Genomic DNA, 45,506 nt, shown 5'->3' on the forward strand with positions numbered 1-45,506 from the left:
CATCATCCCAGCACCACGAACCACGAACCACGAACCACGAACCACGAACCACGAACCACGAACCACGAACCACGAACCCATCTCACTCCTCATCACCCTCATCCGAAACCGGCGCCACACTTCGCGCCCGCACGCGCCGTCGAATCTCCGAATCCAGGATGAGACGTCCACGCAGCTTCCCCTTCATTCGCTTCACGTAGCGCGGCGCCTCGGTCATATGAATCACCATCAACTCCCGCACCTTTTCCACATCACGCTCACGCGCTGCCTTCGTAATCGCTTTGTGAATCTTGACGTTGGCCTGACCGAACCGCTCATGCTCAGCTTGCGGCGTATCGTTACGAAACTCGATGAGTTGCCGGATCATTTCATTGATCAACTCACAACTAAAACGCAGGAACGGATTCGGATTCGCCGCCGCGAGGATGTCGTGAAAATTCACGTCTTCCTGACGTTGCCGCACGATGTCCTGCCCGCCATGTGGCGAAGCCGGTCGATCGCAGCATGCAATGCTCGCGTCGAGCGCCTCGAAGTCCTGCTCCGTCAGATGCGGCACGGCCCCTGCCGCGAGTTCGGGCTCCAGCAGTTTGCGCACGGTGTAGATGTCATCGATCGATACATCCTTGAAGAACAGATAGTTCTGCAGAAGTTGCAACGTGCGATCGAGCGGCACCTCCACTACCATGCCGCCACCGCTCGGGCCGGTGGTCACTTTGATAAGACCTTGCACCTCGAGCGATTTCAACGCCTCGCGGATCGTGCTTTTACTCACCGAAAAGAGCTGCTGCAACTCCACCTCGCGCGGCAGGCGGTCGCCTGGCTTCAGGTCTTTCTCGGTGATGAGCCGCTTGATTTCCTCCGCGACCAGATCGCCGCGTTTTTGCTGCTTGATCTCAATCGCGGCGCCAGCCTTGGCGCGGTCCATGGCCATATTCGATGCTCCCAGTTTGTCCTGCACGACCTTCGATCGATTCGCCGGCGTCGTCGCAGCCCTGAAGGCCGTCTCGATGCCGCCAGGAATTTTGCCTTATTGACACCCGAATTTATTGTACCTACGATCAAGTCCAACCTATTTATCATGATAAATAGAACAAAGCCGATGTGGTGGAAAACTTCACGGCGGCCAGCAAGCTCAAGCAGTCGTTCGCGCAATGCATGCAGTTTCGTAGTCGGTCAGTGCGTGTCTCTTTCCTAAGGAGCGTCATTTTGAATCGCCGAAATATGTTGAAGCTGGCCGCGTTGTCGGCCGTTCCAGGGACGTTGGGCTCGCTGGTCGCGCGAAGCGCGTTCGCGCAGGCTGGCACCTTGCAGTTCGCCTGTCCGGTGCCGATGTCGGGTCCATTCGCGGCGAACGGCAAATACGCTGACCTCGGCATGAAGCTCGCCATCGAGCAGTACGGCAAGGTGCTGGGCCAACCGCTCGCATATACGGTGCTCGATACGGAAGGCAAGCCCGCAACCGCTGTGCGCCGTGTGCAGGAAATCGCGCAGCAGAAGAATGCGCGCTTCTTTGCCGGCGGTATTCTGTCCTCCGAAGCATTGGCAATGGGCAAGGAAGTCCAGAAAGCAGGCGGCGTTTTCATCACCACGGCAGGCGCGGACGAAATCACCGGCAAGGACTGCAACGACGCCACGTTCCGCTGGTCGGTGCCGACCTACGGCGCGATCGAGCAGACGGTGCGCCCGCTGATCCAGATGATGCCCAAGGCAAAACGCTGGTACACCATTACGCCGCAATACGTGTTCGGCGACGGCTTGCTCTCGGCCGCCAAGGCGATCTTCAAAGAGAAGGGCATTGAACACGTGGGCAACAGCTACCACTCGCTCAATGAGAAGGAGTTCAGCGGCTATTTGACGAACGCAGTCGCAGCAAAGCCTGACGTGCTGCTGATTCTGAATTTTGGCTCACAGTCGTCCGATACGTTGCGCCAGGCCGTGAGCTTCGGCATGAAGAACAATTGCACGATTTTGATGGCCTGGGCGTCAGGACTCGAGCAATTCGAATCGCTCGGCGCAGACTTGTGTGAAGGTGTCTATTTCGGCGCACAGTATTGGCACGACATCGATTCGCCGCTCAACCGCGATCTCGTCAAACGTTCGAACGCCGCATTCAAGGCGAACCCCAACTACAGCCTGGCAGGCTCGTATATTTGCACAAAGATCCTGCTCGACGGTATCGTGAAAGCAGGCAACGTCGATCCGAAAAAAGTGGTCGCCGCACTTGAAGGCATGAAATACGATGGTTTGACCGGCCCGGAGGAAGTCCGAAAAGGCGACCATCAGGTGCTGAAGAACTATTATCTGTTGAAGGGCAAGGCGAAGAACAAGATGAAAAACGCCGACGACTACGCGGATATCGTGAACTCAGGCCAATCGTTCCTGCCGCTCGACAAGACCGGCTGCAAGATGGCCTGACGCATCCGTGCCGCACGCGAGCGCGGCGCGGCGCGCATATCGCAACACCGCATCGCGATTCCCCTTCGCACCACCCTTTAGACGGACGCCATGAACGTTTATCTCCTGCAGATCGTCAACGGTATCGGAGTGGGGATGCTGTACTTCCTGCTTGCGGTCGGTTTGTCGATCGTGTTCGGCCTGCTGCGCTTCGTGAATTTCGCGCACGGCGCGTTCTATCTGCTCGGCGCGTACTTCTGCTATCAGGCGATGCAGTGGTCGATGAACTTCTGGACCGCGCTCGTGGTCGTGCCGATCGTCGTGGGCGCGCTCGCGTGGGTCGTCGAGAAACTGATTCTGCGGCACGTCTATGCGCAGCAGCATGAGTTTCATATTCTCGTGACCGTGGGTCTCGCGCTCGTCGTGCAGGAATGCGCGATCCTGATCTGGGGACCGCTCGGCGATAACGTAGCGGTGCCCGACGTGCTGAACGGCGTGGTGATCTGGGGCAGCTTCGTGTATCCGAAGTACCGTCTCTTCGTGATCGGCTTCACGGCGGTATTGGCCGCGCTTTTGTGGTGGGTGCTGGAAGGCACGCGACTCGGCAGCGCGGTGCGCGCGGGAAGCGAATCGACTGAGATGGTCTCGCTGCTCGGCATCAACGTGCTGCGCGTTTTCAGCCTCGTGTTCGCGCTCGGCGCTGCAACGGCCGCGTTGGCGGGCGTGCTCGCCGCGCCGATTCGCGGCGTCGATCCGTTCATGGGTATTGAAGCGCTCAGCGTCGCGTTTGTGGTGGTGGTGGTTGGCGGCATGGGTAATTTTCTTGGCGCGCTTGTCGGCGGATTGCTGGTGGGAATCGTGCAAAGCGTGATGAGTACCTTGTGGCCGGAAGGCGCGCGATTGATGATCTATGTGGCGATGGCCGCCGTTCTGTTGCTGCGACCGAACGGTTTGCTCGGGAGGGCGGCATGATCGATACCTCGAAACCTATCGTGCAGAGCGCTTCTTCCACAAAGATTCGTCCAAGCCTGAAGCATTCGTTGCATCGCTATCGCTTCCTGTTGCTCGCGTTGCTGGTCGTATGCGTGTTGCCGTTGACGTTACGTTCCGGATCGCTGGCCACTGAAGTGCTGGTGTTCGCACTCGCCGCACTCGGCTGCAACCTGCTGCTCGGCCACACAGGCTTGCTGTCGTTCGGGCAAGGCATTTTCTTCGGACTCGGGAGCTATTGCGCGGGACTGGTCCTCACCAAAACGGGGTTGCAGGTCCCCGTGGCCTTGCTTGCGTCGGCAGTGATCGGCGCGGCGGCCGCAGCACTGGTCGGTTGGTTTTCGATTCGCCAGCGCGGTACGTACTTCGTCATGCTAACGCTCGCATTCGGACAACTGTTCTACTTCCTCGCCTACACCACGCCCGATCTGACCGGCGGCGACAACGGCTTGCTCGATATTCCGCGCCCGGCGCTGGGACTGTTCGGCAAAACGATCGTGCCGTTGACTTCACCGTGGCAGTACTACGGTTTCGTCGCCGTGTTGTTCCTCCTGGTATTCTGGCTGTTGATGCGCGTATCGCACTCGGTATTCGGCCGTACGTTGCTCGCGATTCGCGACAACGAAGCGCGCGCCGCTGCGGTCGGCTACGACGTCAAACGCTTCAAGCTGATGGCGTTCGTGATCTCCGGCGCGGTCACGGGTCTGGCGGGCGCGCTGCACGCGCTGATGACCGGCATCGCGCCGCTCTCCAACATCGACTATCACACGAGCGAGATGATCCTCGTGATGACGGTGATTGGCGGCACAGGCAATCTGTTCGCCTCCGTACTGGGCGCGGCATTCTACGTGCTATTCGCCGACTGGCTTTCCACTTTGTGGCCGCGCTGGCTCTTGCTGCTCGGCATCGTGCTGATCGCCGTCAGCCTGTTCATGCAGCGCGGCCTGTGGGGATTGGGCGAACGCATCTGGCAATCGCTACGCCGCAAATCATCCGCCGACGCAGACAACAACGCCGACAAGGAGCCCGTATGAGCGAAGCCATTCTGCGAGCGAGCGGCGTTGTGAAGCGCTATGGCAAATTCACGGCGCTCTCCGACGTCACGTTGAACATTATGCCGCGCACGGTGCATTCCGTGATCGGGCCGAACGGCGCCGGCAAAACCACGCTCTTTCACGTGTTGACCGGCACGCTGCCGATCACGGAAGGCAAGATCGTTTTCGACGGCCACGACGTCACGCACGAGCCGGACCATAAACGCGTACGGCGCGGCGTCGCGCGTTCGTTTCAGGTGACGAGCCTGTTCGCCAATCTGAGCGTGCGGGAAAATCTGCGGCTCGCCGCGCAAGGTGTCGACGCAGTGCGCGCGTTGAATGCGTGGACGCCGCCGCACGGTGCGCTCACGCATGCGGACATCGTCGACAGTGTGCTTGAACGGCTCGCGTTGCAGCGGTTCAGCGAGCTATCGGCAGGCGCGCTTTCGCACGGTCAGCAGCGACGGCTTGAAGTCGGCATGGCGCTCGCCGCGCGTCCCAAGGCGATCTTTCTCGACGAGCCGACCTCGGGCATGGGTATCGACGACCTCGACGACATGAAGCAGCTGATTCGTGGTCTGCGCGACGATTACACGGTCGTGCTGATCGAACACAACATGGGCATCGTGATGGACATTTCCGACACGATCACCGTCATGCAGCAAGGGCGCGTGCTGGTGGAAGGGCGCCCCGACGACATTCGCGGCGACGAGCGCGTGCGCAGCGCTTATCTCGGCAACATGATCACCGGAGGCCGCGCATGATTCTCGACGTGCAGCAGATTCACGGCTTCTACGGCAAGAGCCACATCCTGCAAGGCGTGTCCCTGCAGATCAACGATGGTGAAACGGCCACGCTGCTGGGTCGCAACGGCGCAGGCAAATCGACCACGCTGAAAGCGATTGCCGGCGTCGTCACGCCTCAGCGCGGCACGGTCGCGTTCAGCGGCGCAAAAATCAGCGGCATGCCGCCGCACAAGATCGCGTCGCGGGGCGTCTGTTTCGTGCCCGAGCATCGCGGCATCTTTCGTCTGCTTACCGTCGAAGAAAACTTGCGGCTCGGTGCGCGCAAAGATTCGCCGTGGCAACTCGACGACATCTACCGCATTTTTCCGCGCTTAAAAGAACGGCGTACAAATGGTGGCGCGCAGCTCTCCGGTGGCGAACAGCAGATGCTTGCAATCGGCCGCGCGCTGATGAATCACCCGCGTTTGCTGATGCTCGACGAACCCGTCGAAGGCCTCGCGCCGGTGATCGTCGAAGAAATCGTCGCGCAACTCAAGCTGATCCGCGAGGCGGGCGTGGCGATTCTACTCGTCGAGCAGAACCTCGAAGTCTGCACGCAACTCGCGGATCGCCATTACATCATCGAACAAGGCGTGATCGTTTATTCGGGCGACAACGCGTCGTTTGTCGCGGACGACTCGATCAAGGACCGTTATCTCGGCGTCGGCGTGGTCTGACGCGCACTCAGTCTTCAATACGAGGAAGCATCGATGCAAGTTCATGAATCAACAACCGTCGCGACGTTCGCCGATTTGCGAGTCGACGGCGCGCGGCTCTGGGACAGTCTCATGCAACTCGCGCGGATCGGCGCCACCGAGAAAGGTGGTGTGTGCCGGCTCGCACTCACGGAGTTGGATCGTCAGGCGCGCGACCTCTTTATCGCGTGGGCGAAGGAGATCGGCTGCAGCGTGCGGATCGACGCAATCGGCAATATCTTCGCGCGCCGCGCGGGTTTGCGTGACGATTTACCGCCAGTGATGACCGGCAGCCACATCGACACTCAGCCTACCGGCGGCAAGTTCGACGGCAATTACGGCGTGCTCGCGGGACTCGAAGTGCTGCGCACGCTAACCGACGCAAACGTGCAGACGCTCGCGCCGCTGGAAGTCGCGGTGTGGACCAATGAAGAGGGCTCGCGTTTCGTGCCGGTGATGATGGGTTCCGGCGTGTTCGCCGGCGCATTCACCCTGGAGCATGCGCTCGAACAACATGATCGTGAAGGCATCACGGTACGCGACGCGCTGTCTCAGATCGGATATGCAGGCGAGAACGAAAAGCCGCACGCCGTGGGTGCCTATTTCGAAGCGCATATCGAACAAGGCCCCGTGCTGGAAGCACACGACAAAACAATCGGCGTGGTGCAAGGCGCGCTCGGCCAACGTTGGTACGACGTGACGGTGCACGGCATGGAAGCGCACGCCGGCCCGACGCCGATGGAACTGCGCCGCGACGCGCTGCTCGTCGCGGCTGATCTGATTCATGCCGTCAACCGCATTGCGCTGGATCACGCGCCTCACGGTCGCGGTACGGTCGGCTGGCTCGACGTGCATCCAAACTCACGCAACGTGATTCCAGGCCGCGTGACGCTCACCGTCGATCTGCGCGCCGCCGACGATGCCACGCTCACGGCAATGGATAGCGCGTTGCGCGCCGCATGCTCGCTAGCGGGCGAGAAAACCGGCATCAAGGTGGACGTCGAACAGGTAGTGTATTTCCCGCCGCAACCGTTCGCCGCGGAACTGGTCGGCGCCGTGAAGCAGGGCGCGGACACGCTCGGTTTTTCGTCGATGGACGTGATCAGCGGCGCCGGCCACGACGCCGTCTATCTCGCGAGAGTCGCGCCCGCAGCGATGATCTTCGTGCCGTGCAAAGACGGCATCAGCCACAACGAAATCGAAGACGCACGCGCGGATCATCTCGAAGCCGGTTGCAACGTGCTGTTGCAGGCCATGCTAAACGCCGCGCAGAAAGCGGGGAGCGCAGACGCATGAAGATCCTCATCGCGCGGATGAATCACGAGACCAACACGTTTTCGCCGGTGGCCACACCGTTGGCGGCGTTCGGCCGTAACGGTCCGACCTATGGCGAAGACGCGTTCAACGATAACAAAGGCATGCAGACGGCGATGGCCGCGTTCATCGACGCCGCCGAGCGGGAGCATGCCGACATCGTGACGCCCGTGTCGGCGTCGGCGAATCCGAGCGGGCCGGTCGAGGTCGCCGCTTACGATGCGATCTGCGAGGCGATCGTGTCGGCCGCCGCAGGTTGTGACGCCGTCATGCTCGATCTGCACGGCGCGATGGTCGCCGAGAATTCGAACGATGGCGAAGGTGACTTGCTCGAACGCGTGCGCGCGTCGCTGCCGGATGCGCCGATCGCCGTCGCACTCGATCTGCACGGCAACGTCACGCAGAAGATGATCGACAACGCCGACGTGATCGTCAGCTTCAAGACCTATCCGCACGTCGATATGTACGAGACCGGCGCGCACGCGGCGCGTCTGATGTTCGACCTGGTCCACGGCAAGGCGAAGCCCGTGATCGCATGGCGCCAGCCGCCGCTGCTCACGCATACGCTGCGCAGCGCGACTGCCGAAGGCGCGATGAAGCGCGCCGTGGACGCCGCGCGCGCGGCCGAGGCCGACGGCATGCTCGCGGTGTCGGTGCTGTCGGGCTTCTCGCTCGCTGATATCGAGGCGCCGTGCATCAGCGTCGTAGTAGTGGGCAATGGCGAACGAACTGAGGCCGAAGCGGTAGCAGAACGCATCGCGCGGCAGATCTGGAACGAGCGCGAAGATTTCGTGTATCGCAGCGCGCCGCTCGCTGAATCCGTCGCACAAGCCGCCGCGCTCGCGGTGGACGCCGACAAGCCCGTGCTGCTGCTCGATCACGGCGACAACTGCATGTCGGGCGGCACATGCGACACGATGGATCTGCTCGAAGAGGCCTTGAAGCAGAAGCTCGATGGCATCGTGAGCGGGCCGTTGTGCGATCCGCAGGCGGTCGCGGCGTTGATGTCGGCCGGCGTCGGCAGCACGGTGACGGTGACCATCGGCAACAAGGTCGCGAGCGATGCGCTCAAGCCGCGTCCGCCGCTTGCCGTGACCGGCGTGGTGCGCGCGCTGACCGACGGCGAGTACGTGATCAGCGGCCCGACGTACACCGGGCAGCGTGCTTTCATGGGACGCGCCGCAGTCCTCGATACAGGCACCGTCAAGCTCGTGATGACCGAACGCACGCACGAACCGTGGGACCTGGGCGTGTTCGAGAGCGTCGGTATCGATCCGCGTCGCGCGCGTTTTCTGTTGCTCAAATCGCGCATGTATTGCCGGCCGGTGTTCGTGCCGATCGCCGCGGCGCTGGTGGAATGCGATAGCCGCGGCGTGACAAGTTCGGACTATGGTCTGTTCGCTTTCAAGCACGTGAAGCGGCCGGTTTTTCCGCTGGATAGTCAGACCGAGTGGGCATCCGCGAATTGAATCGATGGAAGTGCGGTCAGGGGCTTGTGCAGAGCGCACGGGTTCTCTATAATTCGCGCCTCTAAAGGCTCGTAGCTCAGTTGGTTAGAGCACCACCTTGACATGGTGGGGGTCGTTGGTTCGAATCCAATCGAGCCTACCAACGCATCCATGACGTAGACGAAAGCGGCTTCGCTTTCGTCTACTGTCAGGTTCTCGCGTCACCTCGGCGCACAGTCTGTTGTGCCGCTGTCCTGTCAGTTCCTCCTCTCCGTATTGCCTTCAACTCGACACAGCGTGACTCATTCGCCGTGAATGCTTTCGTGCGTCTAACGCTGCCGTGTCGCGTCGTCTTTCGCCAATGCGCGGTACAGTTGAGCCTTCCGGTTTCGCCACTGAATAAACTGCCGTTAGCGCGCGCCGAAAGCGCGGGCAGCTTAAGAGGAAGCTGACGCAATGAAGAAGCTCATCAACGAGGTCTCCGCGGTCGTTCCGGACATGCTTGACGGACTCGCGGCGCTCAACCCCAATCTCTCCCTGTTGCAAGGCAGCACGATCGTCGTGCGCGCGGATGCCGAGGCCGCCGCGGCGCGCGGCGAAGTCGCGCTGATCTCGGGCGGCGGCTCGGGCCACGAGCCCGCGCACGGCGGTTATGTGGGCTCCGGCATGCTGAGCGCGGCGGTCGCGGGTGAAGTCTTCACGTCGCCGTCCACCGACGCTGTACTTGACGCGATCCGCGCGGTGACCGGCAAGGCCGGCGCCTTGCTGATCGTGAAGAACTACACGGGCGACCGCTTCAACTTCGGCCTCGCGGCAGAGATCGCGCGTGCCGAAGGCATCCCCACGGAAATGGTGATCGTCGCCGACGACGTCGCGCTGACGGCAAGCGGTGACCATGCGGGCCGTCGCGGGCTCGCGGGGACCGTGCTGGTTCACAAGATTGCGGGCGCGGCTGCCGCGGCGGGGCGCCCGTTGGCGGAAGTCACGCGGATCGCGCGCGACGTGGCGGCTTCGCTCGGCACGATGGGCGTTGCGCTCACCGCGTGCACGGTGCCGGCTGCGGGCAAGCCGGGCTTCGAACTGGCGGACGGCGAGATCGAATGGGGTCTCGGCATTCACGGCGAACCGGGCGTGGAGCGCGGTGCGATGGAGCCCGCCGGCGCGATCGTCGACAAGCTGCTGGCGAAGATCGTCGGCGATCTGTCATTGCAGTCCGGTGAGCGGGTGGCGTTGCTGGTGAACAATTTAGGCGGCACGCCGTCGAGTGAATTGAGCATCGTGGCCGGTTCCGCGCTGCGTTATCTGGCGGGCCGCGGCATCAAGGTGGAACGTGCGTGGGCCGGCACGTTCCTGAGCGCGCTGGAAATGGCCGGCATCTCGCTGACGCTGCTGCGACTGGACGACCAACGGCTCAGCTGGCTCGACGCCGCCGCGCATACCAGCGCATGGCCCGCGCTGAGCGGCCGCATCGCGCAGGTTTCCGTACGGCCCGCGCCTGCCGAACCGGAGCACGCAAGCGGTGCGACGTTGGCGCGTGAAGCGACGTTGCGTCGCGTGATCGAAGCCGTTTGCGCGTGCCTGCTGAAAGCGGAGCCGACATTGACGGACATGGATCAACGCGTCGGCGACGGCGATCTCGGCGTCAGTCTGTCGCGCGGTGCGCGGGCGATGCTTCACGAACTCGATGGCTATCCGGCTGAAACGACGCCGGGCGCCGTACTGCGCAGCCTGTCGGCGACGCTGCGGCGCGTGGTCGGCGGTACGTCGGGTCCGCTTTACGCGGTGATGCTGGTACGCGCGGCGGTCGCGCTCGAACAGTCAGGCGGATCGACGCCGAAGGAATGGGCGGCGGCGTTCGGCGCGGGTGTCGAGGGTTTGATGGAACTCGGTGGTGCGCATCCCGGCGATCGCACGATGGTCGATGCATTGAAGCCGGCCGCCGACGCGTTGCAATCCACTCTCGCACGCCAGGATGCATTGGATGCCGCGTTGAAAGCGGCCGTCGACGCGGCAACCGAAGGTGCATCGCAAACGGCGTCGATGCATCCACGGCGCGGTCGTTCGAGTTATGTCGGCGATCGCGCGCTAGGCCACGTGGATCCGGGCGCGCATGCGGTGGCGTTGTGGCTTGCCGCGATTCGCGAGGCGCTGAAGAAGTAAGCGAGTCAGCGCTAACGCTCGCTTGCGCGAAACAAAAATCGGCTAACAGCAGAGCAGAGGTCCCATGCTGTTAGCCGCGCAACCAGAGCGCCGACGCTCATGTCTCTACAAACAAGACGCGCCGTCGAAATACGCTTCGCGTGAGCGATCAGCGCTCACGCGGTTTTCACATCAGCGCGCTGTCACGGACGAAGCAGGTCAAACCCCGCCAGCGCAACCACCCCGCTCACCACGATCAGCGCCACCGAATGCTGTCCGAAGTAAAGCAGCCCGGCAGCTGACCAGCACGTCAAAGCAAATGCGGCAATACGTTTCATGCTTCAAAACCCCAACGCTACAGCCAGCAACCCGCTGATCACCCCGCACACCACCACGGCCAACGCCACGACCGTCAGCACACGGCGCGGAAACGAGCGTCCGAGCATGGCCATCGACGGGACGCTGATCAGCGGCAACGTCATCAGCAACGCGCCAGCCGGGCCGGCCGCCATGCCGAACGAGAGCATGGCCTGGATGATCGGCACTTCGCCCGCGGTCGGAATCACGAACAGCGTGCCGGCGACGGACAGCGCGATGATCCACAGCAGGCTGTTGTCGATATCCGGTCCGACATGCGGAAACAGCCACGTGCGCGCCGCGCCGAGAATCAGCACGAGCACGATGTATTCGGGTACGAGCCGCAGCGTCATCGTGCCGAGGATTTTCACCCAGCGTGCGAAGGCGGTGCCGGGCACGTCGCCGGCGACCAGTTGCGCCATCGCTTCGCGCGACGCTTCGGCTTCCTTCGGCGTCACCATGCGGTTCACCAGATAGCCGAGGCCGAACACCATCACGATGCCCAAGGCGAGGCGCAGGCCCATCCACTGCCAGCCGAGCACGAAGCCCATGAAGATCAGCGTAGCCGGATTCAGCGCGGTATTGCCGAGCCAGAACGCGATCGCCGCGCCCGGCGCTGCTTGACGCGCTCGCAAGCCCGCCACGACCGGCGCTGCACAGCACGTGCACATCATGCCCGGCAGCGACAGCAAGCCACCCTTCACGACGCTGCTGAAATCGGTGCGGCCGAGCGCGCGCGCGACCCATTGCGGCGGAATCAGCGCCTGCACCGCCGAACCGAGCAGCAGTCCGAGCACCATGGCTTGCCAGATTGCTTTGCCGTAGGCGAAGGCGTAGTCGATGGCAGCCTGCCACGACGCCGCCGGCGCGTTCGCCGACGTGCCCATCAGGATGGATTTGCCGATGGAGTGCTGGCTCGCGGCCACGAACGCGCGGTTGTAGTACGGGAACCACTTCACATAAAAGAGGCCGACCACAGCGATCAGCAGAAAGACGATCCAGCCAAGAGCGACGCGTGGTTGTCGAAGGGTTGATTGCATGGTGATCTTAAACGTTGGTTTTAATCAGATGACAGCGAGCGCACTGCGGTCGAACTGCGCAAGCAGTGCTCTTGCCTGGTCGACGACATCGGCGTCGTTGGGGCGGAAATTCAATTGCAACGCGCGCGGCAACTGAACGAAATGCTGGTGGCTGCTACGCGCATACGCCGGGTCATAATGCCGCTCGATCAACTCGCGCGCGAGCTCGGCGCGTCGATTCTCGTCGACGAGCTTCTGCCAGCCGGTGACACGTTCCCGGCTATGCAAACCGATCATTCGTTGCAGTTGCTGCTTCAGCGAATCGGGATCGTCGAACAGATGGGCATAGTCGTGCAGCAGGAACACCGCGCGATCTTCGCGGCTCGAGATCACCTCAACGCAGCGGCCCTGATGAAACGTGTCGAGCAGCGCAAGCGGCAGCTCGACCGAGCCGATGCGCCGGCTCTCCGCTTCCACGAACACCGGCCGTGCCGGATCGAACGTGCGCAACGCGCTCACGAGCAGCGTATCGAAACGCTTCTGCGACGGCTGTGCCACGCCGGCCCAGGCACCGAGCAGCGAGCCGCGATGCGCAGCCAGCGCTTCGAGATCCAGCGTCTGCGCGCCGGCGGCGTTCAGGGCCGCGAGCAGGCGCGTCTTGCCGCTGCCGGTCGGGCCCACCAGCGCGATGTATGAGAACGTCTTCGGCAAGGTGACGAGCGTGTCCAGCGTGGCCCGTCGATAGGTTTTGTAGCCGCCATCGAGTTGGCGCGCCTGCCAGCCGATCATATTGAACAGCGTGGTCATCGAACCCGAGCGTTTGCCGCCGCGCCAGCAATAGATCAGCGGCCGCCAGTTGCGCGGCCGGTCGGCGAAAGTCGTTTCCAGATGGTGCGCGATATTGCGCGCGACCAGCGCCGCACCGATCCGCGTGGCTTCGAACGGCGATACCTGCTTGTAGGTCGTGCCGACCAGCACGCGCTCTTCATTGCTCAGCACAGGCGCGTTGAGCGCGCCCGGAATATGGTCTTCCGCAAACTCGAGAGGCGTGCGCACGTCGATGATTTCATCGAAATCACCTGCTTTTTCGAGGCTGACAAGTAGATTTTTCAAGGCGTTAAGGACAAAACGGGCCGGCTGCGGCAGGGTGAAATTATCGCATGCACCGTGGATCCAGGCCGGCGGGCGCTTAGGGCTGCTTCCCGCTCGCGCCCCCACGCTTTTGGTCGCGGCTTAGATAACCTCGACGCATCCTTCTCCACTGACCATTTCGCCGATCACGCATGCCTCGCCGAACCCATCGGCGCGGAACAGGGCGAGAACTTCGTCGACGGCTTGCGGTGCGCACGAGACCAGCAGTCCGCCCGAGGTCTGCGGGTCGGTGAGCAGGGTGCGCGCCGTCGCGGGAAATGAGGAGGGCAACACGATGTTTTTACCGTATGCGTCCCAGTTGCGTCCGGACGCGCCGGTAAAAATGCCGGCTTCCGCGAGGCTCACCACGTCCGGCAGCCACGGCAGATCCGCGTAGCGCACATGCGCGGTCAGGTTCGAGCCGCGCGCCAGTTCGAGCGTATGGCCGAGCAGGCCGAAGCCGGTGATATCCGTGAGCGCGTGCACGCCGTCGAGCCTGGACAGGTCCGCGCCCGGCCGGTTGAGCTTGGTCGTCACGCCGATCATGGCGGCGTAGCCGGCGGCGTCGAGCCGGTCTTTCTTCAGGGCTGCCGAGAGAATGCCCACGCCTAGCGGCTTGCCGAGAATCAGCACATCGCCCGCTTGCGCGCCCGCGTTGCGTTTGACGCGCTTCGGGTCGACCACGCCGATGGCGACGAGGCCGTAGATCGGCTCGACCGAATCGATCGAATGGCCGCCGGCGAGCGGGATGCCGGCCTCGGCGCACACGGATTCGCCGCCCTTCAGCACGGCTGCGATCACGTCGTGCGGCAGCACGTTGATCGGCATGCCGACGATGGCCAGCGCCATGATCGGCTTGCCGCCCATGGCGTAGACGTCGGACAGCGCATTGGTCGCGGCGATCCGGCCAAAGTCGAACGGGTCGTCGACGATCGGCATGAAGAAGTCGGTGGTGGCGACGATCGCCTGCTCGTCGTTGAGCTTGTAGACGGCGGCGTCGTCGGCTGTGTCGTTACCGACCAGCAGATCGGGAAAGAACGGCAGCGGCGCGCTGCGCTTGAGTAGATCGGCGAGCAGGCCAGGCGCGATCTTGCAGCCGCAACCGCCGCCGTGCGACAGACTGGTCAGACGGGGCGACGCGCTTGCGTGGCTGGGAGTATCGGTCATTGTGGCGGGCATTTCAGGCTACGAATGACCGCCATTATGATGGTTGTTTGGACGATGCGCAGGGAACGGCAGTCGCCGAAGCAATCCGGGCAAACAGGAAGCACGCCGTGCATTCCTCTGCATCTGCCCACAACGCGCCGCACGCGCACGATGCACTTGCCACAAAGATGCGGCAAAAGCGCGGCAACCCGACTCGTTATTTGTTGCTGCCGGCACCGGTGCCATAGAGGCCGTTATCGAAGCCGCCCGCCCCTTGGGACTTGTGGCCTGGCTGGCCAGTCTTGCCGCGCGAGTTCGCCGAACCACCATCTTTCGTCTGCGGCTTGTGCGATTCGTGGACCGCGGACGCGGACGAATCCGGCGTCGATCCCATCGAAGAGGTGCGGTTCTCCTGCTGCGACGAACCGCTGCCTTGTGTGATCTGAGCAATACCGTGCGGACTCAGCGCGAGCATCGCACCACCCAGCGCAAACGAGACAACGCTGGCCGACGCACGCGATTTCACTGCGCCGTAAAGGTTGCCTGTGAGAAAAGAGTTGAGAAGTGGAGAGTTGAGAAGTGGATGGGTCATAAGTGTGCCAAAGATCTGGAGTAAGTGCCGATGCATGACTACTGACTCAGCAATAACAATGCCTCGACTTTTGAAACCGGCTGCGGCACTTCATATTTAGCTAGACTGTAGAAGGCATAAGTCTCGCTGCAGGATTTCATACTGGTCTCTATAATCGTTATCAGTGTCCCCATAAAGAGCCGAGGCCATTCAATGACCCATATGTCCCGGCGACAATTTCTGAAGGTCTCCGCCACCACGCTAGCCGGATCGAGTCTCGCCCTCATGGGCTTCTCACCGACGCCTGCGTTAGCGGAAGTCCGTCAGTACAAGTTGTCGCGCACAACCGAAACCCGCAATACCTGCCCGTACTGTTCGGTAGGCTGCGGCATCCTGATGTACGGACTCGGCGACAACGCCAAGAACGCAAAGTCCAGCATCATCCATATCGAAGGCGATCCCGATCATCCGGTCAATCGCGGCACGCTGTGCCCGAAGGGCGCGAGCCTGATCGACTTCATTCACAGCGAGAGCCGTCTGAAGTATCCGGAGTACCGCGCGGCCGGCTCGAATGAATGGAAGCGCATGTCGTGGGAAGACGCGCTCGACCGCATTGCAAAATTGATGAAGGAAGATCGCGACGCCAACTTCGTCGAGACAACGGCGGACGGCAAGAAGGTCAACCGCTGGCTGACCACCGGCGTGCTCGCAGCATCGGCCGGTAGCAATGAAGTCGGTTATTTGACGCACAAGACTGTCCGCAGTCTTGGCATGCTCGCATTCGACAATCAAGCACGTGTCTGACACGGCCCGACGGTGGCAGGTCTTGCCCCGACGTTTGGCCGTGGAGCGATGACGAACCATTGGGTCGACATCAAGAACGCGGATGTGATTCTGGTGATGGGCGGCAATGCGGCCGAGGCGCACCCGTGCGGTTTCAAATGGGTCACTGAAGCCAAGGCGCATCGCAAGGCGAGGTTGATCGTGGTCGATCCGCGCTTTACGCGTACGGCATCGGTTGCGGACTATTACGCGCAGATTCGGACCGGCTCGGACATTGTGTTCCTGGGCGGGGTGATCAACTATCTGCTCACCAACGACAAGATCCAGCACGAGTATGTGAAGAACTACACGGACATGCCGTTCATCGTTCGTGAGGACTTCTCGTTTACCGACGGTCTCTATTCCGGCTACGACGCCGACAAGCGCAAGTACGACCAGAGTTCGTGGGACTACGAACGCGGCGACGACGGCTTTGCCAAAATCGATCCGACCTTGCAGCATCCGCGCTGCGTCTATCAACTGATGAAGCAGCACTACTCGCGCTACACGCCCGAACAGGTCGAGAGCACGTGCGGCACGCCCAAGGAAAAATTCCTCAAGGTGTGCGAGATGCTCGCATCGACGGCTGTTCCGGGGCGCGCAGGCACGATCCTGTACGCGCTCGGCTGGACGCATCACTCGATCGGCGCGCAGATCATCCGCACCGGCGCGATGGTGCAATTGCTGCTGGGCAATATCGGCATCGCGGGCGGCGGCATGAATGCGCTGCGCGGACACTCGAACATTCAGGGTTTGACCGACCTCGGTCTGATGTCGAACCTGTTGCCGGGTTACATGACGCTGCCGCTGGAAGCCGAGCAGGACTTCGACGCCTACATCGCGAAACGCGCGAGTCAGCCGCTGCGGCCAAATCAGTTGAGCTACTGGCGCAACTACCGCGCTTTCCATGTCAGTTTCATGAAGTCATGGTGGGGCGATAACGCGACCGCCGAGAACAACTTCGGGTTCGACTACCTGCCGAAGCTCGATAAGTCATACGACATGCTGCAGGTCTTCGAGCTGATGAATCAAGGCAAGATGACTGGCTACATCGCGCAGGGCTTCAACCCGCTCGCCGCGGCGCCGAACAAGGCGAAGATCGGCGCGAGTCTGGCCAAGCTGAAATGGCTCGTCATCATGGATCCGCTCGCCACCGAAACCTCCGAGTTCTGGAAGAATTTCGGCGAGTTCAACGACGTCGATCCCACTTCGATCGCGACCGAAGTATTTCGTTTGCCGACCACCTGTTTCGCGGAAGAGCGCGGTTCGCTGGTCAGCTCCAGCCGCGTGCTGCAGTGGCACTGGCAGGGCGCGGAGGGCCCCGGAGAAGCGAAGAGCGACCTCGAGATCATGTCGGGACTGTGGTTGCGCATCCGCGAGGCTTACAGGAAGAACGGCGGCAAATATCCCGATCCGATTCTCAAGATGAGCTGGCCGTATGCCGACCCGGAAAGCCCGACGCCGGAAGAACTCGCGATGGAGTTCAGCGGCAAGGCGCTCGCCGACGTCACCGACCCGACCGACAAAACCAAGGTGCTCGCCAAAAAGGGCGAGCAACTGGCGAGCTTCGCACAGTTGCGCGACGACGGCAGCACCGCGAGCGGTTGCTGGATCTTCTGCGGCGCATGGACCCAGGCGGGCAACCAGATGGGCCGCCGCGACAATTCCGACCCGACCGGCATCGGCAATACGCTGAACTGGGCGTGGGCGTGGCCGGCAAACCGGCGGATTCTATACAACCGTGCTTCGTGCGACGTCAGCGGCAAGCCGTTCGATCCGACGCGCAAGCTGATCGCGTGGAACGGCGCAGCGTGGACGGGTGCGGACATTGCCGACTTCAAGGCGGACGAACCACCCGAAAACGGCATGAATCCATTCATCATGAACCCGGAAGGCGTGGCGCGCTTCTTCGCGCGCGACGGTCTGGTTGAAGGACCATTCCCCGAGCACTACGAACCGTTTGAAACGCCGCTCGGCTACAACCCGCTGCATCCGAACAACAAGTTGGTCGTCAGCAGCCCGGCGGCGCGCGTGTTCCCCGATGACCGGGCCGCGTTCGGCACGCACGAGAACTTCCCGCATACGGCGACCACCTATCGTCTGACGGAGCATTTCCACTACTGGACCAAGCACGCGCGTTTGAACGCGATCGTGCAGCCGCAGCAGTTCGTGGAGATCGGCGAGGATCTGGCGAAGGAGGTGGGCGTGGTGGCCGGAGATCGCATCAAGGTGTCGTCCAATCGCGGACACATCATTGCCGTGGCGCTGGTCACCAAGCGGATCAAACCGTTGATGATCGAAGGAAAGAAAGTCCAGACAGTCGGATTGCCGCTGCATTGGGGCTTCAAGGGACTCGCGAAGCCGGGCTATCTCGTCAATACGCTGACGCCTTCCGTGGGCGATGGGAATTCGCAAACACCGGAATTCAAATCGTTCCTCGTCAAGGTCGAAAAGGCATAGGGAGAAGAGATGGCACTGCAATCACTGGACATCAAACGCCTCTCGGCCACGACCTTGCCTGAACCGCAAGTGCGTGTGCCGGTCACGGGCACCGTCGCCAAGCTCATCGACGTGTCGAAGTGCATTGGCTGCAAGGCGTGTCAGACCGCCTGCATGGAATGGAACGACCTGCGCGATGAAATCGGCACGACAACTGGCATCTACGACAACCCGCGCGATCTGAGCGAGCATTCGTGGACCGTCATGCGGTTCTCGGAATACGAGAACACCGAAGGCGATCTCGAGTGGCTGATCCGCAAGGACGGCTGCATGCACTGCGAGGATCCCGGTTGTCTGAAGGCCTGTCCGTCGCCGGGTGCGATCGTGCAGTACACGAATGGCATCGTGGATTTCCACGAGGAGAACTGCATTGGCTGCGGCTATTGCATCACCGGTTGCCCGTTCAACATACCGCGCATTTCGAAGCAGGACAACCGTGCGTACAAGTGCACGCTGTGTTCGGACCGCGTTGCGGTCGGCCAGGAACCGGCTTGCGTGAAGACCTGCCCGACCGGCGCGATCATGTTCGGCACGAAGGAGGACATGAAGCAGCAGGCCGCGGACCGGGTTGAAGATCTGAAGGAACGCGGTTTCCAGAACGCCGGTTTGTACGATCCCGCCGGCGTGGGCGGCACGCACGTCATGTACGTGCTGCATCACGCCGACAAGGCCAACCTGTATCACGGTTTGCCGCAGAATCCGAAGATCAGCGCGATGGTTGCGCTGTGGAAAGGACTGGCCAAGCCGCTGGCGCTGGCGGGTATTGCGTTCGCGGCCATAGCCGGGTTCTTCCACTACACGCGCGTCGGTCCGAATGAGGTGTCGGAGACGGATGAAGCCGAAGCCCAGCACGAAGCCGACGAGGTACGCCGTTCGCGGGAGGCATCCAATGAAGCACCCTGAGCATACCGAGCTGAAGGACGTGAAGGGCAACAGCCTGATCGTGCGCTACACGCCAAATGAACGTACGAATCACTGGATCACCGCGATCACGTTCGTGCTGCTGGCGCTGTCCGGCCTCGCCATGTTTCATCCGGCCATGTCGTGGCTCTACGCGATCTTCGGCGGCGGGCAATGGACGCGGATTTTGCATCCGTTCGTCGGCTGCGTGATGTTCCTGTCGTTTCTGATTCTTGCGTTGCGCTTCTGGCATCACAACTATCTCGACAAAGCCGACCTTCAGTGGATGAGGCAGATCGACGACGTGCTCAACAATCGCGAGGAAAAGCTCCCCGCGATCGGTAAGTACAACGCTGGTCAAAAGCTGTTATTTTTCACCATGGTGATCTGCCTGCTGCTGTTGCTGGCGAGTGGCATCGTGATCTGGCGGCGCTATTTCTCGTTCTACTTTCCGATCGAGATCATCCGGCTCGCGGCGCTCGTGCATGCTGCGGCGGCGTTCGTGCTGATCGTCGGCATCGTCGTGCATATTTATGCGGCGTTGTGGATCAAGGGCTCGATCGGCGCCATGACGCGCGGAACGGTGACCTACGGCTGGGCGCGAAAGCATCATCCGAACTGGTTCAAGGAAATCATCGGGAAATAGCGGGCCACGCAGACGTCATTAAAAGGCAGCGCGGATTCCGGCGCGCTGCATCCGAGCCGCCGCCCTCGTTCGATGAACGACGGCGGCTCCTTAGTTTTCAGAGGTCGATACTGTGGTTCAACGTATTCTCGAAGCCGGCGATATCGAATCGCTCGATCATTCGGCGATTCCGCGCATTCGCACGCCGGAACGGCTCGCGGTGTTTTCCGCGCGCGCCGCGCGGCTGCGCCAGCTTGCGGCGCTCAACAATCCGATCGCCGGCTATTTGCGCCTGATGGCCGTGCTCGCCGACGCGCAGCAAGCCGTGATGGCGAGCTTCAAGGCGCAGCCGCCCAGCCCCGAGCTGATCGCGAGCGCGCAGCAGCATTCCATGCCGCTGATTCCGGCGCTTTCCGGCGTGCGCGATCCGGCGTGGCGTGACGTGCTGCGTCAATTGCTCGACAAGGTGGCAGCCGCGGGCCCGCTCACGCCGCCGCTCGAAGCGTTGATTGCCCGGCTGCGCACGCTCGACACCGCCACCCTCGAATTCCAGGCCGACGCGATCTTCGCGCAGCGCTTCGAAGAAGTGGATCCGGCGAGCGCGCCGTTCATCGTGGCCGCGCTGCAAGTGGTATGGACCGACCTCGCTGCCGATATCGACAAGCGCGAGGTGCCGTACATCGAGACGCTCGGCCTGTGTCCCGTGTGCGGATCGCATCCGGTGGCGAGCATCGTGCGCGTGGGCGGCGCGTATGACAATTACCGCTACCTGCAATGCGGCCTGTGCTCGACCGAGTGGCACATGGTTCGCGCGAAGTGCTCGAACTGCGATTCGACCAAGGGCATCGCTTATCACACGGTCGGCTCGCCGGAAGCCGACGAGGCCGCGCGCGAAGCCGAATCGAAGAACGCGGCGCTGAAAGCGGAATCGTGCGACGAATGCCATACTTATCGAAAGATCGGCATTCAGTCGAAAGACTACGATTTCGAACCGTTCGCGGACGATCTCGCCAGTCTCACGCTGGATCTGTTGATGGGAGCGGAAGGTTACCGGCGGGCGTCGCCGCATCCGTGGCTGTGGCCCGAACAGGGCGTCAATGCGGATGACTCCTCCGGCGAGTCCGACTAGCAGCGAGTGGATGCGACTAGAAAAGGGATTGCCTCGTGAGCGATGTAAGCGGCTCTGAATTGCAGGCGCTGATGGCGCGCGTGCCGTCGGTGGAAAAGGTGATGGCGTCGGTCGAGTTCGCGGCGTTGATCGGCGAATACGGCCGCACGCAGGTATTGAGCGCGGTGCGCGAGGCGCTCGACAGCTGGCGCGCCGGCGCGCAGTCGGGCGATGTGTCCGTGAGCGCACTCGACGTCACGCAACTGAAGAGTTCAGTCGAAGCCGCGCTGCGCAAGCGTAATGAGTCGCGCTTGCGCAGCGTTTTCAATTTGACCGGCACGGTGTTGCATACCAATCTCGGCCGCGCATTGCTGCCCGACGAAGCAGTGCAGGCCGTGATGAAGGCGCTCACGCAACCCGCCAACCTCGAGTTCGATCTTGGCACCGGCAAGCGCGGCGATCGCGACGATCTGATCGACGATCTCATCTGCGAATTGACCGGCGCCGAAGCGGCCACCGTCGTCAACAACAACGCGGCCGCCGTGCTGCTCACGCTGTCCGCGCTGGCGTCGAAGAAAGAAGTCATCGTGTCGCGCGGCGAGCTGGTTGAAATCGGCGGCGCGTTTCGTATTCCCGACATCATGAGCCGGGCGGGCGCGAGGCTGCGCGAAGTGGGCACGACGAACCGCACGCATCTGAAGGACTACGACGAAGCCATCCGCCCGCAAACCGCGCTGCTGATGAAAGTTCACGCCAGTAACTATGCGATCAGCGGCTTTACCAAAGAGGTCGGTCTGGATGAAATTGCGCCGCTTGCCCACGCGCGCGGTCTTGCGGTCGCCGTGGATCTCGGCAGCGGCACGCTGGTCGATCTGAGCCAATGGGGTTTGCCGCGCGAGCCGACGGTGCGCGAAACCGTCGAGGCCGGCGCCGACCTCGTCACATTCAGCGGCGACAAGTTGCTCGGTGGTCCGCAAGCCGGTTTGATCGTCGGGCGGCGCGATCTGATCGCGAAGATCAAGAAGCATCCGCTCAAGCGTGCGTTGCGCGTCGGCAAACTGACGCTTGCGGCGCTGGAGCCTGTGCTGCAGTTGTATCGTGCGCCGGAGAAGCTCGCGGAGCGGCTCACCACGTTGCGCTTGTTGACCCGTCCCGCCGACGACATCCGTCTCGCCGCGGAGCGCGTGCAGCCCGCGTTGCAGCATGCATTCGGCGAACGCTATGCGGTGACGGCGGAGCCGATGTTCAGCCAGATCGGCAGCGGCGCTTTGCCGGTCGACGTGCTGCCGAGTTACGGTCTCGTCGTCAGAATGGCGGACGGTAAACGCGGTGGCCGTCAATTGCTCGTGCTCGAAAAGATGCTGCGCGAGATGGCGCGGCCCGTGATCGGCCGTATCGCGGACGATGCATTGCGCCTCGATCTGCGCTGTCTCGAAGCCGCCGATGAAGCGCAACTGATCGAGCAACTGAAGGGCGTGCGCGCATGATCGTCGGTACGGCGGGACATATCGACCACGGTAAAACGAGCCTAGTGAAAGCGCTGTCAGGCGTCGATACGGATCGGCTCAAGGAAGAGAAGGCGCGCGGCATTTCGATCGAACTGGGCTACGCGTACGTGCCGCTCGAGAATGGCGATGTGCTCGGCCTGATCGACGTGCCGGGCCACGAAAAGCTCGTGCACACCATGACCGCGGGCGCGAGCGGCATCGATTTCGCACTGCTCGTCATTGCCGCCGACGACGGCGTGATGCCGCAAACGCGCGAACATCTGGCGATCGTCGAACTGCTCGGTATTCAACGCGGCGCCGTCGCGCTGACCAAGGTGGACCGCGTGGACGCGCAGCGTCTGCGCGAAGTGCACGACGAAATAAGCGCGTTTCTGAGCGCAAGCGTGCTCGAGGACGCACCCGTGTTCGATACCTGCGCGGTGCGCGCCGAGGATCCCGGCGTGGCCGCGTTGAAGGCGCATCTGCACGCGGCGGCCGCGGCGTGGCGGATGAAGCGCGACGACGGCCTGTTCCGTCTCGCGGTTGATCGTGTCTTCACGCTCGCGGGCCAGGGCACGATTGTGACTGGCACTGTGGTGTCGGGCCGCGTGGCGGTCGGCGAGACGATGCTGCTTGCGCCGAAGAATCAACCGGTGCGCGTGCGCGGCATTCATGCGCAGAATCGTCCGGCGCAAAGCGGACGCGCTGGCGAGCGTTGCGCGTTGAACCTCGCGGGCATCGAGAAGAGCGCGATCGATCGTGGCGACTGGATCGTCGATCCGCGGCTCTCGCAGGCGTCGCAGCGAATCGACGTCATGCTGACGCTGCTCGCCGATGCACCGCTCACCTTGGAGCATTGGGTGCCGCTGCATGTGCATCTGGGCACGCAACACCAGGTCGCGCATGTTGCGCTACTCGATGGCGAAACACTCGCTGCCGGTCAGCGTGCCCGCGTTCAACTCGTGTTCGAGCGGCCGGTTTGCGCGCTGCCGGGCGATCGGTTCGTGGTGCGCAACGCGCAGGCCAACCGCACGATCGGCGGTGGTCATGTGCTCGATCCGTTCGCGCCGTCGCGCAAGCGTCGCTCGGCCGAGCGGCTGGCGTGGCTCGATGCGCTTCAGACGATGCTCGACACCGGCACGCTCGACGCCATCTTCGCGAGAGCGCCGCATGGCTTGTCGCGCTCGCTGCTGGAAAGTTTGACCGGCATGCCGGCAGCCGCGCTCGCGCTGCCGCCCAACATGCGTGTCGTGGAACTGCCAGGCGAGGACGCATTGCTAGTCGCCGACGCACTCTGGCAAGCGCTCAATACGCGGTTGACGACGACGCTCGCGCAGTACCACGAACGCTCGCCGGACGAGTTGGGTCCGGACATCTCGCGCTTGCGGCGCATCGCGGCGCCGCTGGTGGACGAGGCGCTGTGGCGCGCGCTTGTCGACGATGCCGCCACGCGTGGCGAGATCGTCAAACGCGGGCCCTGGCTACATCTGCCGGGCCACACGGTGACGCTCGACGACGCCGATCGCGCGCTCGCGGCGACGTTACTGCCCGCGGTCAAAGCGGGGCGTTTCGATCCGCCGTGGGTGCGCGATCTGGCCGGCGCGCACGGTGTATCCGAGGAGCGTGTGCGTCAATTGATGCGCACGCTCGCGCGGCAGGGCGAGCTGTTTCAGGTCGTGCGTGATCTTTTTTATCATCCGGAGGTGATTCGGGAACTGGCTTCGATCGCGGCTGCCGAGGCAGAAAAGAATGCCGGCACGGTTGCGGCCGCACCGTTTCGCGACGTTACCGGATTGGGCCGGAAACGCGCGATTCAGCTTTTGGAGTTCTTCGACCGGGTTGGGTATACTCGCTTCCACCGTGGCCTGCATCTGCTGCGCACGGACAGTCGCTGGCTCGATCTGCTCTGATCATCGGCAACGTATAGTTCAATCACCGTAGGAAGGCATTCGTGTCCGGTGGCGCGGCTGGGCTTCAAACCCAGTTGAGGGCGTCAGACGCTCTCAGGTCGGTTCGACTCCGGCTGCCTTCCGCCAGACATGGCTTCCGGGCAATTCCAATAACTTCCGAAAACGTCCTCTAGATCGCTGATTTCAAAGCGGTTTATGGGTAACGACGTGCTTGCGGCTTCCACTACTGTCCCGCACAATTTCCGCACGAAGTATGGGCAGCGACATGGGTTTTGTGGGTAGGAAGGGAGGGCAATATGGCAGGACGACAGTTGCACCGGCTCAGCGCGCTGCGGGTCGCCAAAGAGGTAGTGCCAGGCCATTACGCCGACGGCGGTGGCCTCTATATGCAGATCGCCGACAGTGGCGCTCGCTCATGGGTATTTCGCTTCAAGCTTGACGGGCGCGTGCGGGAGATGGGCCTCGGTCCGCTTTCGCGAGTCTCGCTTGGCGAGGCGCGGAAACTGGCCACCGGGTACCGTGACATGGTCAGAGACCTGATTGATCCCATCCTCGCGCGGCGTGAGCAGCAGCGTAGACAGTTGCTCGATATCTCTTCGGATACCAACGTAACTTTCCGTGAAGCAGCCGAAGCGTTTATCCGCGTACAGGAACCTCAGTGGCGCAATCGCAAGCATGTCCAGCAGTGGGGCAACACGCTTAGGACGTACGCATATCCGGTGATCGGCGAAGTCCGGGTGCGCGACATCGATACTGCGATGATCGTGCGGATTCTCCAGCCGTTCTGGACGAAAAAGGCGGAGATCGCGCGTCGCGTGCGCGGCCGCATCAAGGCCATCCTCGATGCCGAGACTGTGCTGGGCCATCGCACCGGCAGCAACCCGGCACGGTACGTTGACCATCTGCAACTCGTCTTACCGCGGTCGAAGAAGCGGTCGCAAGCGAGACACCATCCGGCGTTGCCCTGGGAAGATATCCCGGGTTTCGTGCGCGAACTGGAGCAACGTCCCCGGCGCGCGGCACGGATCCTCCACCTGCTTATCCTCACGGCAACCCGCACGAACGAGGTGCGCTTTGCGCGGCCAGAGGAATTCGACTTGGACAACCGTGTGTGGTCAATTCCCGGCGACCGCACGAAAAGTGGTCGGCCGCTTCGCGTGCCGCTTTGTGAGCGAGCTCTCGAAATCGTGTGTAGTGCGCTTCCCAAGGCGAAATACGGGTACCTGTTTCCCGGCTGCATGGAAGGGCACCCATTGTCGAACATGGCGATGCTGATTCTGCTGAGACGCATGTCGCGGCATGGGATCACCGTGCATGGTTTCCGGTCAACGTTCCGAGACTGAATAGCCGAATGCACAGAATATCCGGATTCGCTAGCGGAAGAAGCGCTGGCTCACATCATCACTTCGCAGACGGTAGCGGCCTACCGGCGTCGCGACCAGTTGGAGCGACGGCGCGTGATGATGGAAGACTGGGGTGTGTACTGTGCCAGTCAGCAAATGCATACGGCGTCAGTGACATCGGCCGTGCCGCAGCCGTTTGCCGCGTAAGCTGATACCGCCGTTGCTGAAGGGCCGGACAACGCGCAGTGTCAGCCTCACCGAGGCGGGCCACGCGTTTCTCACCCGGATCCAGCCGTTGCTTGAGCAACTGGATCTCGCCTTCAGCGAAATTGGCCGCGCACCGAGCGATACGGCGGCCACGCTGCGGCTGAACGTGCCGCCCTCGGCGATCTCGCTGGTTATCACCCCCATCCTGAAGGAGTTCCTTAGGGCCTACCCCGATATCAACGTCGACGTCATGGCTGAAAACAGTCTCGTCGATATCGCCAGCAAGGGCTATGACGCGGGCATTCGATACGACAACGTGCTCACGCAGGACATGGTGGCGATACCGCTCGTGACGAACATGCGGTTCTGCATTGTGGCGGCGCCTGCGTATCTCGAAGGCAAAGCCATTCCCGAGCATCCGAGAGATCTGCTCGCACACGAGTGCACCAACTACCGGAGCGCCGACACGAACGCGCTCTATCGCTGGGAATTCCAGAAGGGCGACGAGAGGATTCGCATCGCCGTCGCAGGACGCATCGCGACCAACGACAACGACCTGCTTTTGCAGTCCGCGTTCGACGGCTTCGGCTTTAGTTACCTTCAATACCGCGCGGCGGAGCCGCATATCCGCGCCGGCCGGTTGGTGAGCGCGCTTGACGACTGGGTTCCGAGGGCAGCGCTCTACCTCTACTACTACAATCCTGGCGGCATGCCGCGCAAGCTGCGTGCTTTCATCGACTTCGCACGCGCCCGCCTGAAATAACGCGCGGGCCGGTTTCTCTGTTTCCCTCCACGCAATCTCTTCGCAACCGACGTCCGATTGTTCGGTGCATCGGCGCGCGCACGTTCGCGCAGAGAGCAAGTTGGCAATGGGCTGGGTAATCGACCGGTCAACGGGGCTCGCAAGAATGAAACGGTAATCTCGTCATCCGGATGGTACGTCGCGCGTCGTGCTGGGCCGACGTGCCCACGCGAAGCGCACTCGGACTCGCCGCCATTGATTGTCCGGGTTGAAAAAGGCGCTTTCCATCAAGCGAATTGAAATGACTTTGAAACTACGTTCACCTTTCCATCCGCTACTGGTGGCCGCGCTCGCGCTTGCGATTGCGGGAATCGCGGTGGTTGCCGGCGCATTCATTTTCATCTATTCGGGTATTTACGATGTCTCTGCTGTATCGGGGCACAATCCTGTCGTTGCCTGGGCGTTGCACAAGACGTACGAGCAATCGCTGCATCGTCACGCTCGCGGTATCGAGGTGCCGGCCGACTTGATGAACAGGGTCAATGTCGAGGCAGGCGCGCGAATCTATTAATCGACCTGCGCGCAATGTCATGGCGCGCCGGGCGTCCCACTGAGCCAAGGCATCCTGCCGATCGCACCGGCGCTGCTGTGCGCGAATCGGCGCAACAATCCGCAACTGATGTACTGGGTGATCAAGAATGGCGTCAAGATGACCGCCGTGCCCGCATTAGGCAAGACGCAGGACGATCAGACGATCTGGCAGCTCGCCGCGTTTCTCTACAAGGCGCGCAACATCAATGCGTACGACTACGCGGCGCTCACGTCCCCGAGCACCGGAAATTGACGTGCCGCCAGGAAGCCCGGCTGCGGCGGCGGTGTGGCAAAACGTTCAGTTATGCATAGCGGATGCAGCCGTTGCGCTTGCGGTGTTCGCGTCGCCCAGCTGCGATATGTGCGCCTGGATGAAGCCGGCGGCATCCTTAAGCGCATGGCGCGCTTCGGGAATGAGGCCTGGAAACAGCTGCCACTGGTGCACCATGCCGGGCCATACCTCGACCGAAACGGCGACGTCGTCCAGCGCGGCGATGCGCGCGGTGCGCAGACTGTCGTCGAGCAGGATCTCGCGCGAGCCGACCTGCAACAGCAGCGGCGGCAGGCCGTGCAGATCGGCGAATAGCGGCGATGCGTCCGGGCTGCGCGGATCGCCGCCGTGCATATAGATGCGCGTCACGTCGATGAGGCCGTCGCGGGTCAGCACCGGATCGCGCTTCGCGTTCTCAAGCGTCGAGTTGCCTGATGCGCTCAGGTCCATGATCGGGCTCATCGCAACCATCGACGATGGCAGCGGCAGATGCGCCGCGCGCAGCCGCAAGGCCAGTTCTAGCATGAGGTTACCGCCGGCCGACTCACCGGCAAGGGCGATCCGCGAAGGGGCGTAGCCCTGCTTGAGCAGCCATGCGTAGCTCGTGAAGGCATCGTCGATCTGCGCGGGATAGACTGCTTCGGGCATGCGCCGGTAATCGATCAGCAGTACGTCGGCGCCAGCATCTTTCGCGAGCGTGGCGGCAAGCACGCGGTGGCTATCGCTGGAGCCGCTGTAGAAGCCGCCGCCGTGCAGATAGAGAATCACGCCGCGCTCACGCGCGACGGGTGAGCCTGATGCGCCGTCCCGATCGGGCGAGATCCATTTGCCGGGCACGCCGTCCGCGTCGATTTCGCGTACCGTCACGCCGTCCGGCAGCGGGAACCTCGCCATCAATTTCTCGAACGCCGCGCGGCGATCGAGAAAGCCATGTGTGCCGGCGAGCGAGTCCTGGCGCATGGCGACGACGTTGGCGACGGCGGCGATATCCGCGCTGCTGGGCGCTGTCGTGTATTGCGCGTGCGCGTCATTCCAGACGCAGGCGAAAAAGGCTGTGGCCAGCAGCGCGGAAGCCAGTGGTGATTTCATGATGCGCATTGGAAGCGAGTTGTACAGGATGCAGGGTGGGTCGAACTGCGGCGCGGTCAGGCGCCGCGGTGTTTTGGAGAAGAAAGGCGGGCACGCGATCAGCGCGTGGCGATAGTCACCAGTTCGGGCTGCAGATAGCCGCGCATGGCTTCGAGGCCGCCGTCCGATCCATAGCCGCTGTCCTTCACGCCGCCGAACGGCGTTTCGGCATACGCGATCGCGGTATGGTTGATGCCAAGCATGCCGGTTTGCACGCCCGCGGTGATCTTCGCGATGTCGTTCGCCGAGTCGCTGAATGCGTAGGCGGCGAGGCCGAAGGGCAGACGGTTGGCTTCTTCGAGCGCCTGGTCCAGCGCGCTGTAGCGCGTCAGTATTGCAATGGGGCCGAAGGGTTCTTCGTTCATCAGCGCGCTTTCGAGGCCGGGCTCCGCGATTACCGTCGGCTCGAAAAAGTGGCCCCGCCCGTCGATCGCGTTTCCGCCCGCGAGCACCTTGCCACCGTGTTGCCTCGCGTCCTCGACGAGCCGCTTCATCGCCGCGAGCCTGCGCTCGTTGTTAAGCGGACCCATCTTCGTCGCGGGATCCAGGCCATCGCCGACAACCACGCTGCGCACATTGTCGAGAAACTCCGCCGTGAAGCGCTCGTAGATGGAATCGGCAATCAGAATGCGCGTCGGCGAAATGCAGACCTGTCCGCAGTTCGCATACTTGGCCTGCACGATTGTCTTCGCCGCCATCGGCAGATCGGCGGTCGGCGTGACGATCACGGGCGCGTGGCCGCCCAGCTCCATTGTGGCGCGCTTCATATGCTGACCTGCAAGCGACGCCAGATGTTTGCCGACGGGCACCGAGCCGGTAAAGGAGATCTTCCTGATCGCCGGATGCGGCACGAGGTACGACGAAATTTCGCCGGGTGCGCCGAACACCATATTCACCACGCCCGGCGGCACGCCTGCGTCGGCAAAGCATCGCACAAGCCCGGACGTGCAGACAGGCGCTTCCTCGGGCGGCTTGATGATGACGGTGCAACCGGCGGCCAGTGCCGCAGAGATTTTGCGGGCCACCTGAGTCAGCGGAAAATTCCACGGCGCGAACGATGCCACGGGACCGACAGGCACCTGGATGACGTGCTGCTGAATAAGGGGATGCCTGCTGGGAACGATGCGGCCATAGGTTCGCCGACCTTCCTCGGCGAACCAGTCGATGATCTGCGCAGCGAGCTCGGCTTCGAGCCGCGATTCGGAGAGCGGCTTGCCCTGTTCGACGGTCATCGCGCGGCTGATGTCCTCGGCACGGTCGCGAAAGAGCGCTGCGGCGCGCCGCAGAATATTCGAGCGTTCGAGTGGCGGTGTGCGGCTCCACGTCGTGAATGCGCGCGAGGCCGCGCGGACCGCACGCTCCAGATCGGTCTCGGTGGCGACAGCGACGCGCCCGATGACGTCCAGGGTCGCCGGATTGCGGTTATCAAGCCATTTGTCGCCGGCGCCGTTCGTCCATGCGCCATCGATGAAGAGATCGACATCGCGCGTCGTATGAGATGGCAGCGTCATGTCACGCCTCCGCGAATTGCAGGGCGCTCACGTGCGCCGGGCTATTGGGGCTGGCGGTGAGGCCGCCGTCCACGACGAACTCCGCACCGGTGACGTGGCCTGCTTCGTCGGAGGCGAGGAACAGCACCGTGTTGGCGACGTCCTCTGGCTCGGCAATGCGGCCGAGCGGGCTGACCATCCTGCCGAGGTCGTCTACCGTAGCTCCCGCTTTCTGCGCGCCATATTCGGCGATGGCCGTACGCACGAAACCCGGAAACACCGCGTTGACCCGCACCTGGTCATAGGCATATTCGATTGCGACCGTCCTGCTCATGATCCGCACCGCCGCTTTGCTGGCGGCATATGCCGTGCGTCCGGCGATGCCGGTGAGCGCGTTGGTCGAAGACATGTTGACGATCGCCCCGCCATGCGCTTTAGCCATGAGTGGCGCGAACGCTCGCATGCCCAGAAAGACGCCCTTGGCGTTCACGTTCATCATGCGATCCCATTCCTCGACGGTCGTCTGGGCGAGAGGGCGGATGAGATATACTCCGGCGTTATTTACCAGTATGTCCGGTGTCCTGTACTGGTCGACCGTCCACGCTGCCACTTCACGCCACTGTTCTTCGGAAGTGGTATCGAGCGTCCTGAACGCGCCTGTGCCTTCCTTGCTCCTGATTTCCTCAATGACGCCTGCGCCGCCATCCGCATTCAGGTCGGTCGCGATCACGGTCGCGCCCTCGGCGGCCAGCCGCAGGCTGATGGCACGGCCAATTCCCGACGCCGCTCCGGTCACCACTGCTACCTTGTTACTCAAACGCATGAGACTCTCCTGATCGTCCGCTTCCCGAGTGAGAAAATTCATTATATGGATAACAATACCATAAAATGGTGGATGCGTAGATTGAGACGCGACTTGCTATCGAAGATGGAGGAACACACACGTGCCTAAACTCGCAACCGGTCAGACGTTGCGGTCCGCCGAGCGTATGCTCGACCTCCTCAAGGTCTTTTCGACCGATGAACCCGCGCTGACGATGTCGGAGCTCACCACGCGGCTCGATCTGGCGCCCAGCACCGTGCGCCGCATCCTGGAAGCGCTGGAGAGCAAGGGGTTCGTGAGGCAGGATCCGCGGACCGGAAAGTATTCCCCCTTCGTCGAGATCGTCCGGCTGGCGGCTGTGGCAGTGCAGGGCAACGACCTCATATCGGCCGCGAGCCAGCCGCTTGACGATTTGCGGGACAAGACGGGCGAGAACGTCCAACTGACCGTACTCATCGAAAACGACGTCGTGTTCGTCGATCGCCGCGTGACGAATCAGACGATCAAGATCTTTAGCCCGATCGGCTACCGTCGGCCACCCTGGGATGGGCGCGCTTCAGGACAGGTCCTGCTCGCATGGCTGCCCGAGAATCAGGTCGAGGGCATGCTGCCGACGGCGTCGCAGTGGCGTCCGGGGCACGTCGCGGGGCTCGCTAGCTCGAAGGCGTTCCTGAAGCTGCTGGTGGACGTGCGCGAAAAGGGCTACGCGATCAACGACGAGTTCACGGAGCGGGACGTGTGGGCGGTCGCGGCGCCCATCCGCGATCACACGCGGCAGGTCATCGCCGCGGTGAGCATTCCGGTGCTGAAGTCGCGCGCGAGTGATCCGAAGCGCGTCGACGAGCTTGTCGACGCCGTGGTCGGGGCGGGCCGGGAAATCTCCCACCGGCTGAGCTATTTCGAGTAAGCGCCTGTGCCGCCAGCGGGAGATGGAGTGCTTCCGGGCGCGGTCTAGATCGACCAGACGTTCCCGTCGGGATAGAGCATGGCGCCTTCATAACGCAGTGCCGGATCGTGGTCTCGTGCGAGCAGCAGCGGCCCGTCGAGATGCACGGCGTCCGCCGCCTGCGCGAGCACGATTCCGGGCGCCATCGACAGCGAGGAGGCGACCATGCACCCGACCATGACTTTCATGCCGGCCGCGCGCGCCGCGTCGGCCAGTGCGAGACCTTCGGTCAATCCGCCCGTCTTGTCGAGCTTGATGTTGGCGAATGCATACTTCCTCCGGATGTCGTCCACCGACCGCAGATCGCGGCACGACTCGTCGGCCGCGAGCGGAACCGGGCTCGCATAGCCCAGCAGAGCCTCGTCGGCGCCTGCCGGCAGCGGCTGCTCCAGCAACTCCACGCCTAGCCTCGCGAATTCCGGCAGGAAGGTGTCCAACTGCCCGGGCCGCCACGACTCATTCGCGTCCGCCATCAGCCGCGCTCGCGGCGCCGCCTCGCGCACCGCGAGCACGCGCTCGAGGTCTCCGTCGCCACCGAGCTTCAGCTTCAGCAGCGGGTAATGCGCGAATTCGCGCGCTTTCTCGGCCATCTCCCGCGGTTCCCCGAGGCTCAGCGTAAATGCGGTAAGCACCGGCCGGAGCGGCGCGGCGAGTCCAGCTGACGCCGCTACAGTGTGGCCGCTCAGGCGGCTGCGCAAGTCCCACAGTGCGCAGTCGATGGCGTTGCGCGCCGAGCCGGGCGGCAATAGCTGCTGTAACGCCAGCAGGTCGATCCCTTGCTCGATCTCCGGCCGCGCCGATTCGATCTGCGCGCCGACGCTCTCGATACTCTCGCCGTAACGGCCATAGGGCACGCACTCCCCGCTGCCCACGGCATTGCCCTCCCTGATGCTGACGACGATCGACTCGGCGACCGTCTTCGAGCCGCGGCTAATACGGAATACACCGCGAATCGGCAGGGTGCAGTGCTGCTGTTCCATCGTCCTGCGCTTCATCTCACTCTCCCTCGTTCAGAAAATAGTTTGACACAGCCCAGATTGAACCATATTATGGATTCACAAAACATATTATGGTTTGATCTTATGAATATCGATTCGATAGTGCATGCAGACGAGCCGACCCGGAGGAGCAAACTGACCAGCCTCGCCGACGCCATGATGAGCGTGAAGGCAGGGCAGTTCGTCGCTCTCGGGGGCTTGTGGTTTCACAACAATCCATGCGCGGCGGTGAGAGAGCTTGCGCGGCGCAAAATTCGCGATCTGCATATCGTCGCCGCGCCGCCGTCGAGCTATGCGGTCGATCTGCTCATCGGCGCAGGTTGCGTGTCGCACGCGACCGTGGGGCATGTTTCCTTCGAGCATCTCGGTTTCGCGCCGAATTTCCGGCGCGCGGCGCAGGAGGGCGCTGTGCGCATCGTCGATGCCGACGAGGCCACCATCCTCGGCGGTCTCATGGCGACCGTCGAGCATCTCGACTCGCATCCGGTGACGTCCGTGAAGGGCACTGATATCTGCAGGTCGTCCGCCGCGCCGCGCAATCGGGACGGTGTCGTGGCGCCGCTCGCGATGCGCCCGGACGTGTGCATTCTGCACGCGCAGGAAGCGGATAGGTACGGCAACGTGAGAAGCCTGGGCACGCCGTTTTGCGACCCGCTCTTTGCGAAGGCGTCGAAGTACGTGATCGTCACCGTCGACCGGATCGTAGACAACGATTCGATTCGTGCGCAGCCGCATCGCACCACAATTCCCGGTTATCTCGTCGACGCCGTCGTCGAGGCACCGTTTGGCGCGCATCCGTGCTCCAGTCACGGCGTCCACGTGCACGACGAAGCGCATATCCGGTCGTACATCAAGGCGGGCGCGAACGCCGACACGTGGAATCGCGATTATCTTGCTCCGTACGTCGAAGCACCCGCGTCGCTCGAAGGCTACGTTGACCGCGTGGGTGGCGCAACGCGGATTCTTGCGCTTTCGGAGGTGGTGCGATGAATAGCTACAGCAACGACGAGTTGATGACGGTCCTGCTGGCCCGCGAGTTGAGAAACGAAGATCTCGCCGTTACAGGGGCCAGCTCGCTGGTGCCGGTCGCCGCTTGTCTGCTCGCGCAAATAATGCACGCGCCCGACCTGACGCTCATCACGCCGGCGGGCGTCGTCAATCCGGCGCCACCGAGACTGTATCGATCCGCATCGGATGGACGGTGGGTGGAAGGCGCCGAAGCGGTTGGGACTGCATATGACCTCTTCGAAATGTCGGAAAACGGCAGGCTCGACGTGATGTTTTATGGCGGTGTCCAGATCGACCAGCGAGGCAACATCAATCTGACCGGCACGGGTTATGGCACAGACGGACGTCCCCAGTTTCGCGGGCCGGGCCTGGCGAATACATCGTTTGCCGTCGTATCGAAGCGCATCCTGCTCTTCAGCGCGGCACATACGCCGCGGACGTTCGTGGAGAAAGTGGAATTCCTCACGGCGGCCGGACATCTGAACGGTCCCGGCGACCGGGAAAGGCACGGCATAACGACCGAAGGGCCGGTCGTGTGCGTCACGCCGCTCGTAACCTTCGAATTCGACACGGAGAAGTGCATGCAGGTCCGCTCGATCCATCCGGGCGTCGATCCCGATGACGTCGTCAGGAACACAGGCTTTCCATTGCGTCTGGCGTCATGGCCTCACACGGACGCGCCCACATCAGAGGAACTGTCGCTGCTGCGCAGATTCGTCGATCCCAGCGGAGAACTGTCGGCCTGAGCACGGCTGCCGGATCTGGATAAAGCACGAAACACTCGGTAAAACACCATGAATCAGAAAACTTGCTTGAAGGGATTGCGCGTGATCGATTTCACGCGCGTGGTGGCAGGTCCGTACTCGACGTCGATACTCGGCGATCTGGGTGCGGACGTGATCAAGATCGAACGGCCCGGAACCGGCGACGACAGCCGCGGCTGGGGACCGCCGTTCGTCGGCGAAGTCAGCTCCTATTTCCTGGGGCTCAACCGGAATCGCCGCAGCGTCGCTATCGATCTGCAAACCGTGGAAGGCATGGAGATCGCCAAACGGCTGGTCGCCGACGCGGACGTGATCGTCGAGAGTTTCCGACCTGGCGTGATGGATCGCCTCGGCCTCGGTTACGAAGAACTGAAAAAGACAAATCCCGGCCTGATCTACTGCGCGATTTCCGCGTTCGGACAGAGCGGGCCGTACCAGGAGCGGCCCGGCTATGATTTGATGATTTCCGCGCTTGGCGGATTGATGGGCGTGACCGGCAACGCGGACGGAGAGCCGGTCAAAACCGGCGTGGCTCTGATCGACGTGTCGACCGGGCTGCATGCCGCCATCGGCGTGCTGGCCGCGCTTCATCACCGCACCGTGACGGGCGAAGGGCAGCGCGTCGATGCGTCCTTGCTGAGCACCGAGCTGGCCATACTGATCAATGTCGCAAGCGAATATCTCATCGGTGGGAGCATCGCGAAGCCGCAGGGCTCGGGGCACGCGAACGTGGCACCGTATCAGGCGTTTCCGACCGAAGATGGCTGGGTGCTGATGGGCTCGCCCAACGACAAGCTGTTCCGGAAAACGTGCGACGCACTGGGCAAGCCGGAATGGAAGGACGATCCGCGCTTCCTCACGAACGGCGACCGGGTGGTGCACAAGCCGGAACTCGTCGGGATGATCAGCGCCATCACGCGCACCCAGAAGACGAACTACTGGGTGGACCTCCTGTCGGCGACGGGCGCGCCGGTCGCGCCGATCAACAAGATGGATGCCGTTTTCGAGGATCCGCAGGTCAGGCATCTGGATCAGGTTGCCTATGTCGAGCATCCGCTGTACGGCCGGTATCCCGTGGTGACGTCCGGCCTCCGGTTTTCCGCGACGCCGCCGGTCGTCGGTCCAGCCGCCCCGAGGCTCGGCGAACATACCTTCGATGTTCTCGAAGGCGAGCTGGGCATGAGCGCACGTGAAATTGAGCAGTTGATCGAAAGCGGCGTCGTGGAGTACAGACCTGCCGCGGGCAACGAAGTCGCAGCAATGGAATCGGCCGCCCCTTCGACGGGACTGGCTTGACCGATCATGGCGCACATGATGCCTGGTGCGCCCGATAAGAATACTGGCAACGGTGTTGTCATGCGAGGACGGTGGAGACAAGACATGAGTACTTTGAACGATTCGATTCATACGAGAGCGGAGCGCGAGGTCGAGGAGAGCCTCGCGCACGATCCGGCGCGCCGGCGCCGCATTGTCATCGGCGCGGGCATCGGCACCGCGATCGAGTATTACGATTTCACGATCTACGCCTTTCTCGCGACGACCATCGCGCAGGTCTTCTTTCCGAAGTCCGATCCGACTGCGGGCCTGCTCTCAACGTTCGCCATTTTTGCGGCGTCGTTCTTTCTGCGACCGTTCGGTGGCATCGTCATCGGCCACCTCGCGGACAGGCTGGGTCGGCGCAAGGCGCTAACGCTGTCGGTCGCGGGCATGGTCGCCGCGAGCGTTCTCATCGGTTTCATTCCGTCATACGAAGCGCTCGGCGTGGCGGCGCCCGTGGTACTCGTGCTTTTGCGTTGCATTCAGGCGTTTTCCGCAGGCGGTGAATTGGGCACGGCTGCCTCCTATGTGGCGGAGCAATCGCCGATCAACCGGCGCGGCTACCTCACCGGCTTCGTCAATCTGGGAACGGTCTCGGGCACGCTGCTCGCGTCGTTCACCGTGGCGCTAACGCGGGCTCTCGTTGTGGACGCGGATTTCGCAACGTGGGGCTGGCGCATTCCTTTTCTCGTTTCGCTGCCGCTCGGTCTCATCGCATTGTTCGTGCGCCTGCGCATGGAGGAGTCGGTCGCGTTCGAGGAAATCGCCAAGGAAAAGGAAATCAAGCGGGCGCCTGCGCTCGGCGTGCTCAAGGCGAGGCCCACCGCCGTTCTCGTGGTGATCGCCCTGGCTTTGACGTCGAACGCGAGTTACTGGACCGTGTTCACCTATCTGAGCACGCTGCTTCAGACCCAACACGTGGTGGATGCGAAAACAGCGGCATGGGCGACCACGGCGACGCTCGTGCTCGCGGCCGTGTCGATGCCGTTCTGGTCGCGTCTTTCCGACCGCTTCGGCCGCAAGAAGATCATGGTTCTGCTTAACGGGCTGTTCGTTGTGAGCGCGTATCCGCTCTTCACTCTCGCCACGCATGGCGCGGTCGTGGGCATCGCCGTGCAGCTCGTCCTCGGACAGATCACCGCGTGCTATCTGGCGAATCTGCTTGCGACGCTCGCGGAAACACTGCCTGCTTCGATGCGTGTCAGCGGCTTTGCGCTCGGCTACAACATCGCTTCGATTCTCGCCGGTGGCTCGGCGGGCTATATCGCGACCTGGCTCGTGGTCAGCACCGGAAACCCGGCATCACCCGCGTTCTTTGTGATGAGCGCGACGGGCATCGCGTTCGTCGCCTCCGTCCTGATGCGCGAGACCGCGAATCGTCCGTTGCTTCTGGACGTCTGACGCCGGCCGCGAGCGCGGCAGTAGCAGCAGCCGTCACAACAACGCAGGAAACGGCGGGTTCGATTAGTTTATATCAATCCGTTCGCAACACATTTAATTAAGACAACTGATTATGAAGCCATTCGATTCGCTCCCCGTACAACGCGATGGAGGGGGTTTGCGCATGCTGGAGGGCATTCGCGTACTAGATCTGACGACCTCCATCGCCGGCCCCTACGCGACCCAATTGCTCGCGGACATGGGCGCGGAAGTGCTGAAGATCGAGAAGCCCGGCGCGGGAGACGACACGCGGGCCTGGGGGCCGCCGTTTCTGGGCACGCAGTCGCTCTGGTTCCTGAGCGTCAACCGGAACAAAGAAAGCATGACCCTCGATATTCGCCAGCCGCAGGGACGGAATATCGTCGATCGGCTCGTCGAGGAGAGCGACGTCATCGTGCTCAACATGGTCCCGGGCGTGCAGGCGAAGCTGGGACTCGATGAAACGAGGCTGCGAGCGATCAACGAGCGCCTGATCCACGTTTCGCTGACGGGCTTCGGCCTCACGGGCACGCGCGCGGATTCGCCCTGCTACGACCTCATTGCGGAAGGCTATTCGAGCGTGATGGATCTGACCGGCGAGCCCGATAGCGGTCCGCAAAAAGTCGGCACGCCTGCGGCGGACCTGCTCGCGGGGCAGGACGTCGCGCTCGCGACCCTGGCGGCGATCATCGAACGGCAGCGTACCGGTACCGGCAAGGCGATCGACGTTTCGATGGTGGAAAGCATGGTCCGCTTCATGTCGCCGCGCATCGTGCCCTGGCTCGGGAGCGGTGAAGCGGTGACGCGATCGGGCGGGCGCGATTCCGTCATCGCAGTCTACCAGGTGTTCGACACCGGGGACGAGCCGATCACGCTCGGTCTCGGCAACGATGCGATCTGGCAGCGCTTCTGGCAAGCGGTCGGCCATCCCGCGTACGGCCAGCAAGCGCGTTTCGCCACGAACGCGGCACGCAGGGAGCGCCGCGAAGAAATCGTTACCGAAGTCAGCCGCATTCTGCTGGCGCGTCCCCGCTCGCACTGGCTTGCGCTTTTCGAATCACACAGGATTCCCTCCGGACCGATCAACCGTGTCGAACAGCTCGTCGCCGATGAAGTGCTGCGCGAAAAGAGCATGTTTTACGCAGTTGAGGGTGCGGACGGGCTCGTTCCCCAGGTGGGTCTGGGCATTCGCTTCGACGGCATCAGCAACGTTCACAGACGAGCGCCGCCCGAACTCGGTCGCGACACTCAAAGCGTGTTGCGGCAGCGTCTCGGGCTGGCCGAAGAGGAAGTTGCTCGTCTCGTCGCGGCAAAGATCATTTGATGGAGGTTTCCATGGCTTACGAAGAGATTCTGTATGAAGAAGATGGCCCGATCGGGACCATCACGCTCAATCGCCCGGACGACGGCAACATGTTCACCGAGCGTATGTGTCATGAGATCCGCGATTGCATCAACGACATTCGCCGCGAGACGCGCACGCGCGTCATCGTGCTCACCGGGGCGGGCGAGAAGTTCTTCTGCACGGGCGGTCGCAAGGACGGCATGCAGGACTCGAAGCTCTATGCGGGCGTGCTGCCTGTGCTCGAAATGTACGAAAGCATCGACCGTCTGCAGAAGCCGGTGATCGCGTCGGTCAATGGCTTCGCGGTCGGCGGGGGCAACGTGCTGCAAGTCGTTTGCGATCTCACGATCGCAAAGGAAAGCGCGATCTTCCGCCAGGTGGGGCCGATGGTCGGTAGCTTCGACGCCGGGTACGGCACGTGGTACCTCGAAGATCTCGTGGGCAAGAAACGCGCGAAGGAAATCTGGTATCGCAACCAGAAGATCTCAGCGCGTGAAGCGCTCGAAATGGGTCTCATCAACAAGGTGGTGCCGGATGGCGAATTGAAGAGCGCGACGCAGGAATATGCGCTTGAAATCGCCGAGCGCGGCGCATTCGCGCTTGCCTCGATCAAAGGCGCTTTCAATGCGCGGCATGGTGGCGTCGCGGGTCTTTCGCGAGTGACGCACGATCTGCTGCTGCGTGCCTACATGGGCAGCGAAGAACAGGATGAACTCGCGCAGTCGTTCGCCGAGCGTCGTTCCCCCGACGCGGGCCGATTCGGTCATTGAAGGGGCGAGGCATGAGCGTCGAACTTTCATTCCGTGAGGACATCGCATTCCTCACACTGAATCGCCCGGAAGCGCTCAACGCGCTCAGCTTTGGCGTTCTGCGTGAAATATCCAGCGCGATCGACGAAGTCAAGGCGTCCGGCGCTTCCGCGCTGGTCGTTTCGGGACATGGGGACAAGGCGTTTTGTGCGGGCGCGGATATCAAGGAGTTAACTGCGCGCTGTCTGGTGGAGCAACGACAGGGAGCGAGCTTCGGGCAGTCTGTGTTTTGCAAGCTCGATGAGCTGTCGATCCCGTCGATTGCCGTCCTCAAGGGTTATGCATTTGGCGGCGGCCTCGAGCTTGCGCTGGCGTGCACCTTCCGCGTGGCGACGCCATCCGCGAAGATGGGCCTGCCGGAAATCAAGCTCGGTTTGATTCCGGGCTACGGCGGGACGCAACGCCTGCCGCGCATCGTCGGTCCTGCGCGTGCGCTGGAACTCATCATGTCGGGCAAAACGATCGATGCTGAGGAAGCCGCGCGGATCGGCCTCGTCAGCCGCGTGGTGGATGAGGGCGATCCCCATCAGATTGGCGAAGCGTTCAGCCGCCAGTTCACGGGACACAGCAAGATCGCCTTGATGCTGGCGAAGCAGGCCGTCCAAAGGGCATTCGATTCCGCGCTCGAAGAGGGGCTGCGTATCGAAGCGGACCTCTCGACGTTGGCGTACCAGACCAACGACGCCGACGAAGGCATGCGTGCGTTCATCGAAAAGCGCAAGCCGGCATTCAGGAATTGGTGAACCCGGCAAATGCATGCAAACAACCTAGGTGGAGTAGACGTGACAAAAGTGAATACGGTAACAGTCGCGGGTAGCGGCACGATGGGCACCGGAATTGCCATCGTGGCGGCAAGGGCGGGATTTCGCACGATCGTGTTCGATACGCGCCAGGATGCGCTCGATCGCGCCCGGCGGCAAACCGAAGCATTTCTGAATAAATCTGTGGCGCGCGGCAAGCTCAGCGCCGAAGAGGTCGAATCGATTCTCGCGCGATGGTCGTCCACCACGCGTCTGGAAGACCTCGCGTCGAGCGACGTGATCATCGAGGCGGTGTTCGAGGATTTGTGTGTCAAGCACGAGCTTTTTTCCGCGCTCGACGCGATCTGCAAGCCCGAGACGATTTTCGCCTCGAATACCTCAACGATTTCCATTACCGAAATCGCAGGCGGCTCGGGCCGGCCCGATCGCTTCGTCGGCATGCATTTCTGCCTGCCCGCGCAATTGATGAAACTGGTCGAAATGTCGCCCGGCCTTGCGACGAGTGACGACACCTGGCAGCGCGCGTGGGACTTCACCGAGCAACTCGGCCAGAAGCCGGTCAAAACAAAGGATACGCCGGGATTCATCCTCAACTATTTTCTGATTCCCTATAACAACGACGCGATCCGTCTCGTGGAAGCGGGCGTTGCGGAACCGGCGGAAATCGACAAGGCCATCAAGACGGCGCTGGGCTATCCGATGGGGCCGCTCGAATTGCTCGATCTGATTGGCATGGATACCCAGCGTCTGCTGTGCGAGGCAATGCACGGCTTGACGAACGAGGATCGGGCCGCGTGCCCGCCGCTCGTGAAGCGCATGATCGCGGCGGGCTGGCTCGGCAAAAAAACGGGCCGTGGATTCCACCAGCACACCGACACGAAGATGTTTGGAGCCTGAGATGAGTTATTGCATCAAATGGGCCGGCGCGAGCCGGTCGTTTCCCGAGCGCCATGCGTTCCTCGACAACGCGTCAGCCGAAGGCGATTGCCAGGTCTATCTAGGCGCGTGCGCAGGCAAGGAGTACGTCGACAATCGTGCCAACCTTTGCGCAGACGCGATTGTCGCGATCGAACTGAAGGACGAGTGTCTTGGCGTTTATACGGATGAAGCCGAAGCGTTGCTCGACACGCAACGCGGATCGAAGCGGGTGTTCGGCTTCGCGCGCTTTCGGCTCGGTAAGGCAGCGCCCACGCAATTGATCGAGCTCGTCGTGCCGCGCGAGCATGACGAGGCGGCACTGCAGGTGCTCAAGGCGCTCTTCGAGAATGCAGGCTTTGTCGTGGCCATCTGCAACGACTTTCCGGGCCGCATTGTCAATCGCCTGATTCGCCCTTATTACAACGCCGTGCTGCGCCGCTATGACGAGAAGCTCGCCACCGCCGAGGATCTCGATACGACACTGAAAATGGGACTGGGCTACCCGGAAGGCCCGCTTGCGCTGCTCGATCGAACTGGTCTCGCGGAACACGCGGAAACGTCGCAGGCGCTCTATGAAGCGCTGGGCGATCCGTCGTTCGTACCAGCGCGGCTTGCCGCGAATGCGCGGCTCGCCGCGAGGGCGGGCAAGCCTGCGCCGCTATGCGTTGCACGACAAAATTAGAAACCCGAACCATACCTGATGAAAGATTTCATGACGCACGCGCTCGGCATTGTCGGATCCGGCGCGATGGGACGTGGCATCGCGCAAATCTCCGCGCTGGCCGGCATTGACGTGCATCTCTACGACATCAGTCGCGATGCGGTCGACGCGGCGCGCGGACATTTGAGCGACACGCTCACGATGCTTGCCGGAAAAGGCCGCATCACCACCACTGCGGCGGCCGAAGCCGTCGCGAGAATCATACCCGCGGACTCACTCGAGGCACTGAAAGGCTGCGATGTCATCGTCGAGGCTATCGCGGAGAATCTGGAAGCGAAGCGGGCGCTCTTCAAGCAGCTCGATGCAATGGTGCGCGACACGTGCATTCTTGCGTCTAACACGTCGTCGCTCTCCATCACCGCGATCGCCGCTGCGTGCTCGAAGCCCGAGCGCGTCGCCGGGTTTCATTTCTTCAACCCGGTGCCGTTGATGAAGGTCATCGAGGTTATCGATGGTCTACGTGGCGCGCCTTCGACGGGTGACCGACTGGTTCAGCTCGCGCATCGGCTGGGTCATACACCGGTGCGCGCGAAAGACATGCCTGGCTTTATCGTCAATCACGCCGGACGCGCGATGAATACGGAAGGGCTGCGCATCGTCGGGAAGGCATTGCGGACTTTGCCGATATCGATCGCATCATGCGGGAGCAGGCCGGATTCAGGCTCGGACCGTTCGAGCTCATGGATCTCACGTCGCTCGACGTCTCGCATCCCGTCATGGAGTCGATCTATCAGCAATTCTATGAAGAGCCGCGATTCCGGCCTTCGCCTTTGACGGCGATTCGTCTTAGCGGCGGGCTGCTCGGGAAAAAGACCGGTGAGGGCTTTTACAAGTACGTGGGTGGCAAGCCGGTACCGCAGCCAGAAGCCGGAATCGCGGCGGACCTTCCAGAGCGGGTCTGGGTGAGTTCCCGCGATGCGGTCGCGCGCAGCCAGATAGCCGGTTTGATTTCGGCGGCCGGAATCACGATGGAGAAAGCTGCTTCATAGACGGTCAGGCCGGTGAAACGCACAAGGCGACTGCGGCCCGCGTCGATCTCGGCGCGTGTGATCGCCTGCCGCAGGTAGTTGGGTTGGCGTTGCCACTCGTTCGCATCGAACCAGATGTGTTCCTGCGTCTCGTGGTCGTCTGCGAGGGCGAGTGCGGCAAGCTGGTCGAGCGTGATCGCGTCCTCACGCAGCAGCTCAAGCAGCCTGCCTGATACGTTGGCGAGCTTCATGCGTCGTTTGACCGTGATCGGTGTGGCAGAAAACAGCGCGGCGATGTAATCGATGCCGCGGCCTTCCTCGGCGAGCAACCGGTACGACCGCAGCACGTCGAACGGATCAAGTCCTTCGCGCTCGCTGTTCTCGATCAGCGAAATGGCGAGGGCTTCGCCTTCGCTGACGATCCGCACGGGCACCGGATAGTCGGCGGCGATGTTTTTCTGTCCGAATAGCAGGTCGAGCGCGGCCTCGCGACGCTGGCCCGCGCAAACGCCGTATTTGCGCTGTTTGCCGCGCGTCCCCTTGATCTCGTGGACGGCGAGGTTTTGCAGCAGCCCCTTTGTGCGGATGCTGACGGCCAGGGCTGGAATACCCGTGAGCGTTGCCGTGCGGGCATTGAGCGGCGAGGGGCTCAGGCTGGAATACGGAACGGTAACGACCGGTTGCTCGTTACCGAAGCTGGTCTCAAGCACCGGCGCGGATTCGGTGGCGTCCGCCGTGGTGGTGGTTTCAACTTCATGGGATTGCATGATTGACGCCAGAAAATGGGAAGGGAAGTTCCGGGTCGGGGTGCTGCCGGAAACCATCAGGAATCGACCCGGATAGGAGTCTTGATGGAAAAATATGAAACAGGGCAGCGGGTTGCCACCCCTGCTGTGCTTATGCCTTCATCCGGCACATCGCGTCAGCGAGCATCCAGAGGGCACGGTTGAGCTTCACGTTCTGGTCGATGCCGGTGATCGACCGTGTGGACATCGAGCGGCCCGTGCGCGAGCGTCCATGCAGGCCACCCTTTGTGAGGTTTCCTGCACGCGGTTGAAGACCGTCCACAGGTCATCGTGACGATCCTCGAAGCGGCGCGGGGCGAGTAACTGGCTTTCGGTGATCGGGGCGGGGGTCTCGGCGTCGGTCGGGTCGTCGCGCAATGCGAGCGCGGAGCGGGCGAACGCATGCTGTTCGTCGCGGTCGAGTGTGACGTCGCGCATGCCGTCCTTCTGCTCGCTGATCAGGTCGAAGCCGTCGAACACGTCGAACGCGCCATTGATGACGTTCTGAACGATGTTGCCCTTGTGCGGCACACGGATATCGGCGACGTTGTCGCCTGCGACCATGGCGTTCTGGCAGACAAAGCGCAGCATGCCTGCGAGCATCTGGTAGCTGCTCGTGCCGTCGTGCGAGTTCAGCAGCACGATTTCGTTGGCTTCGTCTCCGTCAATCTGGTCGGCGTGACGAAGGCGGAGCATGTGCTTTGTGTATTCGCGCTTACCCTGATCGCGCACGCGCGTTTGGCACACCATGAACGGTTCGAAACCTTCATTTCGCAGGCCGCGCAGCACGTCGATGGTGGGAATGTAGGTGTAGCGCTCGGAGCGGCTGTCGTGCTTGCCTTCGGCAAAGATCGACGGGGCCACGTCATGGATCTGATGGTCGGACAGCGGCACATTGGAACGGAGCACCGGCGAGTTAGGACGGAAAGAGGAGGCGAGTTGCATGGCAATCTCCAAAGCACAAAAGGTTGAGGGCCTGAACCGGGCGAGGGGATGTGCGCTGCCGTTTTGGCTGGACACTTCCCGGTGGAACCCGGGGTTGGCTTTGCTGCCGCCAGGCTCCCGGGTTTCCGCCCGTGCGACTCAGGCAGCCGATAGCGGGCGGGCGTCAAGGAAAAAGGCGAGGGAGGGGTGCGGGCAACACGGTCCCCTCGCCCCTTGATGCCCGCCCGCTATCGGCTACGGTTGCGGGTCAAGGGCGGGAAGCTGGGAGCCCGTGCATGCCATGCATCGGGTTGACCGGGTAGGGATGCCGCGCGGCAGGCGCGGCTGCGTGGTTGTGCCCGGCCACGCTCGAGTAGAAGGTGGCGGGGTTGACGGCTGCGCCAGGGATTGATGCCCGACAGGGGCGAGACGCGAACGCGGCTCGACGCATAGCGCGAAAGCCCGATCCCGGCGCGTGAGCGTCGGGGGGCGTCTTATCGGTATGGGTGGTTATTCGTCAACATTGATCGCCGACTGGGGCCCTGGTTTTTTGTTGGCCGCGCCGGGCAGCACGCGGTCACAGCCCGGCGATCACATGCGTCGTCGGTCCGACATTCAGGTGTCGGGTCCGCTCCGTAATCGACCTCCGATTGTCAAAGACGAACGCTCCTTCATCGGCCATGCCTGACACTCAGGTACCGCCATCGATGCGGCAGCTTCAGGTCGCTTTCCCGACATTCGCGTCTCGGCAGCCGCGAATGTCAGCAATCACTTCAAGCGGATGCGTGCTTGTGTTAAGCGTTGTTCGACGCCTGCCCATGTCTGCCGGCGCGTGAGCACACGACGACGCATGG

Annotated in this window: 36 protein-coding genes, 2 tRNA genes and 5 pseudogenes; 31 read left to right on the forward strand and 12 right to left on the reverse strand. The window is 62.5% G+C overall.

Going from position 1 to position 45,506, the window contains the following annotated elements:
- Positions 1–82: 82 nt before the first annotated feature.
- Positions 83–931 (reverse strand): FadR/GntR family transcriptional regulator, encoded by an 849-nt coding sequence (locus PQR32_RS37950; RefSeq protein WP_408239735.1) that lies wholly within the window; start codon positions 929–931, stop codon positions 83–85.
- Positions 932–1,206: 275 nt separating this feature from the next.
- Between PQR32_RS37950 and PQR32_RS37955 the strand changes: the two genes are divergently transcribed.
- From PQR32_RS37955 to dhaK, 9 genes are all read left to right on the forward strand, one after another.
- Entirely contained in the window at positions 1,207–2,415 is a 1,209-nt protein-coding gene (locus tag PQR32_RS37955) for an ABC transporter substrate-binding protein (protein ID WP_408239738.1), read from the forward strand.
- Between the two features lie 90 nt (positions 2,416–2,505).
- Positions 2,506–3,366 (forward strand): branched-chain amino acid ABC transporter permease, encoded by an 861-nt coding sequence (locus PQR32_RS37960; RefSeq protein ID WP_408239741.1) that lies wholly within the window; start codon positions 2,506–2,508, stop codon positions 3,364–3,366.
- Positions 3,363–4,418 carry a branched-chain amino acid ABC transporter permease gene (locus tag PQR32_RS37965; RefSeq protein ID WP_408239744.1) on the forward strand — a complete coding sequence of 352 codons (1,056 nt, stop codon included), beginning with the start codon at positions 3,363–3,365 and terminating at the stop codon, positions 4,416–4,418. Before PQR32_RS37960 ends, PQR32_RS37965 begins: the two co-directional genes overlap by 4 nt.
- Positions 4,415–5,182, forward strand: a complete 768-nt coding sequence (locus tag PQR32_RS37970; RefSeq protein WP_408239747.1) for an ABC transporter ATP-binding protein — start codon at positions 4,415–4,417, stop codon at positions 5,180–5,182. Before PQR32_RS37965 ends, PQR32_RS37970 begins: the two co-directional genes overlap by 4 nt.
- Positions 5,179–5,880: an ABC transporter ATP-binding protein gene (locus PQR32_RS37975; protein WP_408239750.1), complete on the forward strand. Its 702-nt coding sequence runs from the start codon at positions 5,179–5,181 to the stop codon at positions 5,878–5,880. Before PQR32_RS37970 ends, PQR32_RS37975 begins: the two co-directional genes overlap by 4 nt.
- Before the next feature lie 33 nt (positions 5,881–5,913).
- Positions 5,914–7,194 carry a Zn-dependent hydrolase gene (locus PQR32_RS37980; protein ID WP_408239753.1) on the forward strand — a complete coding sequence of 427 codons (1,281 nt, stop codon included), beginning with the start codon at positions 5,914–5,916 and terminating at the stop codon, positions 7,192–7,194.
- A complete protein-coding gene (locus PQR32_RS37985; protein WP_408239756.1) occupies positions 7,191–8,681 on the forward strand; it encodes a M81 family metallopeptidase in 1,491 nt (496 codons plus the stop codon). Before PQR32_RS37980 ends, PQR32_RS37985 begins: the two co-directional genes overlap by 4 nt.
- A gap of 65 nt (positions 8,682–8,746) precedes the next feature.
- Positions 8,747–8,823: transfer RNA gene (locus PQR32_RS37990), tRNA-Val, on the forward strand.
- Between the two features lie 293 nt (positions 8,824–9,116).
- The gene (gene dhaK / locus PQR32_RS37995) at positions 9,117–10,820 is read left to right on the forward strand and encodes a dihydroxyacetone kinase subunit DhaK (protein ID WP_408239758.1); all 1,704 of its coding nucleotides are present in this window, start codon (positions 9,117–9,119) and stop codon (positions 10,818–10,820) included.
- A 182-nt stretch (positions 10,821–11,002) separates the two neighbouring features.
- Here the strand turns inward: dhaK and PQR32_RS38000 are convergent, their stop codons facing one another.
- The 5 genes from PQR32_RS38000 to PQR32_RS38020 form a co-directional block, all read right to left on the reverse strand.
- Positions 11,003–11,137 (reverse strand): hypothetical protein, encoded by a 135-nt coding sequence (locus tag PQR32_RS38000; protein WP_258194915.1) that lies wholly within the window; start codon positions 11,135–11,137, stop codon positions 11,003–11,005.
- A 3-nt stretch (positions 11,138–11,140) separates the two neighbouring features.
- The gene (locus PQR32_RS38005) at positions 11,141–12,196 is read right to left on the reverse strand and encodes a permease (protein WP_408239761.1); all 1,056 of its coding nucleotides are present in this window, start codon (positions 12,194–12,196) and stop codon (positions 11,141–11,143) included.
- A gap of 24 nt (positions 12,197–12,220) precedes the next feature.
- Positions 12,221–13,288, reverse strand: coding sequence for a tRNA 2-selenouridine(34) synthase MnmH (gene mnmH / locus PQR32_RS38010; protein WP_408239764.1), 1,068 nt, complete (start codon positions 13,286–13,288; stop codon positions 12,221–12,223).
- A 120-nt stretch (positions 13,289–13,408) separates the two neighbouring features.
- Positions 13,409–14,473, reverse strand: coding sequence for a selenide, water dikinase SelD (selD, locus tag PQR32_RS38015; RefSeq protein WP_408239767.1), 1,065 nt, complete (start codon positions 14,471–14,473; stop codon positions 13,409–13,411).
- Positions 14,474–14,669: 196 nt separating this feature from the next.
- Complete coding sequence (locus PQR32_RS38020; RefSeq protein ID WP_408239770.1) at positions 14,670–15,080, reverse strand: beta-xylosidase; 411 nt, start codon at positions 15,078–15,080, stop codon at positions 14,670–14,672.
- Positions 15,081–15,236: 156 nt separating this feature from the next.
- On the opposite strand from PQR32_RS38020, the gene fdnG reads away from it, so the two are divergent.
- The 11 genes and pseudogenes from fdnG to PQR32_RS38075 form a co-directional block, all read left to right on the forward strand.
- Positions 15,237–18,305 (forward strand): formate dehydrogenase-N subunit alpha, encoded by a 3,069-nt coding sequence (gene fdnG, locus PQR32_RS38025; RefSeq protein ID WP_408239773.1) that lies wholly within the window; start codon positions 15,237–15,239, stop codon positions 18,303–18,305.
- 9 nt (positions 18,306–18,314) lie between these two features.
- Entirely contained in the window at positions 18,315–19,247 is a 933-nt protein-coding gene (fdxH, locus tag PQR32_RS38030) for a formate dehydrogenase subunit beta (protein WP_408239776.1), read from the forward strand.
- Entirely contained in the window at positions 19,234–19,890 is a 657-nt protein-coding gene (locus tag PQR32_RS38035; protein ID WP_408210712.1) for a formate dehydrogenase subunit gamma, read from the forward strand. The genes fdxH and PQR32_RS38035 overlap by 14 nt, the downstream gene beginning before the upstream one ends.
- 112 nt (positions 19,891–20,002) lie before the next feature.
- A complete protein-coding gene (gene fdhE, locus PQR32_RS38040; RefSeq protein ID WP_408239780.1) occupies positions 20,003–20,998 on the forward strand; it encodes a formate dehydrogenase accessory protein FdhE in 996 nt (331 codons plus the stop codon).
- Positions 20,999–21,033: 35 nt separating this feature from the next.
- Positions 21,034–22,464, forward strand: coding sequence for an L-seryl-tRNA(Sec) selenium transferase (selA, locus tag PQR32_RS38045; RefSeq protein ID WP_408239783.1), 1,431 nt, complete (start codon positions 21,034–21,036; stop codon positions 22,462–22,464).
- Complete coding sequence (gene selB / locus PQR32_RS38050) at positions 22,461–24,374, forward strand: selenocysteine-specific translation elongation factor (protein ID WP_408239786.1); 1,914 nt, start codon at positions 22,461–22,463, stop codon at positions 24,372–24,374. The genes selA and selB overlap by 4 nt, the downstream gene beginning before the upstream one ends.
- A 30-nt stretch (positions 24,375–24,404) precedes the next feature.
- Positions 24,405–24,500: transfer RNA gene (locus tag PQR32_RS38055), tRNA-Sec, on the forward strand.
- Positions 24,501–24,670: 170 nt separating this feature from the next.
- Positions 24,671–25,924 (forward strand): annotated as a pseudogene (locus PQR32_RS38060) (tyrosine-type recombinase/integrase).
- Positions 25,914–26,687, forward strand: coding sequence for a LysR substrate-binding domain-containing protein (locus PQR32_RS38065; RefSeq protein WP_408239789.1), 774 nt, complete (start codon positions 25,914–25,916; stop codon positions 26,685–26,687). Before PQR32_RS38060 ends, PQR32_RS38065 begins: the two are co-directional and overlap by 11 nt.
- Before the next feature lie 247 nt (positions 26,688–26,934).
- Positions 26,935–27,237: a hypothetical protein gene (locus PQR32_RS38070; protein ID WP_408239792.1), complete on the forward strand. Its 303-nt coding sequence runs from the start codon at positions 26,935–26,937 to the stop codon at positions 27,235–27,237.
- A 15-nt stretch (positions 27,238–27,252) separates the two neighbouring features.
- Positions 27,253–27,510: pseudogene (locus tag PQR32_RS38075) on the forward strand (c-type cytochrome); the annotation flags it as partial.
- Between the two features lie 45 nt (positions 27,511–27,555).
- On the opposite strand, the gene PQR32_RS38080 reads toward PQR32_RS38075, so the two are convergent.
- The 3 genes from PQR32_RS38080 to PQR32_RS38090 form a co-directional block, all read right to left on the reverse strand.
- Positions 27,556–28,617: an alpha/beta hydrolase gene (locus PQR32_RS38080; RefSeq protein ID WP_408239795.1), complete on the reverse strand. Its 1,062-nt coding sequence runs from the start codon at positions 28,615–28,617 to the stop codon at positions 27,556–27,558.
- 98 nt (positions 28,618–28,715) lie between these two features.
- A complete protein-coding gene (locus PQR32_RS38085) occupies positions 28,716–30,167 on the reverse strand; it encodes an NAD-dependent succinate-semialdehyde dehydrogenase (RefSeq protein WP_408239798.1) in 1,452 nt (483 codons plus the stop codon).
- Between the two features lies 1 nt (position 30,168).
- Positions 30,169–30,969: an SDR family NAD(P)-dependent oxidoreductase gene (locus PQR32_RS38090; protein WP_408239801.1), complete on the reverse strand. Its 801-nt coding sequence runs from the start codon at positions 30,967–30,969 to the stop codon at positions 30,169–30,171.
- Positions 30,970–31,090: 121 nt separating this feature from the next.
- Here PQR32_RS38090 and PQR32_RS38095 point away from each other — a divergent pair, with 121 nt between their 5' ends.
- On the forward strand, positions 31,091–31,876 hold the full coding sequence (locus PQR32_RS38095) for an IclR family transcriptional regulator (protein WP_408239804.1): 786 nt from the start codon (positions 31,091–31,093) through the stop codon (positions 31,874–31,876).
- A gap of 44 nt (positions 31,877–31,920) precedes the next feature.
- On the opposite strand, the gene dgcA is transcribed toward PQR32_RS38095, so the two are convergent.
- The gene (gene dgcA / locus PQR32_RS38100) at positions 31,921–32,910 is read right to left on the reverse strand and encodes an N-acetyl-D-Glu racemase DgcA (RefSeq protein ID WP_408239807.1); all 990 of its coding nucleotides are present in this window, start codon (positions 32,908–32,910) and stop codon (positions 31,921–31,923) included.
- A 54-nt stretch (positions 32,911–32,964) separates the two neighbouring features.
- Here dgcA and PQR32_RS38105 point away from each other — a divergent pair, with 54 nt between their 5' ends.
- The 10 genes and pseudogenes from PQR32_RS38105 to PQR32_RS38150 form a co-directional block, all read left to right on the forward strand.
- Positions 32,965–33,903, forward strand: a complete 939-nt coding sequence (locus PQR32_RS38105; RefSeq protein ID WP_408239810.1) for a CoA transferase subunit A — start codon at positions 32,965–32,967, stop codon at positions 33,901–33,903.
- Positions 33,900–34,667, forward strand: coding sequence for a CoA-transferase subunit beta (locus PQR32_RS38110; protein WP_408239813.1), 768 nt, complete (start codon positions 33,900–33,902; stop codon positions 34,665–34,667). The genes PQR32_RS38105 and PQR32_RS38110 overlap by 4 nt, the downstream gene beginning before the upstream one ends.
- Before the next feature lie 48 nt (positions 34,668–34,715).
- Positions 34,716–35,981, forward strand: a complete 1,266-nt coding sequence (locus PQR32_RS38115; RefSeq protein ID WP_408239816.1) for a CaiB/BaiF CoA transferase family protein — start codon at positions 34,716–34,718, stop codon at positions 35,979–35,981.
- Between the two features lie 84 nt (positions 35,982–36,065).
- Complete coding sequence (locus PQR32_RS38120) at positions 36,066–37,403, forward strand: MFS transporter (RefSeq protein ID WP_408239819.1); 1,338 nt, start codon at positions 36,066–36,068, stop codon at positions 37,401–37,403.
- A gap of 112 nt (positions 37,404–37,515) precedes the next feature.
- Entirely contained in the window at positions 37,516–38,745 is a 1,230-nt protein-coding gene (locus tag PQR32_RS38125) for a CaiB/BaiF CoA transferase family protein (RefSeq protein WP_408239822.1), read from the forward strand.
- Positions 38,746–38,756: 11 nt separating this feature from the next.
- Positions 38,757–39,536 carry an enoyl-CoA hydratase-related protein gene (locus PQR32_RS38130; RefSeq protein WP_408239824.1) on the forward strand — a complete coding sequence of 260 codons (780 nt, stop codon included), beginning with the start codon at positions 38,757–38,759 and terminating at the stop codon, positions 39,534–39,536.
- Between the two features lie 11 nt (positions 39,537–39,547).
- The gene (locus PQR32_RS38135; protein WP_408239826.1) at positions 39,548–40,318 is read left to right on the forward strand and encodes an enoyl-CoA hydratase/isomerase family protein; all 771 of its coding nucleotides are present in this window, start codon (positions 39,548–39,550) and stop codon (positions 40,316–40,318) included.
- Positions 40,319–40,357: 39 nt separating this feature from the next.
- Positions 40,358–41,233 carry a 3-hydroxyacyl-CoA dehydrogenase family protein gene (locus PQR32_RS38140; RefSeq protein ID WP_408239829.1) on the forward strand — a complete coding sequence of 292 codons (876 nt, stop codon included), beginning with the start codon at positions 40,358–40,360 and terminating at the stop codon, positions 41,231–41,233.
- Position 41,234: 1 nt separating this feature from the next.
- Entirely contained in the window at positions 41,235–41,936 is a 702-nt protein-coding gene (locus PQR32_RS38145; protein ID WP_408239832.1) for a 3-hydroxyacyl-CoA dehydrogenase family protein, read from the forward strand.
- Positions 41,937–41,954: 18 nt separating this feature from the next.
- A pseudogene (locus PQR32_RS38150) lies at positions 41,955–42,949 on the forward strand (3-hydroxyacyl-CoA dehydrogenase NAD-binding domain-containing protein); the annotation flags it as partial.
- A gap of 2 nt (positions 42,950–42,951) precedes the next feature.
- Here the strand turns inward: PQR32_RS38150 and PQR32_RS38155 are convergent.
- Together PQR32_RS38155 and PQR32_RS38160 are read right to left on the reverse strand one after the other, a co-directional pair.
- Positions 42,952–43,710, reverse strand: a pseudogene (locus tag PQR32_RS38155) (ParB/RepB/Spo0J family partition protein); the annotation flags it as partial.
- 130 nt (positions 43,711–43,840) lie between these two features.
- Positions 43,841–44,673, reverse strand: a pseudogene (locus PQR32_RS38160) (DUF932 domain-containing protein).
- Between the last annotated feature and the right edge of the window lie 833 nt (positions 44,674–45,506).

This window comes from Paraburkholderia dipogonis (genome assembly GCF_046027395.1).
Taxonomy (GTDB): domain Bacteria; phylum Pseudomonadota; class Gammaproteobacteria; order Burkholderiales; family Burkholderiaceae; genus Paraburkholderia; species Paraburkholderia dipogonis_A.

Bases quoted from the DNA above. Each gene is read 5' to 3' on its own strand.
- PQR32_RS37970 (WP_408239747.1), top strand. From the start codon at position 4,415: ATGAGCGAAGCCATTCTGCGAGCGAGCGGCGTTGTGAAGCGCTATGGC.
- PQR32_RS38085 (WP_408239798.1), bottom strand. From the start codon at position 30,167: ATGACGCTGCCATCTCATACGACGCGCGATGTCGATCTCTTCATCGAT.
- PQR32_RS37950 (WP_408239735.1), bottom strand. From the start codon at position 931: ATGGCCATGGACCGCGCCAAGGCTGGCGCCGCGATTGAGATCAAGCAG.
- PQR32_RS38110 (WP_408239813.1), top strand. From the start codon at position 33,900: ATGAATAGCTACAGCAACGACGAGTTGATGACGGTCCTGCTGGCCCGC.
- PQR32_RS38090 (WP_408239801.1), bottom strand. From the start codon at position 30,969: ATGCGTTTGAGTAACAAGGTAGCAGTGGTGACCGGAGCGGCGTCGGGA.
- PQR32_RS37960 (WP_408239741.1), top strand. From the start codon at position 2,506: ATGAACGTTTATCTCCTGCAGATCGTCAACGGTATCGGAGTGGGGATG.
- PQR32_RS38120 (WP_408239819.1), top strand. From the start codon at position 36,066: ATGAGTACTTTGAACGATTCGATTCATACGAGAGCGGAGCGCGAGGTC.
- PQR32_RS38125 (WP_408239822.1), top strand. From the start codon at position 37,516: ATGAAGCCATTCGATTCGCTCCCCGTACAACGCGATGGAGGGGGTTTG.
- PQR32_RS37975 (WP_408239750.1), top strand. From the start codon at position 5,179: ATGATTCTCGACGTGCAGCAGATTCACGGCTTCTACGGCAAGAGCCAC.
- PQR32_RS38035 (WP_408210712.1), top strand. From the start codon at position 19,234: ATGAAGCACCCTGAGCATACCGAGCTGAAGGACGTGAAGGGCAACAGC.
- PQR32_RS38115 (WP_408239816.1), top strand. From the start codon at position 34,716: ATGAATCAGAAAACTTGCTTGAAGGGATTGCGCGTGATCGATTTCACG.
- PQR32_RS37985 (WP_408239756.1), top strand. From the start codon at position 7,191: ATGAAGATCCTCATCGCGCGGATGAATCACGAGACCAACACGTTTTCG.
- dhaK (WP_408239758.1), top strand. From the start codon at position 9,117: ATGAAGAAGCTCATCAACGAGGTCTCCGCGGTCGTTCCGGACATGCTT.
- PQR32_RS38005 (WP_408239761.1), bottom strand. From the start codon at position 12,196: ATGCAATCAACCCTTCGACAACCACGCGTCGCTCTTGGCTGGATCGTC.
- PQR32_RS38135 (WP_408239826.1), top strand. From the start codon at position 39,548: ATGAGCGTCGAACTTTCATTCCGTGAGGACATCGCATTCCTCACACTG.
- dgcA (WP_408239807.1), bottom strand. From the start codon at position 32,910: ATGAAGCGCAGGACGATGGAACAGCAGCACTGCACCCTGCCGATTCGC.
- selB (WP_408239786.1), top strand. From the start codon at position 22,461: ATGATCGTCGGTACGGCGGGACATATCGACCACGGTAAAACGAGCCTA.
- PQR32_RS37980 (WP_408239753.1), top strand. From the start codon at position 5,914: ATGCAAGTTCATGAATCAACAACCGTCGCGACGTTCGCCGATTTGCGA.
- fdxH (WP_408239776.1), top strand. From the start codon at position 18,315: ATGGCACTGCAATCACTGGACATCAAACGCCTCTCGGCCACGACCTTG.
- PQR32_RS38130 (WP_408239824.1), top strand. From the start codon at position 38,757: ATGGCTTACGAAGAGATTCTGTATGAAGAAGATGGCCCGATCGGGACC.
- PQR32_RS38000 (WP_258194915.1), bottom strand. From the start codon at position 11,137: ATGAAACGTATTGCCGCATTTGCTTTGACGTGCTGGTCAGCTGCCGGG.
- selD (WP_408239767.1), bottom strand. From the start codon at position 14,473: ATGACCGATACTCCCAGCCACGCAAGCGCGTCGCCCCGTCTGACCAGT.
- PQR32_RS38145 (WP_408239832.1), top strand. From the start codon at position 41,235: ATGAGTTATTGCATCAAATGGGCCGGCGCGAGCCGGTCGTTTCCCGAG.
- PQR32_RS38020 (WP_408239770.1), bottom strand. From the start codon at position 15,080: ATGCATCGGCACTTACTCCAGATCTTTGGCACACTTATGACCCATCCA.
- PQR32_RS37965 (WP_408239744.1), top strand. From the start codon at position 3,363: ATGATCGATACCTCGAAACCTATCGTGCAGAGCGCTTCTTCCACAAAG.
- PQR32_RS38080 (WP_408239795.1), bottom strand. From the start codon at position 28,617: ATGAAATCACCACTGGCTTCCGCGCTGCTGGCCACAGCCTTTTTCGCC.
- PQR32_RS38105 (WP_408239810.1), top strand. From the start codon at position 32,965: ATGGATTCACAAAACATATTATGGTTTGATCTTATGAATATCGATTCG.